Raw genomic sequence first — 57,671 nt, 5'->3', positions numbered from 1 at the left:
CCGCCAATTTACAGAGCTACAGCACGAACAACAATGCCTATTTTGCATTGTCGATCAACATGCTATTACCATTCAACAAGACCCAACTTCATTAGCAAATGCCATTCGCTCGCTTGCTGCGCTTTATGTTGCAACTGGCATTGATCCGGAAAAAGCGGTGTTATTCATCCAATCCGAAGTTCCAGCACACGCACAAGCTGGCTGGATGATGCAATGTATTTCTTATATCGGAGAATTGGAGCGTATGACACAGTTCAAAGATAAATCGGATGGAAAAGAAGGCGTTTCATCAGCACTTCTGACATATCCCCCGTTGATGGCTGCCGATATCCTTCTATATAACACGGACATCGTTCCAGTTGGTGATGACCAGAAACAACACGTCGAATTAACGCGTGATCTTGCGGAACGCTTTAACAAACGTTACGGTGAAGTGCTGACTGTCCCAGAGATCAGAATTCCGAAGAACGGTGCACGCATCAAGTCTCTTCAAGAGCCACTTAAAAAGATGAGTAAATCTGACCCAAATAAGAAGGGTACGATCACCCTCCTTGATACGCCAAAAGAAATTGAGAAGAAAATCAAGAGTGCAGTAACCGATTCTGATGGTGTGGTCAAATACGATGTAGAGAATAAACCGGGTGTGTCTAACTTGCTAACGATTGAATCTGCTCTTAGCGGTGTTTCCATTGAGGATCTCGTCGCAAAGTATGATGGTCTAGGCTACGGCGCATTCAAAGCTGGCGTCGCTGAAACAGTGATCAACCACCTGAAGCCCATCCAAGATAAGTATTACGAGCTTCTAGAATCGCCTACCCTTGACGACATTCTTGACAAAGGCGCAGAAAAAGCACATGCCATTGCATCCGTTACTCTCGGGAAGATGGAAGCCGCGATGGGACTCGGACGTAGACGGTAAGGGTTAGCGTCAGTGTAGCTAGTACAAAAAGTACGAAGTCGGCGGTATGCACGATGTAATCGAAAATCTGACTCCATTCATACCCCACCGATCTGAAGTTGAAATAGAGAATCATATTCGATACTGTGACGACAATTAGTCCATAACTGATAAGAAATAGGAATAGGCGTGTCATTGTACATCTTCCTTTGAATTTTCTTTAATTATATGACAGCATGACCCCCTTTTAGACGAAGGGGGTTTTAATTTGTGGTTCAAAAAAAACGCCCCATTTTACTGGAGCGCCATAATAACTTATATCTTTTTGAAAACAAGTGATGCGTTATGTCCACCGAAACCAAGTGAGTTGCTCATTGCGTAGGTAATGTCCGCTTTACGCGCACCTTCCGTCACATAATCAAGGTCACATTCCGGATCCGCATTGACGTAATTCATCGTTGGCGGCAAAATCCCTTCTTGCAATGCTTTTACAGTGAAGATCGCTTCCAGTCCACCTGCAGCGCCAAGTAAATGACCCGTCATTGATTTCGTAGAACTCATCGCAAGCTTATACGCATGTTCACCGAAAACAGTTTTCGCTGCCATAGTTTCGAATAAATCATTATAAGGTGTGCTTGTCCCATGGGCATTGATGTAGTCGATTTGATTCGGACTAATACCACTTTGCTCAATCGCTTGTGCCATTGCGCGTGCACCACCTTCGCCCCCTGGAGCTGGCGCCGTAATATGGTGTGCATCTCCTGTTGAACCATAACCAACCAGTTCAGCATAGATTTTTGCACCGCGTGCCACCGCATGTTCATACTCTTCGAGAATAATTATGCCTGCTCCTTCACCGATAACAAAGCCATCACGTTCTGCATCGAACGGACGTGATGCCGTTGCCGGATCTGGATTTAACGACAATGCGGTATTGGCACAAAAACCTGCTACCGACATTGTTGTAATCGGTGCTTCTGCGCCGCCTGTGATCATGACATCAGCATCACCTCTGCGAATCACTTCAAACGCGTCTCCGATTGAATTCGTACCTGATGCACAAGCTGTTACTGTACAAGAATTGATGCCTTTCGCTCCAAGATGAATCGATACTTGACCTGAAGCCATATCCGGAATCATCATCGGTACGAAAAATGGGCTCACTCGACGATAGCCCTTTTCAAGGAACGTCTTGAATTGCTGTTCATGCGTTTCCATTCCACCGATTCCAGAGCCAATCCAGACACCTGTTCGAAGTGCCAGCTCACCTTCAAGTTCCAGGTTTGCATCTTTCGCTGCCATAACGGAAGCTGCTAACGCATAATGCGTGAAACGGTCCATTTTACGCGCATCTTTCCGTGAAATGTATTCTTCTATATCAAAGTCTTTTACTTCTGCCGCTACTTTTACTGGAAACTGCTCGCTATCAAGCCTTGTAAGCGGCCCAACGCCAGATTTCCCTTCCAAAACCGCATGCCATGACTCCTCAGCCGAGTTCCCAACCGGGGACACAGCCCCGATTCCAGTTACAACTACACGTCTATTTTCCATATGTCAATACTTCCCTTCCTTCTAGTTAATGATTCCATTCTTTACTCTTGCTTTTATCGTCCCCACTTGATGCATAACGCACCCCATGTGAGACCCCCGCCAAATCCAACAAGAACAAGTATATCATCATCTTTCACTTTGCCATCGGATAAATCATCGACGAGTGAAATCGGAATCGATGCCGCTGATGTGTTACCGTACTTATGAATCGTTTTGGACATCTTTTCAACCGGTAAACCCAGTCGTTCACGGGATGCTTCCATAATACGAATATTAGCTTGGTGTGGAATTAAGAAATCGACATCTTCTTTCGTCAGTCCCGCTTTTTCAATTACGCTGACAGCAGATTCGCCCATTTGACGGACAGCGAATTTAAACACTTCGCGACCATTCATATGAAGATACTTATCTTGATATAGATGTTTACCACCACTACCATCCGCCCCAAGTTCAAATGATAGGATTCCCCGTCCTTCACTTACTTTCCCGATGACAGCTGCTCCGGCACCATCACCAAAAAGGACAGCCGTATTACGATCTTCCCAATCTGTAATTTTCGATAGTTTTTCAACACCTACAACGAGCACATAGTCATAAACACTCGACTCAACAAATTGCTTTGCCGTGACAACCCCATACATAAAGCCGGCACATGCTGCTGAAACATCCATTGCTGCAGCATTTTTTGCACCTAGACGTTCTTGAATCATCGTTGACACAGATGGAAATGGTCGATCTGGCGTAACTGTCGCAACAAGAATTAAACCAATTTCTTCAGGTTTGATACCTGCATTACTAATTGCATCTACTGCTGCATGATAAGCCATATCGGATGTATCTATTGAATCATCCGCAATACGTCTTTCTTCTATACCCGTCATCGTCCGAATCCATTCATCGGATGTATCCATTCGTTTTTCAAGGTCGGCGTTCGTCAAAATTTGTGACGGCACGTATTTACCAACACCAATAAAGCCTGCATTCATTCGATCATCCCCCGTTCTTATTATCTAATATTAGTACCTGGTATCAATCATAAAAGAAATGAACACATTTTACAACCACTGACACTTTTCCGCCAAATAAAGTGACTAATTACGTGTAATTTTGTTTCTACAATGGTATAGCTGTGATATGATGGATGATGAAATAGTAATGTAGAGGTGAATTCAATGAGATATATTATGACATTCTTTTGGGCTTTCGCTTTAGTTTCGATGTTAAACTACGTTGCCGGAGCAATTGCTAACGTTGATTTCAATTTTTCAGCAGGTATAGTCGTTTCGGTTATCGCAGCACTATTAGTCATCATCTTGGGTGAATCTGTGCCAGATGGCGAATTTGCGGACCATTAATCAATAAAAAACCATCCCCTTCAATGGAGATGGTTTTTTATTTGTTCGCTTAATTCACTTGCAATGCCCCATCTTTCATCGTCAAAACAAGCGTTTCATTTGGCTTGATATCCCCTTTAATCACTTCTTTTGCAACAAGTGTCTCAACATGCCGTTGGATAAAACGTTTCAACGGGCGTGCACCAAAATCTGCATCCGTCCCTTCATTCACAATCCAATCAAGCACGTCATCACTATATTTCATCTCGATTTCTTGCTGACTTAATCTATTGCCAAGATCCTCAAGCATTTTTCGTGTAATCAAACGGAATGAATCTGCTTTTAAGGAATGGAAAATAATGATGTCATCCATGCGATTCAGCAACTCCGGTTTAAAATGACGGCGTAATTCAGCCATCACAAGATCCTCGGCTGCATGATTTTCCGTATCATCCATCTCTTGTAACAAATAAGCTGAGCCGATATTCGATGTCATAATAACAACGGTATTCGTAAAGTTCACAAGCCGCCCTTGACTATCTGTAATCCGTCCGTCATCCAGCACTTGTAACAAAATATTCGCAACGTCTGGATGCGCTTTCTCAATTTCATCCAACAGAATAACAGCATATGGATTGCGGCGTACTGCTTCTGTCAATTGACCGCCCTCTTCGTAACCAATATACCCTGGAGGAGCGCCGACAAGTCTCGATATACTATGCTTCTCCATATACTCCGACATATCAATGCGGATGAAATGATCTTCTGAATCAAACAAAGTAGCCGCTAGCGTTTTCGCCAGTTCCGTCTTCCCAACACCTGTCGGACCTAAAAATAGGAATGACCCAATCGGTTTATTCGGATCTTTGATGCCCGCACGCGCACGCCATACCGCTTCCGTTACGAGTTGCACCGCAGTCCCTTGCCCAATGACGCGCTCTTCCAATGTTTCACGTAGACGTAGCAATTTTTCCCGTTCGCCTTCTACAAGTTTCGTCACCGGAATACCCGTCCAACGTGCAACTATCGCCGCAATTTCCTCCTCCGTCACCTCTTCACGAAGCAATCGACTTTCCTGACTATCCAATAGAGGCGCTTCCAGTTCGGCCAATTCTTGCTCTAGTGCAGGAATTTTACCGTAACTAAGTTCCGCTGCTTTGTTCAAATCAAAACGATTTTCAGCGTCCTCCAATTCGCGACGGTAACGATCAAGTTTCTCTCGTTTTTCCTGTATGCCGCGCAATGTTGCTTTTTCCGCATCCCACTGCCCGCGCATCCCCGCAGATGACTCTTTCAAATCCCTCAGTTCTTCTTGCAATACTTTCAGGCGCGATTGGCTCACTGCATCTTTTTCTTTGCGCAAAGCCTGTTCCTCAATTTCCAGCTGCATCATGCGTCTGGTCACAGCATCTAGTTCCTGCGGCATCGAATCGATTTCAGTACGAATCATGGCACTCGCTTCATCGATTAAATCAATTGCTTTATCCGGTAAAAATCGTTCCGTTAGATAGCGATTGGATAGTGTAGCTGCTGCAACAATCGCCCGGTCATGGATGCGAACACCATGATGAAGCTCAAATCGCTCTTTCAAACCGCGCAAAATGGATACGGTATCTTCAACAGAAGGTTCACGGACAAGCACTTGTTGGAATCTGCGTTCAAGTGCTGAATCTTTCTCGATATACATCCGGTACTCATCCAGAGTTGTCGCACCGATGCAGTACAATTCGCCGCGTGCAAGCATCGGCTTCAGCATATTACCAGCATCCATTGCACCTTCCGTTTTACCTGCACCGACAATTGTATGAATTTCATCGATGAATAAAATGATTTCCCCTGCACTATCTTTCACTTGCTTGAGTACACCTTTCAAACGCTCTTCAAATTCACCACGATATTTCGCCCCCGCAATCAGGGCACTCATATCCAACTCAAAAATTTGCCGATCCTTCAGTCCTTCCGGCACATCACCTTTCACGATTCGCTGTGCAAGTCCTTCGACTATCGCAGTTTTTCCAACACCAGGTTCCCCGATAAGAACGGGGTTATTTTTAGTCTTTCTCGATAAAATCCGAATGACGTTGCGAATCTCCTCATCACGTCCAATTACCGGGTCCATCTTCCCTCTTTTTACTTCTTCAACGAGATTACGTCCGAATTGTTCAAGCGGTGTTCGCTGATCTTCTTGCTGTTCGTTCATTCTCATCGACATCCACCTCTCCATTAGTTCGACTTTGACCATATTTGATTAATAAAATTATAAGTCCGCAATTATATGCAGTAAAGCGATTCGCTTTGGGACGTCGCATGGTACATACTAAAAAAAAGCTGTACGACCTGTGAAGCAGTCATACAGCTGATTGTATCTATTTATCGTACACCTAACGCCATTTTCGCGTAACGTGACATCATATCTCTAGACCATGGTGGATTCCAAATAACATTAACATCCACGTCTTTTACTTCTGGAAGTTCCATAAGTTCTTGCTTAACATTCGCAACGATTTGTGGCCCCATCGGACACCCGAGTGACGTAAGTGTCATCGTCACTTTTGATGTTCCTTCTTCGTCTAACTCAACATCATACACAAGACCTAAGTTAACGATATCAACGCCAAGTTCTGGGTCAATCACGTTTTCAAGAGCACCCATCATGCTTTCTTTCATCGCCTCATCCATCTTCATCCCTCTTTCCGTTCCGTTAATATCTTCATCATAGCAGAGTTCGCCTTAGCCTTTCAAATGACAAGCAAACCAATCAGCAGCTTGTAGCATTCCAGTTCTCGAAACTGCATGCCCAGCCGAGTCATCTGAAACAAATACAAAGTGTTCTGGGTTAGTAGCATAATCTTTTTTCACAGCTTCATAAAATCGATGTGTCGGCTCATAAGGTACGACGGTATCTTGCTTGCCATGCCAAAAATAAACGGGTCTGTTATTCAGTGCAGAGGCATGTTTTGTCAAATCGAACGTCGACAAAGTATCCAATAACCTTTGTTTTTCTTCATGAGTGATTGGCAATGTAAAACCACTACGTTCAAATTGTGTCATTTGCGCATTCGACAACTCGACGAATCCTGGCGCCCCCATCATAACCGTTGCCGTATCGATCCAAGGATACACAGCCAAGCAACCTAGTGTACTAATACCACCCATCGATGTGCCACCCACGCCGATTTTTTCAGTTGTAGCTAGTTCACGTTTGATAAGCTCTTCCCTTAATAAGTCGACTTCCTCAATCGTCGTCAAAACGATTTCCCAAAAGCGAAGGCTTAGTTGGGCCTCGTCTAAATTTTCATCGCGTGCGCCATGTAAATGCAGATCCGGAAGTAGGACACGAATCCCTTTTTTCGCGATATTATGGGCATAATGTAGATTATGCTCTTTGGCACTCGTAAAACCATGTAGGAAAATGACCACGGGGACTTGTTGATCTTGAAACTCGTCCTCCACTATATGCAATAAAGGGATATGACCCCACTTTTCTTCATTTACAATCACGCGCAACACACCTTTGCCTTTTGAATTAAGCGTAACAAAGTTTTTCTAAAAAAACAAAAAGGACGTTTGCTCAGAGGTGATTTTTGACTTTGACATCCAAATAACGATAGACTATTTAAATAGAAGGAGGCGTTTTTTTGAAACCACATTTAATCGTCCTTGACCTTGACGGGACATTGCTAACAGATGAAAAAATCATATCCGCTAAAACTGCACATACACTTAAAATAGCAGAAGAACAAGGCCATCACGTCATGATTGCAACAGGAAGGCCCTATCGTGCAAGTGAAGTGTATTACCGCCAACTCGGGCTTAAAACACCGATTGTCAATTTCAATGGTGCGTTCGTCCACCATCCAGGAAATGCATCTTGGAAAACGATTCATGAGACGATTTCTCTTCCAGTTGTCAATGAAGTCATTGACGCCATGCAGCAATTTCCTATCCAAAATATAGTTGCAGAAGTAATGGATGACGTCTACATGCATTACCATGATGAAAAACTTCTCGATATCTTTGGTTTTGGCAATCCCCAGATTTTACAGGGAGATATACGCCAATCCTTACAAATGAACCCAACAAGTTTGCTCATTCAAGCAGAAGAACAGTCGGTGGATACCATTCGACGTCACCTTGCCGATGTACATGCAGAAGTGATTGATCATCGCCGCTGGGGTGCACCTTGGCATGTCATCGAAATCATTCGCCACGGCTTACATAAAGCAGTCGGTATTTCACATGTTGCCAAATGGATGGACATCCCTCAGGAAAGAATTATCGCCTTTGGTGATGAAGATAATGACCTTGAAATGATTGACTATGCCGGCGTTGGTGTAGCGATGGGGAATGCTATTGATCGATTAAAATCGATCGCAAATGAAGTAACAGACACGAATAACGAAGATGGCATTGCGAAGGTGCTCCGTGAAAGGTTACACTTGAGCTAACGACAATTAACCATTGGGAGGATTTACATGAGAATTTTTGCGGATAGCGCTTGCGATCTACCAAAATCGTTTTTTAAAGATAACGATGTCACGCTTTTTCCCTTACGTGTCCTCATTGACGACAACGAGTATGATGATATCTTATCGATTGATCCAAAAGACGTTTACAATGCCATCCGGAACGGCAAACAGCCAAAAACCTCACAAGTTTCTCCGGAACTATTTCTTGAAAACTGGCAGCAACTAGCTTCGTCTGGCGAAGAAGGCATCTATATTGCCTTTTCGTCTGAATTATCGGGAACACATGATACTGCTGTCATGACTAGCAAACAAGTGAAAGAAACCGATCCAGATACAACACTTATCATTATTGACTCGAAATGTGCTTCTCTCGGCTATGGCCTTCTTGTTAAAGAAGCCGTTCGCCTACGTGACAACGGAGAGAGTCTGCAAGATATCGAGAAAAAGATTCGCTTTATGGCGGAGCATATGGAGCACTTATTCACAGTGGAGGATTTGGATTATATGGCACGGGGTGGACGTGTGTCCAAAACAAGTGCATTTATCGGTGGGCTATTAAATATCAAGCCGCTTCTCCATGTCGAAGCTGGTAAACTTGTACCAATTGAAAAACACCGTGGACGTAAGAAAGTACTGCGCCGTATGACTGAACTAATGGCTGAACGTGGCGACCATCTGGCCGATCAAACCATTGCCATTAGCCATGCGGACGATGAAAATATTGCACTCGAACTGAAAGCCTTGGCCGATGAATTATTCCGCCCGAAAAGTATCGAAATCCACATGATTGGCTCTACCATTGGCGCGCATACTGGCCCCGGTACCGTCGCAATCTTTTTCTTAAATAAATTACCGTGAATGAAAAAACACCTAGACATAATGTCTAGGTGTTTTTATATCAATATAAGTTACACTTATTGTGCAGCTGCTTTTTTATTTTTTCTTGCTCTTTTCAAAACGATAAAGAGGAATCCAAAGAATAATACATAGATTGAAATTGATGCAATCAGATAAGGAATATTGTACCCTGTTTCTTCATCTGCAATATAAATTTCAGCTACTTCCCGATCGAGTACCACGCGGAACATCCCGTCTTTGCCTTCTTTAATAAGGTCATTATCGAGTACACCACGTAATTTTTTATTGTCCCCAATCACTTCTTTTGGAATCGCAAAACTCGATGTTTGTGTCGTATTATTTAACGCGATGATCCATGTTTCTTCATCTGAAGATCGTTTAAATATCGAAAAGCCATCTTCATTATGCAATATTTCAAAATCACCCTTACGGAATGTTTCTGATGTGTTCCGTAACTGGTTCAGTCCACCGATAAATTCAACTAATTCCTGATCAATCTTGTAGTTCATGAGCTGATGACTTTCTGGTGCTGATTTCCCGTTCACCGCGATTTCAGTCCCGTATGGCATAATTGGCGTTCCTGGCATTGCAAACAAAGCAGCTGCCGCCAATTTCCATCGAGTTGGCGGGAACATTCTCGACTCTACAATGTCGTATGTGTAACGTGGCCCCGTCAAATCATCGAGTTGGATCAATTCCTTGTCCGCTGGATTACTAAATATTGAAAGTGGCGACGTATCTGCTTCAAATGACGCAAATGACTTTCTTAATGCATTCATCTTGTCCAGATTCGGTACAGCATCAAAGTTCGCATCACTCACCTCATTGGTCAACACATAAGCTTGTGGATTTGCTTGTTTCACTGCCTCAATCACTTCATTCAGAAATGCGGTATCAATTTCTCCAATTTTCGTTAAGCGTATACCATCCAATTTATACGTATCTACAAATTTGACAATAGCCTCTTTCACGGCCTGTTGTACGGCTACATCTGAATAATCCCAGTCAATTGTTCCATCAGTGGCAGGGATTGTCTTCAAGGTACCCTCTTTTGCCCACACATGATTCGCACTGACACCAGCTAACGGAAAATCAGCAATGACGGACATATCATTTTTGTGGATGTTTTTAATCAGCTCATTCAATTCTTTATCCGTTCCGAAATGTGGTTCAAGCTTCGAATAATCAAGCACTTTGCTTCCATCATAAGATTCTGTTGCAAAGATAGGGCCAAGTGAAATTAGCGTAAAGCCCATGTCGATAATATGCTGTAAACGGTTTTCAATCCCGATGAAATCGCCACCGTTGAATGCACTTAAATCTTGCGTATCTACATTATAATCATTGCTTCCAACGCCATTGTTATAACGATCGACTAGCAAATCATATATACTTTCGTCCTCTATTGTTCGCTCAGTCTTTGCGAAAACCCCAGTAGGATGTAGGGTAGTAACAAGTAACAGCGTAGTGATAATAAGTCCAAACCATTTCTTCGCTTTCACAAAAAAGCCTCCTCAAAATAAGCCATCTTTAATTACTTTACCAAACGATACACACTACTGCCATCGTTTGAATGTTAAAATGAAAACCTTCTCCTCAAATGGGTCTATATTGTGAATAAATAAAGATACCTTTTAGGCCACGTCTGTTGATTAAACAATAGGCGCTACGAGTATAGTTGCATTTGGAACGCTTAGGATTGAATGACTTTTATACAATTACCGAGATGTTTGGATGTGTAGGGATGCGATTTCATCGCATCCCTACACATTCTTTTCGGTAATCGTATGGTGGTCATTCATCCTTCGCCCTCCAAATACGCAGATACACGGAGTGCTGAAGCTTTTTGGGACGAAAGCATAGCTGGCTTCTTTCCGGGAGAGAAGTCGCCAAAGATGCAATTTTGGCGGCTGATGCTTTCTCTATGGTGTTTTCTTCTATTATTTTTAAAGAATCGTTACTTTCTAAAATGTATCACATGGTTAGGTGCATAATCATTGCTCAAAGTAAGTTAGGAATGCGTTGTACAACGATCTAGAGTGCTCGAAATTACATCTTCGGGCACTTACACTTTCTATAGATAGTCATCTATTCTTCACTTTCAATACAACTGCATTTCCACTTGAACATTATAGGTACGCGACAGGCTATTAATCACGACAAGATAACAGAAAAGTGTGGCTAGAAATGACGAAGTCATTTCTAGCCACACTGCCCCACGGTAAATCTGTCGTGATTAATTCGCCGAAAGCGGACCGAAAATGGTCCAGTGAAAATTGAGGTTTTCAAGCCCTTCTCAACAGAATTTCATGCAAGTAAGTGGTTAATCGACAGACGTGCTTTTTAGACGGCAAAAAACCTGCTGAACACTGCCAGCAGGTTTTTCAATCGTTATACCTATCATTTACATTACTTGTAGTCTTCCTTTTTTTCGAATGAACGAAGACGGAAATGGCAAACAGCGCCATTAGCATCAAGACAACTATAAGGAAAATTGGTCCGATACTTGTTTCCATCCTCATACCTCCCTATTCAACTCGATTAAGCGAACCAAGCAATCCCCACTGGAAGTTTGAATCCAAGGAATAGTGTTGCTAATAGGAATACGAAAAACAGAATCCACACTACCTTAACACTTTTCTCTTTTGCCGAACGGACAAGTACCATTTCCATCATACCGATTGTCAGAAGGCCAAGTAAGAATTTAACACCGTAAAGGGCTGCATCGCCACCAGAGTATTTCATAAATAACATGAATCCAGATAGCAAGATTAACACATAGAATAGACGTGCAATCATATGTGCAATTTTTCTACCTTTTGATCTGCTATCCAAGCCTGCCGCTACGATGAAGATAATAATTCCTACAACCCATGTGAAAATGTGGAAATGAGTCGTGTTTGCTAATACGTCCAAAATAGTCACCTCATTATATTATTGTACCTAAATAATCGTAACATAATATAATATACCGTGCCAGTTACTGACACGTCCGTTCCCTTGCTATATATGTCGAAATAAAGAATCTTACCAACCTTGTTTGACGCTTAAGGAAGGATTGAACTACATCCTTCGCTGGCGATTAGGAGAAAATCATAAGTTCAACATATATAGAAATCTATAATCAATTAAACGTATTCACCAGCGTGCCAATACCTTCAATCGAAATCTTTACTGTATCGCCTTTTTTCAAATATGTTGGCGGCTTCATTCCCTTTCCAACGCCCGCAGGAGTCCCTGTCAAAATGACATCACCCGGTTCAAGTGTCACAAAACGTGAAATTTCCGCAATCAATTCATCTATTTTAAAAATCATAGACGCTGTATTGCCATTCTGTCTGACCTCATCATTCACTTTTGTCACGACGGATAAGTTATGTGCATTCGGGATTTCATCTTTCGTCACCACATAAGGTCCCATCGGGCAGGATCCATCTAGGCTTTTACCAAGGAAAAATTGGCCATGGGCGACTTGAACGTCGCGCGCTGTCACGTCATTCGCAATTGTATACCCAAATACGTGATCATACGCCAGCTGTTTCGGGATATTGTTCCCTTTTTTGCTGATGACGATCGCAAGTTCCCCTTCATAATCCAAGCTATCCGTCACTCCAGCATGAATCGGTAAATCTTGTTCATCCGCAGCGATTGTAGTCGGAGATTTTGTGAAGATCATCAATTTTTCAGGCGGTGCTCCTGCACCCATTTCTGCAGCATGATCTGCATAATTCTTACCAACACATAAGACATTTTTAGGTGTTCTTGGAATCGGAGCCAACCATTCGATGTCTGTGAATGTATATTTGAAGCGGTCAGGATTGTCACCCTCACGTGCCTGTTCCGCAAGCTTCCTTACTTGTTCAACAAAGTCCATTCCGCGTGCGATACCTTCCGTGATTGTTTGCGGAAAGTCAGGATCCCCAAATGCTTCTGCAATAGACAACATGTCCCATACCGCATCTTCCCTTTTCACTTTTGGCCCAAATAATGTTCGACCCTCGTAACGGAACGACAATAATTTCATCTTCAAACCCATCCCTTCAGTAAGTGGTTTCCCTTATTCTTTATTGTTACGACAAACGATGACCTTTTCCCTCTTTATTCGGCAAATTCTTTCCGTACGTCGCTTTTCGCCATAGCCATTCAAGTGGGCCCATACTAAATTTCATCAGCCAAAGTTCTGCAAAGATTACTTGGATGACGAATACACCGATCGCTATCCATAAGCCCGTTGCCAAATCAAGTTTGCCGTACATACCAAAACCATATGCGTAAAAGATCGTTGTCGCCACAACCGACTGCGTAATATACGTTGTCAGTGACATTCTGCCCGCTTTGGTAACAGGGCGGAACACCGTACGGAATAACGGAATTTGGCTTAGCAACAATAACAGACCAACATAGCCTGCAGCTAACACCGGTCCACCGAATAAGGATTGCAACATTTGAGCAGCAGAAGTTGGCTCTCCCATAAACGGCATTGCTTTCAGCCAAATTCCCACAGCTAGTGCAACGACTGTGAAGACCACAATGCGCCCTTTCATCTCACCGGCATGTTCAAGCACTTTCCATTTTGACAGCCCCGCTCCTATCATAATCAGTGGCAAGACAATGATCAGTCCTCCAAACACCCCGAAAAAGCCAAACATTAACCATTCAAAAAAACGGAAGCTAAAAATTTCTCCATACGTACCAAGACTATACGCACTAATCGCTAGTTCAATTTGTTGGATATCTGCATACCCTGCCAATAAGGAGTTCGGACTCGCTTTCTCCACCAAATAGGTCACTCCATATAAGAGTCCATTTGGAATGATATACAAAAGAGCCGCAATGGGTAGGATCCACTTTTTCGAAATTCTTACAAACGCAAGCATGATAAAGCCCATAGCCGCATACGTAAATAACACATCGCCCGACCAAACGAGTAAGGCATGAATCACCCCAAAGCCCAATAAGATAGCTAGTCGTCTCGCCATGATCGGAGCAAATGATGTCCCGTTCGCAAGGGCCTTTTCATATTGCATATTCAATCCATAGCCGAATAACATTGCAAAAATGGGATAAAAGCTACCTTCTATAAAAATATCAATCCCCTTAAACGTCGCCATATCTCCTGGACTACTAAACCATGTATACGGATCCATATACAGATAAGGCCACTGGAAATGGATCATATTCGCTATAAATATACCTAGCAATGCGAAGCCTCGAAGTAAATCGAGAACTTCTACACGATTGCTTAGACTTGTTGGTGTAACCTTCAACGTCATTCCCCCTGAATTGTAACAGTCCTTTGTCCATCAAATAGATAGAGGACCATTTCTTTAATATCGATTTTCATAATCGATTCAATTGCCTTTTTATACAAATTCAATTGAATGCCATAACGTTGCTGCATTTCCGCATTAAGTTCTTCATCGGAATTGTAGCGTCCCTGCACTTTATCCGTTTTATAATCGAGCAATACCCAACCATCCTGATCTTCAAATAAACAATCCGCAATTCCCTGTAAGATCTGATAGTCACCATCTGCATCACTATGTGCATAGGTAAACGGCAATTCACGTGCCACTTGTTTAGCATTTTGCAACCTTGTAGCAATGGACAACTTGAAAAAACGAGCGACTGATTGTACGTCTATCATCTTCGCTTCTTCCGCCGTCAGTAACTGCCGTTCCGTCAATCCCAATACCAGTTTCTCGACATCCACGGCCGTACATTCTTTGCCAATATCAATATGTTGCATAACCGTATGCATAGATGTCCCGATTTCCGCTGCGGATAATGCTCGTGTCTGCATGAATACAGGACGATCATGCAGATAAGCTGTACTTACTTCATCACTTTTTGTCACAACAAGATCATCCGCTTGCTGCTCAAGAATCGCCAACCGTTTCAACTCACTGACCGTTTGCTTGGATTTTTTCGAAACGGAAGCCTCAAAAGAATATTTCGCATCAAAACGTCGTTTCACTTCCGCCAGTATATCAGGATTGACTTCTTCAATCGGCAACGTATCCAGTGGTTCCGCCGCCTCTTCGTCCGTTCCCTCCGCTTTCGTAAAGAAGGCAGAAACCGGTAACGCATCAATCCGCCAAATGGAAGCATCCGACATCAGCTGCCCACCAGGGATACCGCCAAATTTCTCGAACGCTGGGTGCCGCGCAACAGCAGGACCAATCCAATCCAAATACCCGTTTGCACGTGACCGCGTGTATTCTGGCAACATCAAATCTGAATCTATTAACTGTGCGTCCTGCCATTTAATAATCGACTTCTGAATATCCTTCACCGACGCGATGATTTCAAGATGTTCCTTGGCCCGCGTCATCGCAACATAAAGTACGCGCATCTCTTCCGAACGCATTTCAAGTTCCTTCTGTTCTTTCATGGCAAGGAATGGCAAGGATGTATACGTAATTCGATTATCCGGATCAATCGCTTTGACCGCAAGCCCAAAATGTTGATCGAACAAATACGGTTCATTGAAATCCATCTTATTAAATTTCCGACCTGCCCCCGCGATGAACACATAAGGGAACTCCAATCCTTTTGATGAATGAATCGTCATAATTCGAACGACATCTTCCTTCTCACTTAGTGAGCGGGCGGCGCCAAGATCATCCCCACGTTTTCTCATCCGATCCACAAAACGTAAAAAACGGAATAACCCACGGAACGATGTCTTTTCATAATCGATCGCACGATCATGCAAAGCACGTAAATTAGCCTGACGTTGTTTGCCATTTGCCATGGCGCCAACCATTTCATAGTAATGCGTATCGGCATACACTTGCCAAATTAGTTCCGACAATGAACCGCGTCGTGCCAAGTTTCGCCAGTCTTCAAACTGCATGAAAAACCGTTGCACTTTCTCTTGCGTTTCACTCGCCATCCCCGCTCCACCTGTCTCGACAAAACGCTTTAACGCTTCAAAGAACGGCTCATTTTTCCCAGCCAAACGGACTTGTGCCAATTCATTTTCCGTCATGCCAATAAATGGCGCACGTAGGACGGATGCTAGCGGAATATCCTGATATGGGTTGTCAATGACACGTAACGTGTTCAACATAATCATCACTTCAAGCGCATCAAAATAACCACGAGACAATTCCGCATAAATAGGAATGCCCACCAGCTTAAATTCTTCCGCAATTTCGCCTGACCACGTCATAGAACGCATCAAGATAACGATATCCCGGTATTCTAGCGGACGTTTTTTGTCACTGAATGCATCCGTCACTTCAGCACCCGACGCAATCAAGTCTTGAATTCTTTTAATCATGAAGCGTGCTTCTGCTTGTGAACTTTTCAAGCTTTGCCCCGCCAACTCGGATGCCTCATCCTGCTCTTCGGTCTCTTCCTCTTCATCATACAGCAGCGTCAAACCAGTCGTTACAGCTTTCTCAGGATAATTCGCCCCGTACTTTAGCGCCGCCGCATCGTCATATTCGATTTCACCAACACGCGTTCCCATCACTTGCGCAAACACGAAATTCGTCGCATCGAGCACTTCCTTACGACTCCGGAAATTAGCGTTCAAGTCGATTTTTAAACCTTGTTCGCCATCCCCCTCCGTAAACCGACTATATTTCCCGAGAAATAACATCGGTTCAGCCAGACGGAAACGGTAAATCGACTGCTTGACATCGCCCACCATGAACAAATTGCCATCCTGCTCTCCACCGCGCTTGATAAGCTGAATAATCGTCTCCTGCAATAAGTTGACATCCTGATACTCATCGACAAGTACTTCTTCAAAGCGCTTGCGATAATCCATGGCAATATCAGACGCTACTAGTTTGTCGTCTTGTTGCTGCGATAAAATTCGCAATGCATAATGCTCTAAATCAGAGAAATCGACAATACCTCGGTCAATCTTCAGCTGTTCATAGCGTTTGCCAAATTCCACGACAAGTTCAATGAGGGTATGCATCGTCGGTGCCATCAATCGAATTTCATCGAGCAAACGGGCTGGCGTCCTTGTGAAATAGGACTCTTTCAATGTAGTAATCACTTTTTTCACTGCATCACGTAGTGCTTTCGCTCGTTTGGCCAGTTCTTCATCACACGAATCCTTACGAATAGTGCCCGCTTTTGTCCATTTGAGAGCGCCAAAAAGTTCGTAGGTCTCCTGCCATGTACCTTCTGATATACGCCGAATTGCTTCATGAATCCACAACAAATCCGCTTCCGCCGTTGCGGCAAGGGGTTCCGGGCCATCTAGCATAAGTGCCATCCGCTTCATATCCCCTGTCAGCGCCGCCGCTTCTTCCAAAGAATGGCGAATCGCCGTTTTCAGTGGCTCCATAAATGAAAGTTCATCAATCGTAGTTGTTTCTCCAATTTCGTACTGGAGCGGAATGAGGCGCAGCCATTGTTCGGGCGATGGATGGACGCGGGAATAATCATATAACCGGTCTATCAGCGTCTCAATCGACTGATCATTTCGATCCGATGTGAAACTATCCGCTAAACGATACATTGCATCCGGATTTTCTGCGCTATAGGCTTCTTCTAATACATCGCCAATCGTATCATCACGCAATAATGCCGCTTCTGTGCTATCCGCAATTCGAAATCCTGGGTCAATATCAAGCAAATATGCATATTGCTTCACTACATTTAAACAGAATGAGTGCAATGTGGAAATCTGTGCTTTATTCAACAAATTTAATTGTCTCCTTAAGTGAACAGACCCCGGTCTTTCGGCAATCGCTTCTTCCAATGCTCCCGCCATTCTATGTCGCATTTCGGCAGCTGATGCATTGGTAAATGTCACAACAAGCAGTTCATCGACATCGATTGGATTTTTTTCGTCCAATACTTTTTCAATCATTCGGGTGATTAACACTTTCGTCTTGCCCGAACCAGCCGCAGCAGAAACAAGAATGTCTTTGCCCTTCGCCCAAATCGCTTTCCACTGGGCATCCGTAAACGTCAGCCCCTCAGGTTTCACGGGTATGTGCATCTCCTGTAACCTCCTTACGCATTTTTTCAAGAGATAAATCCGCATCCATTTCCGCATAGGAACGATGTGGTTCTGCCGGATCTGTCGGATCGAACTGGCAAACGGAACGGTACGAACAAAATTGACAGGGCATCTGATCACGCAATTTATAGGGATAAACGCGTGTATCCCCTGCAAGCATAGCGTCTCCGGCTTTCTGATGGCGCGTTCTGACAAAGGAACGCATCATTTGCAAGTCATCCGATGACAACACTTTCGATGATTTTGCAAACGTACCATCCGTTTTAATGGAAGCCGGGACAATCGCAGATGACCTGCCGATATCGGCATCCATCCCAATCACCACTTCTGGATTATCTAGCAGATAGCCTCTCATCTTATAGGATTTTGCAATTTCCGCTTCCAGTAGCGCCGGCGTCAATTCTGTCCCCGAACGAACCATTGGGTTATGGATATGCATGTACAAAACACCTGCAGGATCTGCATGAATGCCGAGCCACTCGTCAGCATTTTCAAGCGCCACATCGAGATACGTCATCATTTGCAACGACAAGCCGTAATAGACTTCTGTTAGGTCAAGGCTTCGCGCTGATGACTTATAATCCACAATACGGACGTAGTTTTTTCCACCAATTTCTGAGGCATCTATCCGGTCAATCCGACCGCGTAATTTCATCGTATCTCCGTGACGTAACGGAATTTCAAGTGACGGTAGCTCTTCCCCGGGTCCGAATCCCGCTTCAACGGCAATTGGTCTAAATACTGTCGATTTCGCCTGTGTACTGAGCGAATAGATGGTTCGCTGGATTATCTGCATGAGTTTACGCTTAATATATACATAACGACTTGTTGATAATAATATTCGATTAAAGAAATACGGTGAAATATCTTCAACTGCCGCTCTCGCCAAGTGCCAACACTCTTCTCTCGTCAACTCCGCCCACGACTTTCCAGTACGCATGGTTTCATCGGATACCCATTTAAGCGCCGCGTGAAATAAATCCCCGATGGCAGGCGCTTCCAGTGTGAATTCCGTCCGTTCACGTAAGCCAAGCCCAAACGATGCATAATGCTGGAAAGGACAGCTGTAATAAGACTCAATTCGTGACACACTGGAAACAAACGAATCTCCATACAGTCCCGCGGTCAACTCAGGTCGCAAGCGATCCGTCGATTTTTTGGCGTTCATCGGGCGGATAATATGACTAAACACAGAAGACCAATACGGATCGGCTTGGTAATAAGCCATCACCGCTCTCCATTCCTGTTCTAATATACCTGTGTGTTCCGCCTCTTTTAACTTCATAGAGGCATAAGGGAGCGCAGCCCGCGGATGACCAATGTAATCGAATTGATCCGTTTCTAAAGGTAACTCAGATGGGTCGGTAACAGCCAATATCGTTTCTGTCCCCGGTAATAGCTGCTTAATTCTTGCGCTATATAAGGATGGGATAAGGGCCTTCCCTTCTTCATCAGTAACCGGATACGACACATATAGTTTTTCGCGCGGGGAGGTAAACGCACGATACGCCATAAAGGTCTCGTCCATCAATTTCATTTTCGATGTCGGAGCGAGCTCAAAACCAATGTCTGAGAACCACTCACGATCCGCATCGGACAGCAGTCCTTCATTATCGACTCGTTTCGGCATCACACCATCGTTAACCCCAATAACAAATACTGCATCGATATCCATCAAATTTGACACTTCAATGTTCGACACCGTCACTTGATCGAGCGATGGCGGAATCCGTGCAAATTCAAGCGAATCGAATCCTTCATCCAAAATACGTGCCGCTTCCTTTGGATTCATATCTTTGTCCCCAAACATCAGTACAAACTGATCAAGGACATTAATCCAACCATTCCAAGCCTGTTCGTGCTCCGTTGCGCCAAGTAATCGTCCGGCCCGTTCTTCTTCCGCACGCAGATCGATAATTTTATCAAAAACATGTAATCTTTCCATCAATAAAAACAGGGCTTCCGCTACATCACGACCACTTTTCGAACCTTTCAACCGTTTTTCAAACGCAGCTAGCGGTTCCCGAATTTCATCACGAATCAGATGTAATTCCTTCTCCATTGCACGTTCTTCATCGGTCTGTACATCCGTATACAATTCCAAGCCACGATATTTCTTCACCCGCCAACGGCTATCATCAAACCAGCGTTGGCCATAGATGCCATGCGCTAAAACGTAGTTTTCAAGACGGTCCGCCCGGTCACGCCACAGTAACTTATTTTCTCGGTGTGGGAAAAAGAGGTCCGTCTTCACCGCACGAAACACTGACTCATACGACCAGCCCGATGTCACAGCTTCCAAAATCGAACGCGAAAACTCTATCAGAGGGTGATGCAACATCGGCTTTTTCTGGCTGATAAACACCGGAATGTCGTATTGCGGGAAAATCGTTTCAATCAGTTCATCATACTTTTCTGGTTGCCGATACAAAATCGCAATATCTTTATAACGTTTGCCGCTTTGCATGAATGCTCGAATCTGACGCGCCACAGCCTGAATTTCTGCATGTCGATCCGCCGCTTCCATCAAGACAATATGGCCATCTGACTGCTTAGGTTGCGCAGGATAATGATCAAATTCCGCTTCCAAATGCCGAAGGTCTCCGTTTCCAAAACGCATTGTTTCCGCTAAATATACATCTTCTTCTACCTCAATTGACTCAACTCGTGCCAACTCTCGCAACTTAACGGATGTCCGTACCGGATTGAAAAACAATTCATGATTGCCAAATCCGGTTTGCGTTCCTTCCATCGGTAACACAACCGTTACACGCTTTGCATGTTTCATCAGTTCCGTGACGATTTCGTATTCCCTAGTCGTAAAGTTTTCGAAACCATCTAGATAGATGTCAGCTCCTTGCAATAGATCCGAATGGGTAATTTGCGAAGCAAGTAAAGCCAGATGACCTTCACTATCGACAAAAGTCGTCCCTAGCTTCTCTTCAATTTTCGTCAGCAAAAGCGACAAATCACTCGCTTTATCGAGCAATGTCCGCGGTGCTTGAGCAGTTGCGAGTTCGTCGTAAAGATTCCCCATCGTTTGGTGGTCCAGGCAATAACGGCTAAACTCCTTCAACAAATCCCCAATCATTTCCGTAAAACCACGTTTGCTTGCTGCTTGACGGAATAATTTGAACTCGTCACGATTGTCTTCCAACACACTCCTCACAAGCATTCGATACCCGAAACCATCGACTTCCTTGCGTGTAATGCCACCTGTTTCTTGTAGTACTCGCCATGCCAACCGTTTAAACGTCAACACTTGCGCACGAATAATCCCTTGCAAGCCATAGTTGACAGACAAACTATGCTCCATCGCAAATGACATTTGGTCAGGTACTATGACAATAATCGGCGCACCCACAGGATCCCGTCCAAGTTCCGCAGCAATTTCCTGCTTGATGAACGTCGTTTTTCCTGCGCCCGATCTACCGGTTATGAAACGTAATGACATGGAATCCCCTCCTTTTTCATGAATATGTATGATATGTTCCTCATTTGCTTGCACACAGAAATGATTTGATTGCAAGTCGAGTCCAAAATCCCGAAAAAACCCGTCCTCTTCCTTTCCATTGTACAGAATGTTAAGGAGGACAGGAACTAATTAAGTGAGGGAATCTACAATCAAACCTACATACCAAAAAAAGAAGAGAGGAAGTATGGCTCCTTCCCCTCTTCTTATGAAACAAATGATTAGGTTTTGATGTTGCATACTAACGTCCGGTACCCGTAGTCCGGAAAGTGAATCGACTTTTTAGTTGCACGCCAACATCCAGCACCCGAAGTCTGGCAAGAAAATCACGATTTTACGGTGCCTAATCATCACCAGAGCACTACTATCAGGATACCGTAAAAGTGTCCTGACATCCTTTAGCTGAATCGCTGGTAACTCTTGATGCGAAGCCAAAGTTCACTGTTAGTATATGCAAGGAAGCCATGGGAGTATTCATGATGATGTAGTAAAGTTATCTTTAACTTACGACTTTTTTCATGGATTGCCTTACTGTTTTTTCACTTTGTTGTTGGATTCGTCTAATATCCACTCGAATTAATACAGATATCACAAGCGCCACAACAAATAATCCAGCGAAAAATAGCAAGCTGCTTTCATAACTTCCTGTTGTATCTTTCATCCATGCCGCAAACATAGGCCCTGCAAGACCCGCCGCTGACCAAGCAGTTAGGATATAGCCGTGAATCGCACCAAGCTGTTTCGTGCCGAAAATGTCGGCAATATAGGCAGGAATGGATGAGAAACCACCGCCATAACACGTATAAATAACGGCTAGTGTTATTTGAAATAACATTGCATTTGTTGTGAATGGCAATAGTGCAAACAATGCAATCTGGATAACAAAAAATGCGGTATACGTATTAGGTCTCCCAATATAATCAGAAATGGTCGCCCACCCCAGTCGACCAGCTCCATTAAAGATTCCCAGAATCCCGACTAGTGCCGCGGCTTGTACAGTTGTCATGCCGATACTATCAATTGCCATTGGTTTAGCAGCTGATAAAATCGCAATGCCGCAAGTGACGTTGATAAAAAGCATTAGCCATAAATAATAAAAACGTTTTGTTTTTACAGCCTCGTTCGCCGACAATTGTGCGAGATCACGTTTTTGCTCCATTTTCCCTGCTTTCACTTTTTCGACAAAGCCTGCCGGTGCCCAACCCTCTTCAGGTTTTTCAAGATATAAGGACGATACAATCATGATGAATAAATAAGAAATACCCAAAATATAAAACGTGTTTTGCAATCCAACTGAAGTAATCAGTACTTCCATAATGGGACTACTAATCGCTGCTGCGAAACCAAATCCCATGATAGCAAGACCAGTCGCCAACCCACGGCGGTCTGGAAACCATTTTACGAGCGTAGAAACGGGTGCAATATAGCCGACACCTAGTCCAATTCCCCCGAGTACTCCGTAAAATATATAAAGCAATGGGAGTGAGGAAATACTTACAGCAAATCCAGAACCGATGACACCTGTCCCAAAACAGACCGCTGCCAGAATCCCTGCTTTTCTAGGACCATGTTTTTCTACAAAATGCCCCATAAATGCAGCTGATAAACCCAAAAACAAAATGGCAATACTGAATGTCAGCTGCACTTGACTCGTTGACCAACCGAATTCTTCAATCAACGGATTCGTAAAATTACTCCAAGCATAGACGGATCCAATTGAAATATGAATCCCGACTGCAGATGCTGCAATCAACCACCTATTCTTCGTTTTCTTACTCTTCATCACTTTTCCCCCTTTGTGAATGTATAAAACTTAACAGAATTAAATTCGTGCCCCCCAGAAGCAAATCCCTACAAAGTATTTTAAAAAATAGTACTCACCAAAATAAGAATTCACTGTCAACTTTTGTCACACGAGTCACATTATCATCACTTTTAATTTTTGTCACGCTATTTTTTACTCAATCGGCGCATGCCCTTTTCATAGGAACTGCCGTTTCATTCCGTAATAATCCTTTGTGGATGCGTGTACAAGTTAAATGAGTTTTGACGGATAAATCCAACCGTCGTAATACCAAGATCTTCTGCGAGCGTCAGCGCCAACTCGGTAGGTGCCGACTTAGACAGCACGATTTCGCAACCGATTTTTGCGACTTTCAATAAAATTTCAGATGAAATTCTGCCGCTGAACACAATGACTTTATCTCGGACAGAAATACCGTGTTTCAAACAGTGACCGTAGATTTTATCCAGCGCATTATGTCTGCCGATATCCATCCTAGACAGCACAATACTGTTGGCATCACAAAGTGCTGCATTATGAACACCGCCCGTTTTGCGGAACATATCTGCCGTCTGCTCCATCTGTGCCATCAAGGAAAAACAATCTGCCGGAGTCAATGTCACGCGCGTGTCCATCATCTTTTTTGCTGTCAATGCATCGTTCGCAAATACGAATCCTTGTCGACTCATCCCACAGCATGAGGTAATATAACGCTTGTTCAATAATTTTTCGTAGAAGGGATACATCTTGTCCGTTTCGATATGGACCACGCCCAATTCTTCCTGCACCCCAATTTTTTTAATCGCATCGTACTTGGGAATGACGCCTTCAGATGCCAAAAAACCAACCGCCATGTCCTCTATGTATTCAGGTGAGCAGACAATTGTTGCAAACTCCCGATCATTGATTTTGATGGTGACAGGGTGTTCCACAACGATTCGGTCTTCTTTTTTCTCAAACTGTCCGTTTGCATAACGAAATATCGTCCGTTGTTTATCTTGTTCCATCCACCTTCCCCTCCTTCGTCTCAATTGGTTGATCGAACAGAAACACAGAAACCGCAATATCATCTTCCAATTTGAAGTCCGAAAAGAGATGGACAAACTTTGCACCTATCAGTTCTTCCATCCCTTCAGGTGGTTCTTTGTCATAGACTTGTTGAATCATCCGGGTTCTTGCCGTATGCACCATTTCCCTGCCTTCAGGCGTCCCCGCAATAAATTGCTCAGTCGGTGTCAAGTTGCCATAAAGCGTCGAGATAACCATATTATCAACAAAAACCGTATGGATACGCTCAGGTCCCTTACCGAATAATTCTTTGCGTAACTTTCTAATAATATCATTAAATTCATGGATTTTTTTCGACATAAATCGATTCCCCTTTAAACGAAATTTAAATTTTTAATAGTTAAAAAACATATTGTTTATTTGCACTAAAACAACTATACTAATAACTACAGATGGTGTTGCGGTAGGAGCTGCCGCGATGTTATCAAACGAAAACCAGCAATATGGATTGGTAATTTAACACGCCCTGTTAGAAGACTATTCCACTATGAAAGTGCACTTGTCAAGTCGGTGTATTTTTTCATAGTGGTTTTTTTATTGAGAAAAAGGAGGTGCCTCCATGGCAATTAAGATTAACGATACGGAATGTAACTTTGAGGATGGTCAAACACTGATTCAAATCATTAACCAGAATCAATTTTCCCATCCACAAATTTGTCATCTACCAGAAGTTGATCCGATCGAGACCTGTGATACATGTATCGTAGAAGTCAATGGACAACTCATGCGGGCTTGTTCCACAAAGGCTGTAGCCGGGATGGATGTTCAACTAGCCTCTACACGTGCCAAAGAAGCACAAACAGAAGCAATGGATCGAATTCTTGAAAACCACCTACTGTATTGCACCGTATGTGACAACAACAATGGCAACTGTAAAATACATAATACTGTGGATTTGATGGAAGTTGAACATCAAAAGTACCCGTATGAACCGAAATGCACAACAGATAGCGTTGATTTCACGCATCCATTTTATCGCTACGACCCCAATCAATGTATCGCTTGCGGACAATGCGTGGAAGTCTGTCAAAACCTACAGGTCAATGAAACCTTATCGCTCGATTGGGAAAGAGATCGGCCCATTGTTTTATGGGATGGCGGTGCGAAAATTAACGACTCGTCCTGTGTCGGTTGCGGACAATGTGTGACAGCTTGCCCATGTAATGCACTCATGGAAAAATCGATGCTAGGTGAAGCTGGATTTATGACGAGCCTGAAAGAGGAAATTTTGTCACCAATGATCGATCTTGTCAAAGATGTGGAGCCAGGGTATAGCGGCATTATGGCGATTTCGGATGCTGAATCGGCGATGCGCGATACGCGGACGAAGAAAACGAAAACGGTTTGTACATTCTGCGGAGTTGGCTGTTCATTCGAAGTGTGGACAAAAGATCGTAAAATCTTAAAAATTCAACCTGTTTCCGATGCACCTGTCAATGCAATTTCGACTTGTATCAAAGGTAAATTCGGTTGGGATTTCGTCAATAGTGACAAACGGTTAACGACGCCCCTCATTCGAAAAGGGGATTCTTTTGTGGAAGCTACGTGGCAAGAAGCGCTCGACCTTGTTGCTCTCAAGCTTGGTACTATCAAAAAAGAACATGGTAAAGAAGCTGTCGGCATCATCTCCTCGTCGAAAATTACGAATGAGGAAAACTATGTCATTCAAAAGCTCGCACGCCAAGTCTTTGAAACGAATAACGTTGATAACTGCTCTCGCTATTGTCAGTCTCCAGCAACAGACGGCCTATTCCGTACAGTCGGTATGGGTGGAGATGCTGGAACCATTAAAGATATCGCAAAAGCGGGTCTGGTTATTATCGTTGGAGCTAACCCTACTGAAGGACATCCCGTTCTTGCGACACGTGTCAAGCGTGCGCATAAATTGCACGGACAAAAACTGATTGTCGCCGATTTACGGAAAAATGAAATGGCGGAGCGCTCCGATATCTTTATCAGTCCAAAACAAGGGACGGACCAAGTATGGCTGATGGCCGTGACAAAATACATCATCGACCAAGGTTGGCATGACCAATCCTTTATTGATGAAAACGTCCATTACTTAGAAGAATTCAAAGAAGTTCTTGAAAAATATACGCTCGACTATGCTGCAAAAATCTGTAAAGTCGACAAAAACATGCTGATCAAGACGGCTGAATTGATTCGTGACGCGGATGGAACTTGTATTCTTTGGGGCATGGGTGTCACACAAAATACGGGCGGTTCGGATACATCTGCTGCGATATCCAACTTGTTGCTGGCAACAGGTAACTATCGTCGTCCTGGTGCAGGGGCCTATCCTCTTCGCGGGCATAACAACGTACAAGGCGCCTGCGATATGGGTACTTTACCAGGTTGGTTACCAGGTTATCAACATGTCACAGACGATCATGCACGTAAGAAATTCGAGCAGGCATATGGCGTAACCATTGGCGATAAGCCAGGACTCGACAACATTCAGATGTTGCATTCCATCGATCAAGGAATCATGAAAGCAATGTATATTGTCGGAGAAGATATGGCACTCGTCGATTCCAATGCCAACCACGTACATGATGTATTATCGAAGCTCGACTTTCTTGTCGTGCAAGATATTTTCTTATCCAAAACGGCACAATATGCGGATGTCATTTTACCGGCCGTGCCATCGCTCGAAAAAGACGGCACGTTTACCAATACAGAACGACGTGTACAACGTTTGTACAAAGCGCTTCCCGAGCTAGGCAATGCCAAGGCGGACTGGTGGATTATCCAAGAAGTTGCAAATCGACTCGGTCAAAACTGGAACTTCAGTCATCCGGGAGAAATTTTTGCAGAGATGGCTAGTCTCTCACCTCTATTCAGCCAAGCTGATTATAGCGTGATAGAAGACTGGGATAGCTTCTTATGGGGGAATTTCGATGGTTCAAGCACGCCACTGCTCTATGAAGATGGTTTTAATTTCCCTGATAAAATGGCCCGTTTTGCACTGTCTGATTGGGTGGAACCCGTCGAGTTCCCTGCAGAATATGATCTGCATATTAATAATGGGCGTCTGCTAGAACATTTCCATGAAGGCAATATGACGAATAAATCGGATGGTATTCAAGAAAAAGTACCTGAGATTTTTGTGGAAGTATCCCCACAACTTGCGAAAGAACGCGGCGTATTAAGCGGTTCACTTGTAAGGTTGGTCTCCCCTTATGGTGCGTTGAAGTTACCTGCACTGGTAACAGACCGTGTGAAGAACAATGAATTATTCTTGCCGATGAACTCCGTGGAAAAAGAATCGGCCATTAACTTCTTAACTGGACCTGCCGTCGATCAACGGACCAATACACCTGCCTATAAGCAGACAATGGTGCGAATGGAAGTCCTACGAAAAGACGGAGAAAATCCGTTACCGAAATCGAATCCACGCAATAAAAAGCGACACCCACAAAACGGTGTCGAAGTGGAACGCAAATGGGCACGCCCGGGCTATGTCCATTTAACTGAACACGGGAAGGAACGGTGATAGTCGATGGCGATACCTATTACTTCGATTCAAAAGAAAGAGCGAACGCCTGATGAAATCAAGCAAGAGAAATTAGTGGAGCTTCAATCATTAATGGCTGAACAGGATCAAGCGCTCCATAAAATTCTCGAGATTACCGGAGAGTTAGACGATGCAGGCATCTTTGACGCACTCAAAGCGATGGTCAAAGCAAAGGAAAACCTTGCAAAAATCGCTGTCGATCAAGCATCACGTGAACCCGTCACCAACATCATCAATCATGTGTTACAGGCATCCAGTGTCATGTCATCCATTGACCCTGCAGTGACAGGAAAACTCGCGTCCAGCGTCAAAAGCGGACTCGATACAGCTAATCTGCACAGCCACAATGGACAAAAAGTGGGTATTATTCAGCTGATGACAGCCTTAAACGACCCCGACATTAACCGCGCCGCCAAATTCGGGCTGGATTTCCTGAAGGGTATGGGAAAAGAGTTAGGTAAAGAGTAAAAAACACGGAGCATCCTCGTAAGGGTGCTCCGTGTTTTTTTGATTGAGGGATATTGTGTGGGCAAATTGGTGAACTGCAGAACCAATCTGGTCAAGCCTCCAACCATTTGTGTAAACTGTCCAACCAATCCCCAGCAATCACATCATTTTTCATCACCGCGCTGTGCTACCGTACGGAAATCAGCTTCCACTTTTGCATTCAATCGTTTCTCTAACGCTTTCCCAACTAGCCAAAGTAGAACAATGATGCCCACAACTATCACTGTACGAATCGGCTGTGTTAACAATGCTTTTAAATCATAGCCAATGAAACTAATCGTGAAAACCATCACCAATTTTCCTGCCATCAGCGTAACCAAATAATACGTCTTCTTCATATTAGACAAACCTGCAACCAGATTGACAAGAGCAGACGGCGTAAACGGTAAACAAATCAAAAGAAACAGCGGACCAAACCCATTACGATCCACCCATTTGATTAATCGCTGTACACGCACTCTTTTCGTCAGAAATCCTAGCACACGGTTGCGGCCATATTTCCGGATGATCAAAAATACAGCATATGAACCAGCGACAGTCCCAGCCCACGAAAGGATAAATCCAAACCACAGATCGTACGCAGTCGCATTTGCGAAAACGAACACGAACAATGGAAGAAACGGTAAAAAAGATTCAATAAACGGTAACAACAGACCTATCAACGGACCCAACGCTTTGTAATGCTGCGCTAACTCTGCAATTTTATCTACATCTAACCATTCATTCATCCGCAACATCCTAACAATATGTATTTCAATAACAAGAACCTAGAACTCTCTTATATATCTCCATTAAAACACGGAACTATAGTATAATCACAAGAAACCTTTAGAAAGATGTGACAATATGGAGTATAACCAATTTTCCGCCGGTTTAAAAGCTGGTACGAGCATCGCCATCGGCTATTTCCCCGTTGCCCTCACATTTGGACTGCTCGCGAAAACCGCTGGCCTGTCTATCGTTGAAGCAACTGCGATGAGTATTTTCGTCTATGCGGGTGCGGCACAATACATGTCGCTTAGTTTGATTACTTATGGTGTGGATCCGCTCTTAATCATCATGAATACGTTTGTCGTCAACATTCGACACTTTCTTATGACGGCTTCGCTGAATGAAAAGATGCAACCCGCCAAAAAGTGGGTCAAATCCATTTATGCTTTCGGGATTACAGATGAATCATTTTCCGTGTTGGCAACTGGCACAAAAGGTAAGATTCCAACAGCTTTCGCATTCGGGGTCGCCCTCATCGCCTACGGTAGTTGGGTCAGCTTCACCGCCATCGGCCATATTATCGGTGCCAATTTACCGCACTTTTTACAAGCTGCCATGTCCATCGCACTCTATGCTATGTTCATCGGATTGCTTGTCCCCTCGATGAAAGGCAATCGCAAAGTGGTTATGCTGGCAGGCGTTGCAGCAGCTACCCATTGCCTGCTGTATGTCCTTGGCGTACCAACGGGTTGGTCCATTTTATTGGCGACACTTATTTCTTCTATTTTAATCGAAATCATTTACGCAAGGCGTGGCAAAACTGTTGAATCTGCATATAGCCGGAAGGAGGGAGCTTAATGGGGCCAACCTATTGGTGGATGCTACTTGGCATGGCACTTGTGACGTACCTGCCACGCATGATACCGTTGACGTTTTTAGATGGGAAAGAATTGCCGCCCATCATATCAGGCGTTTTACGTAATATTCCATACGCCGTCCTCGGTGCACTCATCTTTCCAGCCGTTTTATTTGTGCAGGAGGGAAATCTATTGTTCGGCATTATCGGCACAGCGGCTGCATTTTTGATTGCAATTCTGGGTGGCGGTGTAATGTCCGTCGTTCTTGGTACAATTGCAGTTTTAGCTGTCTATAGTTTATTTATGTGAGGGCCGCGGAAACGCGGTCTTTTTTATCTTTGTTCAGCAGAAGACTCTCACTTCTATAGGTAGCCGAAGGAATATAGTTTCATTCACTGTTTAACGGGTGTTCAAACGCCTGCTGAACAAAAGAGGTACGCAGGCTAAATTCGCCACGTCCTGTGACAACAAGGAAGGATGCAGTTCAATCCTTCCCCACTGCATGACCTGCATCCTGCAGGACCAAGCCTCCGGCGGATGTCACAGATTTTGAAAGGAGTCAGGAAGGCAGTCTAAGTTCGCGACGTCCTGTCGCAACAAGGAAGGATGCAGTTCAATCCTTCTCCACTGCATGATCTTCAATCCTGTAGCCCTCAAGCTCGATTCAAAATCTGGACTCAATTACGCCGAGGCGTAATTGATTATACAAAAAACCGCCTCCTCAAAAGGAAACGGTCCCGTATGTTATTCGTCTTTGGCAGGTTGTCGTGCCTTATTTACCATACGTGTCGCATACCAGAAGCCCACAGTCAGTGACAGCGCATCTGCCGCATACAGCAGCCAATTATGCGTATATCCCGCATAGACCGACGCAGCTATCAGCGCAACCGTCAAGATAAGGCCGACGATATGATGAAAAGTCACCCGTGTAAAAAATACCACAAGAAGCCCTGGCATCAACATCGCCAATATCAATTTTGTTTCAAATGAATCCATCACAAACATTCCTTCCAAAGTGCAGTGTCATCGGATCACAAGAAGGCCCAACCGATGATGATCATGGCTATAAATAACCTGTTGCATCAGCCTCACTTCGCCATTACGGTCAATGACTTGCATGCGGCAATGTGCGGCATTGATCTGAATGGCATCGTACAACTCTTTTTCGGTGCTCACTTGGATTCCGTTAACAGAGCGAATACATTCACCCGGAATCAGACCCATCTTCTCCCCTGGCGAATCAGGTAAAACACCCGCAATGACAACGCCTGACGGACGAGGGGAAACCACAAATCCTCCTTGTCGCTCACGCTTCGAAACGCCAATGGATATCGCCGCACGACCGATTACACCGAGTGCAAGTGCCGCCCATCCTAAAATCGGCAACCACATCGCTGTTAGACCGACAAAGATAACGGCAATGCCTGTCCACCAAACTGCACGGCCCACTTTCGGAAATAATACATCTGGATACGTCGCACGTGCCACTTGCGAAAATCCAATCAAAACCGGAACGGGAATAAAACTAAACGCATTTTCACCAAGTGTAAACTGCGGCCAATAAGGCACATAAGACGCAATCATATCCCCCGGAACGATACATACGATTGGCAACAGCCAAAGCCTTTTCACCTTAAATACCGCCGCTCGCAACCCACGATTTGTTTCTAGTAGATCGGGTGATACATACTTGGCGGCATAGCGACGAATCAGCAAGCCCTCCGCAATCAGTAGCAGCCCCGCAATCACTGGAATCGTGACGGCCAGATCACCAAACAAATCCGCTTGTCCCGGACTCCAGCCCAGGTATGAAAACGTATCCGCATATTTCCCCATTAGATAAAGGGCGATACTTGCCACTGTTGCAAAATAGATAGGTGAAGCCATTTTATAATAAAAAGAAACAATTCCTATAAGTGCAGCAGCAGAAAATAACACAAGCCACCCTGGATCAACGACCAGACCAGCCCCAGAAATCACAAGCGATAACACAAGTGCGTACAGCCAGGACTCCGCCAATAATCGCTTCAACTCCGTCAAACCTGGTAACAGCCGAACTCTGAAATTTCGGCGCTCACGTTTCACTCGGAAATAGCCCAAAGCAACCGCTATTACAAGCGCTACTAGCCATAAAGGATTTAAGAAAAATAGTGCCACTGCCTGTAACACGTCCAACAGTATTTTCTCAGACACGAACCGTCACCATCCAATCTCCCCTAACCTTATTTCCTTCCATTGTATCAAAAGAATGAGGTAGAATGTGTAGTGTCATTGAATTTTCCCGTAAATGGGAGATATCACACATACTTTCCCCGATTAAACAAAACAAAAGACTCCTAGCATCACACCAGGAGCCCTACTTTCACTTCTCATTCAATTGGTGATGCATATAGCCGATTGCCATTTGCAGCTGGTCATCATTTTTGTGATCCTTCCGATACGCTTCCACTTTTTCTTTTAGAGCCGTGTAAAATATCCGGTCCATTTTTTCATCAGCCTTCACTTTGGCATCCGCACGAAATGCTTGAACTGCTAGCGTAGTCGATTCATCAAAATAGCCATCCGTTCGGCCGACACTATAGCCAAGACCCTCTAGTAATTTCTGACCATACGCAACATCTTCGTGGTAAGCCCCTTCCTCATAGACCCCCGTCACAAGCCGAGTCAGCTCGACGAACAACGCATTCTGTTCGACTTCTAAATCCGCCTTGACGCCTTTCCCATGAATCCATTGTTCTTTCGGTGTTAGCCATTTATGCGTCGATAACTTCATTTCTCCGCCATTCGATAACTCCGTGAAATCTTGAACGGTCCCTTTTCCAAAACTTGTCGTCCCCATGATATAGCCTCTTTTTAAATCCTTCAACGCGCCGCTTAACACTTCACTCGCCGAGGCACTACCTTTATCTTGCAACAATGCAACAGGCATGCTCTTTAACTTTTTATCATACGAAAGATCCTTAGATTTCTCTATCACAAGCGGCGTCAATGCCCCTTGCTGATTTTGCATAAAAGCAAAAACCGTATCCTCTGGCAATAAACTGCCCGCGATGTCACCGACCGTATGCAAATAACCACCCGGGTTACCACGCAAATCGATAATTAGTGCCTGTGCACCTTCTTTTATTAACCGATTGGTCGCCTTCTCCCACTCTTTCGCACTATCTTCAGCAAACTTCGTCAGTGTTATGTAGCCAATCTTATTCCCCCGCACTTCAATGACTTCAGCCGCCACAGTCTTCACAGACATCGCCTCACGCATGACCGACACTTCAATATGTTTATTCAATTCAGGCCTATAAATGGTCATGGTAACGGCCGTCCCTTGCTTGCCCCGAATACGCTGTACAACGTCCTGCAATGAATCCCCATCGAGCGTCTCCCCATCGATACGGACAATTTCATCATATGGCTGCAATCCCGCTTTCTCGGATGGAGAGCCTTTCACTGGTGCCACGATGATGAATTTCCCATTCGACCGCGTGACCTCCGCACCAATTCCAATCCGCTCACCCGCAAGTGATTCTTTACTGGCAGCAGCTTCCTCCTTTGAAAAGTACGTCGAATACGGATCGCCGATTGTATCAGCCATTCCGCGTAACGCCCCTTCAATCAACTTTTCTTGCTCAACCGGATAGACTCCCCTTTCCTTAATGACGTTCAGCGCCTCGTCAATCACTGGGAACGTACTCGCCGTCCCAGTTCCCTGCTGCTCTTTTCCAGAACAGCCATCCAATATCAGAAAAACACCTGTCGCCATTACGGCTAAAATTACGAATAGCAAAAACCGGCTTCTCTGCATAATGCAATGCCCCCTCCTCCGTCCACTATATGAACGGAAAAGCAACATTACGACACAGAGAGCCGGCTTTCTTCAATCCAAATTGTTTATAAGTGCTTTCAAGGTCTTTTCATCCATCGGTCCCACCTTTTTAAAGGCGATGACCCCATCTGTCCCAATCATATATGTCGTGGGTATCGTTATGACCTTATACTGCATCATCACGTCCCCATCCGTATCCATTGGGATAGGAAAGGTAAGCCCATAGGCGTCAATGAATTGCTCAACCCCTTCAATGCCCCTTCTCTCCTCAGATGTCAAATTCACCGCAATGATTTCAACATTTTCTTTGTCTTTATTTTTCTCATAATACTTTTGCATATGTGGCATTTCTGCTTTACAAGGTCCGCACCACGATGCCCAGAAGTTCAACACTACTTTCTTGCCCTTCAAATCCGACAACTTCACAACATCCCCAGTAAGCGTCGTGAGTTCAAAATCAGGTGGCGTAGTTCCTTTTTCTAGTCCAGGAATTTCCTCCGACCCGACTAGATATTCTTCAATGGGTTCTGTCTTCTCGATATTCGATTTCACCATCATGACAACCATCGAACCGACAAGCAATATAGCGATCACGTAGCCTATCATTTTTTTATTCATTTCTGTTCCTCCAATCTACAGCCATAAACAAACAGCCTAGTAGTACAGTCACAATAACTGGCGTCCCAACAACGCCCGCTGGTTGCCATGCCGCCACAAAAACGTGAACCGCCATGAACAACAGAATGAATGGACGTGTTCCATCATCCTTTATCCAATAAAATACAACAAACATTCCAAACACCGCAATGGTCACTACCTGCGTAACCAACTGTCCATCATTCAATAAAACCATCATCACCTGGTAAACCGCCTGCACAATCACTGTACTTGTAAACAGCACTCGTAATCCATCCGCGGCAAGACGCCCCTTCTTTCGATCCACCAACACCTTGCCTGCTACAAACGCCAAGCCAAGGTAGAAACCAACAACCCCTCCATCGAAATAAATGATCGACATGGGCGAGCGGATAACCGAGCTGAAATCAGTAATAAGGACACTTAATTTCCATACTATGACTACATAAAAAAAGGCATCTGATAGAAGTTCCGCATGCTTTTTCCCATAACGAACCCGAACTGCACTATATGCGACGACAAACGCCACAATGAACGCAATCCAAGCAGACGGGACTGATAAATTTCCTAGTGTAAAATAATGTGTCACAGGCATAAGCGTCTGCTCCTTCTACTCTATATACCTTCCATGCTAGCGGAAATGCCGGTTGAAATCGACTTTTTTGCCCGGAAGAATTGTCCAACCAATGCAGAATATCTTCCAACAAAAAGGCCCACCATTAAGGCGGGCCTTCTCTTTATACAATCCAATTAGAACGAAACATAACGTAGCGGGTTAACTGCACTTGGCCCCTTACCAGACCAATTGCCGACATGGATTTCAAAATGCAAGTGAGGTCCTGTTGAACGACCGGTATTCCCCATCGCTGCAATATACTGACCTTTGTTAACTTGTGTCCCTACGCCAACACCAATCGAAGATAGATGCGCATACACCGTCGTAAACGTCTGCCCTTCAATATGATGCGTCACCATTACTACATTCCCGTACGTACCCAATGCACCGGCATAGGAAACCACTCCATCTGCTGCCGAGATAATTGGTGTTCCAACCGAATTGGCAATATCGGCACCGCGGTGCTGACGACTTATCCCACCAAGCGTTCGCCATCCGAATGGAGATGTGAAACGTCCATTTGCAGGTTTTGTCCAATTGCCACTTGAAACAGACGGGATACTTTGGCTCGAACCGCCATTAGCTGCTGCTTGCTTCGCAGCTTCTCGTTTCGCACGTTCTTCAGCAGCTTTCTTCTCTGCCAGTTTTCGTGCAACTTCCGCAAGACGTTTTTGCTCTGCGGCGATTTGCTGCTGAAGTTTCTCTTCTACCTCAACCACATCATCAAGCTCAGTTTCAAGGCTATTCTTTTCAACTCTTAGCTTTTCCTGCTCAGCTTCCAATTGATTAATTAGCCCATCCTTGTTCTTCTTCTGCGTCAAAAGTGAGGCCCTTAAACCTTCAAGTTCTTGTTTATCCACTTCTTGCTTCGCTAACTTTTGTTCGACAAGCGCCTTTTCATTCTCTAGCTGCGCAACGTCTTCAGCCTGTTGTTTCATAATTTTACGGTCTGCATCCATCAATGCATTAACTGCAGAAAATCGGTCGATAAAGTCTGCAAAACTATTTGCACCAAGTAGAACATCCAAATAATTGACTTGTCCACCTTTTACTTGCATCGCACGAACACGTTCGCGTAATACTTCATCACGCTCTTCAATTTTCTTTTCGAGGTCTGCAATCGAAATACGGAGTGCATCAATTTCTTTCGTCGTCTGATTAATTTGATCAATGACTCTGTTGACATTCGTATTTGTCGTCTCAATTTTTGCGTTCAATTCCAAGATCTGACCCATAATTTTATCGATTGTTGATATATTCGTTTTGATTTCAACTGTTTTTAGCTGAATGCCTTGATTTAATTCATTCTTCTTCTGCTTTGCATCTTGCTGTTCTTTTTTTAAGTCATCCAACGAGTCTGCTAAAACTGCACTCGTCCCACCTAATATTGTGGATAGGAGAAAAATGACGATAGTACCTGAAAGTAACCACTTAGATCTTATCAACTTCTCTGTTCCCCTTTCACTCTCTATCTAATCAATTACGCCTTGGCGTAATTGCGTCCAAATTTTGAATTGCGCTTGAGGCATACAGGATGTAGGTCATGCAGTCGTTGCGACAGGACGTCGCGATCTTAGACTGCCTTCCTTAACTCCCTTCAAAATTTGTGACATCCGCCGGAGGCTGCTCTTAAATCAGCAGGAACTTCCGCTGATTCAAGTTAAACAATTAAACTTTAAGAAACTTACGAACGGACATAAAACTGCCCCATACGCCAATAAAGATCCCCATGAATAAAATCAACCCATTCAATTGGTAAATAAAAGGCATCGCATTCAATAATTGAAACAACTCACCTTGTAATTTCGGTTCCATGTATTCATACATTTTATAGTAGGATACGGAAATAATCAGCATCGGGACGGCTGCACCTAAAACGCCAAGCCACATTCCTTCCAATAAAAATGGAACACGAACAAAGCTATTCGTTGCGCCAACCAATTTCATTATCTCAATTTCTCTTCCCCGCGCCACAATAGTAATACGAATCGTATTCGAAATCAGGAACATCGCTGTAAATAGCAGCGCCACGATTAACACAATTCCAACATTACGACTTACGTTAAGAATGTTGAAAAGTTTCTCAACTTTTTCTTCACCGTACACAACCTCAGATGTGTAGTCATATGTACTAATTTTTTTGGCGACCGCTACGGTTTGCTGCGGTTCTTTCGCTTTCACAAACAACGCATCACCAAGCGGGTTACTTTGTTTATATAAACCTAGTTCATCTCCGAGAGATTCAATCAGCTTGTCCAGTTCCTCATCCTTCGATGAGTAAACGACTTCTGCAACGCCCTTTGTCGAACTGATTTTTTGTTGCAGCTCCTTAACGGTTGCCTCATCCGCTGCAGGATCTACCACTACTTTAATTTCAACATCGTTTTCGATACTTTCCGCTAATTGATTTAAGTTCATCATAATCACGATAAACACACCAACAAGTAAAAGCGTAACCGTCACGGCGCTAACCGATGCAAACGTCATCCAGCTGTTACGACGAAGGCTTTTCAAACTTTCGCGCATATGCCGGCCCAATGTTCTAGCCTTCATAGCCGTACTCACCTCCGTATTCATCACGGGTGATGAGTCCGCCTTCTACTGCGATGACACGATGCCTGATTGTGTTAACAATTTCCCTATTATGGGTGGCCATGACAATTGTCGTGCCGCGAGCATTAATCTGTTCGAAAATCCTCATGATCTCCCATGACGTTTCAGGGTCCAAGTTTCCTGTCGGCTCATCGGCAATCACAACTTTTGGAACGTTGACGATTGACCTTGCAATCGAAACGCGTTGCTGCTCTCCACCTGACAGTTCATTCGGAAACATCCGTGCCTTTTGTGTTAATCCTACGAGTCCAAGGACATCATTCACTTTTTTGCGAATTTCTGCTGGCGATTCCTCAATAACTTCAAGGGCAAATGCCACATTCTCGTAAACATTCAATTTCGGTAATAGTTTAAAATCCTGGAAAACGACGCCAATTTGCCGACGCAAATAAGGCACACGTTTGTTGCGCAGTGTAGCTAGGTTAATGTCGTTAATGATAATTTCTCCACTTGTCGCGGTTTCCTCACGATACATCATTTTGATGAACGTCGACTTCCCCGCACCACTCGGCCCAACTACATAGACGAACTCGCCTTTGTTAATTTCAATATTGATGCCATTCGCGGCAACCACGCCATTCGGATACTTCTTGTACACATTTTTCATTACAATCATGTTAAGACCACCTGAAAATAAATTTCCCTCTTTTTACCCAACAAGCCTATTATAACATGAATCAGAAACCTAAGCATTACAGTTGTGTATCAATTGGGCTTCACGATCCCGACGACAAACCTTGTTGCTAGAACCTTTTTTCACATAATAGGACTGCAAAACGCTCTTCCTTGTTCCATCCCACCCCAACAAGTCAAATTCTTTATTATCACACAGAAAAAAACCATTACCTGAGTTTCCCCGGTAATGGTTTCGTGTTCACACTTACTTTTTCTCAGAAAGCCATTTTGCGACTGCATTAGTTTCGTCATCGCTCAACTTAACTGGTGGCATGCCGCCTCTACCATTGACAATTACATCATGAATTTCTGTTTCAGACAAACGTGATCCAACATCAGTTAGTGATGGAGCATTACCTTGTCCTTCAAGGTTTCCACCGTGACACATGATACAACTGCTTTTCACCACTGCTTCTGGATCCACTGCAGCTGTCTCACCGCCAGCACCTGCTTGTTTGTCTGTTTCTTTGTCCGTTTTAGCGCCGCCACATGCCCCAAGGACAAGTACAGCACCGAACATCACCGCTAAAAGTTTATTCTTCATGTTCTTACCTCCTCGTGAATTGACGAATTCCACATATAAGTATACCAAAATCACCCGCGGATACAAAAAACTTCCGTACCTGAATCACCTACCCACAGTTTAAAATTAAACAAAACCATGACAAACGCAGACAAGCCAACGTAATCATGAATTGTTCCAACTTTGTGAACGCGATCATTCAGCCCATGAGATGAAGATAATGGTTCTGTTTACGCCTCTATTATGTAGTATACACACATTCCGTACTTCTAAAACATGCTCCAAACGAACACCATATTTTCCTAATACAAAAAGAAAAAGCACACCGCGAAGTGCGCTTCTCTTTCATTCGGCCATTACGAAATACGTGAACGTAAATACGCATTGATGAACAAATCGATGTCGCCATCCATCACTGCGCCAACGTTTCCTGTTTCCGCACTCGTCCGGTGATCTTTCACCATAGAATACGGGTGGAAAACGTAAGAACGGATTTGGCTGCCCCAACCGATTTCTTTTTGATCGCCTCGAATTTCAAGAAGACGTGCTTCCTCTTCTTCCACTCGAATTTGGTAAATTTTAGCCTTCAATAAATTTATTGCACGCTCACGGTTTTTGATCTGTGAACGTTCTGTTTGACACGTTACAATCGCACCCGTAGGAATATGCGTCATCCGTACAGCGGAATCCGTCGTATTGACGTGCTGACCACCCGCACCACTTGAACGGTATGTGTCAATTTTGACGTCTTCCATCTTAATTTCTACATCAACGTCGCCTTCAAATTCAGGCATTACTTCAATAGAAGAGAATGACGTATGGCGGCGGCCTGATGAATCAAATGGTGAAATACGAACAAGACGATGAACGCCTTTTTCCGCTTTCAAATAGCCGTAAGCATTATGCCCTTTAATAGACAACGTCACCGACTTCACGCCCGCTTCGTCACCCGCTTGGTAATCGAGTGTCTCCACTTTGAACCCGCGCTGCTCTGCCCAACGTGTATACATACGTAGAAGCATGGATGCCCAGTCCTGAGATTCCGTACCACCTGCACCTGAATGCAATTCCAGAACCGCATTGTTTTTATCGAATTCATCGCTTAACAGCATTTGCAATTCGAAAGCTTCCATCTTCAACTTGAATTCCTTTAACTCTGCGCCAAGCTCTTCTTGCATCTCCGCATCGAATTCTTCACGTAATAATTCGAGCGTCATTTCCAAGTTTTCTTGCTCGTCAGTGAGCTCCGTATAGTCGCCAACGACATCTTTTAACGCCTTCGACTCGGCAATCACTTTCTGCGCACTGTCCTGGTTATTCCAGAATGTTGGATCTAACATAATTTCATCAAACTCTTGAATTCGTGCCTCTTTGTTTTCTAAGTCAAAGAGACCCCCTAAAGTCCGCTAATTTCTTAGCTGATTTGTCTAGCTCATTACGTACATCGGATAATTCTATCATTATTTATTCCTCCTGAAATTGGGTTGCCCCGGCGACTTACTCTTGACCGTGGCAGTTTTTATACTTCTTCCCGCTACCGCATGTACATAGGTCATTACGTCCGATGCTTACTGCACGCCGTACTGGTTTCTTCGTTACTTTTTCGCCATCCTCTTTCGGATTGACAGCCTGTGCTTTTACAACTTCTTCACGCTCAAGATTATTACGGATTTCTGCCTTCATGACATACTTAGATGCATCTGTTTCAATCGCAGCCAGCATCTCCTCGAACATCGCAAATCCTTCAGATTGATATTCACGCAACGGATCTGTTTGGCCATAAGCACGTAAGTGAATCCCGTGGCGCAATTGGTCCATCGCATCAATATGATCCGTCCACTTGGAATCGATAGCACGAAGTAAGACGACTTTTTCGAATTCGCGCATGCGCTCTTCTAGCATTTCTGCTTCTTTTTCGTCATAACGTTCCGTGACTGCCTGTTGGATCATTACCGTCAACTCTTCAGCCGATTTGCCTGTCATATCCTTCATCGTCAAACGATCTTCTGGTAACAAGTTTGCACCGATGAAATCCTCAAGGCCCTTCAGTTTCCAGTCTTCTTGTTTTTCTTCCATTGTATGCAGTTCAACCGCATGGTTGATAATATTCGCCAGCATATTTTCTAACACATCACGGACATTATCTGATTCTAACACTTCGTTACGCTCTTTGTAGATGATTTCACGTTGTTGACGTAATACATCATCATACTGTAGCAAACGTTTTCGCGAATCGAAGTTATTACCCTCTACCCGTTTTTGTGCAGATTCAACCGAACGTGACACCATTTTTGACTGAATTGGTGTCGTATCGTCCATACCAAGTTTTGTCATCATTGACTTCATTTGATCCGAACCAAAACGACGCATTAATTCATCTTCAAGTGAAAGATAGAACTGCGTTACACCTGGGTCACCTTGACGACCAGAACGACCACGAAGCTGATTATCAATCCGACGTGATTCATGTCGTTCCGTACCAATAACCGCAAGACCGCCTAGTTCTTGGACACCTTCACCCAATTTAATGTCCGTCCCACGTCCAGCCATGTTCGTTGCGATGGTAACAGAGCCTTTTTGACCTGCTTCCAAAATAATCTCCGCTTCTCGACCATGGTTTTTCGCGTTCAACACACTATGTTTAATACCATATTTCGTCAAGTACTTCGAAATAATTTCAGACGTTTCGATAGCGACAGTACCAACCAGAACTGGCTGACCTTTCGCATTCCGTTCTTTAATCTCTTCCGCAACGGCTTTATACTTGCCATCCATCGTTGAATAAATTAAATCCGCCCGGTCATCCCGCGCAATCGGACGATTGGTAGGAATCACAATAACATTCATATTATAAATATTACGGAATTCCTCTTCTTCCGTTTTCGCTGTCCCTGTCATACCGGAAAGCTTCTCATACATACGGAAGAAGTTCTGGAATGTAATCGTCGCAAGCGTCATCGTCTCATTCTGAACTTCAAGACCTTCTTTTGCCTCGATTGCCTGGTGAAGACCATCACTATAACGTCGACCTTTCATCAAACGTCCTGTAAATGAGTCGACGATGATGACTTCGCCTTCCTGAACAACATAGTCGATATCGATATGCATACTTGCAATCGCCTTCAAGGATTGGTTAAGCGCATGATTGAGCGTGACATGTTGCAAATCAAACAAGTTATCAATGCTAAATGCCTTCTCGGCTTTCTCAATACCGCTCTCCGTCAAGACAACACCTTTTGTCGATTCATCATAAGAATAATCTTCATCTTTTTTGAGTGTTCGCGTAAACATATTTGCCAAGCGATACAACTCAGCCGCTTTCGCTGCTTGTCCAGAAATAATCAGCGGTGTACGCGCTTCATCGATTAAAATCGAGTCAACCTCATCGATAACCGCGTAAAACAACGGGCGTTGCACTTTATGCTCATTGTAAAGCACCATATTATCGCGTAAATAGTCGAAACCGAGTTCGTTATTCGTACTGTATGTAATATCTGCACTGTACGCTTCACGTTTCTCTTCTTTCGATAAACTATTCAAGTTTAAACCCACAGTTAATCCTAAGAATTCATAAAGCTGTCCCATTTCTACAGCATCACGACTGGCTAGGTATTCGTTCACCGTCACAACATGCGCGCCTTTACCTGCAAGCGCATTTAAATAAACCGACAGTGTGGACGTCAACGTTTTCCCTTCACCTGTTTTCATCTCGGAAATATTACCTTCATGTAAAGAAGCCGCCCCAATGATTTGCACCCGGAATGGATGCATACCAAGTACGCGTCGCGACGCTTCACGTACAACTGCAAATGCTTCCACTTGAAGATCATCAAGCGTTTCGCCCTTTAAATAGCGCTCCTTGAATTCCTCCGTCTTCCCTGCCAGTTGAGCATCCGATAACTGCTCCATCTGTGGAGAAAGCATTTCAACCATATCCGCAATCTTGTCGAGACGTTTCAGATCCCGTTTATTCATATCAAACACTTTATTCAATACGCCTAGCATACAGGTCACATCCTCATTAGGTTCACTCTTCATTTTAACATTGTAAAATGCTAGGCGCAAATGGTCTAGCAAAACAGTTTCAGAAGATTTATATTTGCGCATGGGGTACTTTCCCCACACTTATTTCAAACGATAGTTAAAACCCCCAAGCAGCGTTCGCTCGAGGGTTTGAATTCTGCAAGATTTAGTTTGTTTCAATTAGGCCGTACTTACCATCTGAACGTTTGTAGACAATATGTGTACCATCCGATTCAGCATCTGTGAAGATGAAGAAATCATGGCCTAGCATATTCATTTGAAGAATCGCTTCTTCTTGATCCATTGGTTTCAAGTCGAATTGCTTTGTGCGAACGATTGGGAATTCGTTGTCCTCATCGTTTACTACTTCGCTATTCTTATCTTCACTTCTATTGACCGATGCAAAGAATGCAGCGACGCCTTCGCGTTCGCGGAACTTGCGATTTACTTTTGTTTTGTATTTACGAATTTGACGCTCAAGCTTATCGACGATTAAGTCAATTGATGCATATAAATCGTTATGACGTTCTTCAGCGCGTAGAGTCAAATTTTTCATAGGGATTGTGATTTCCACTTTTGTTTGTTTGTCATTGTACACTTTCATATTCACATTTGCTGTTGCTGTTTCAATCGTTTGTTCTGTGAAGTACTTTTCGAGTTTTTGAACTTTCTTCTCGACGTGTTCACGAATCGCCGGAGTCACCTCAATATTTTCACCGCGGATGTTGAAGTTTAACATATGAACTCCTCCTTTATTTGACCATACAGTACTATTCTACATCTACCCTATAAAGTCCTTCTAAAAACATTATTAATTTTAAAAATTTGTCGATTTGTGACTAATCCGCATACAGACGCTTGTTAACCCTCTAAAAAATATTTTCGAAGCACCGACAAATCTTGTGCTCCCCTACAATTTTCGTTCAAGCGCAGTAGCTTCATCCAAATCGTAACCACATATATTCACCACTATATGGCTATCACCACATGATTACGCCTGGAATATCAAACTGCGAAAAAAGTGTAACGCCTCTGGGCGAAGACTCTCCTTCACGAGGCTTCCCAAAAGTACACCTGAAGTATTCATCGAATTACGAAAGCGCCATTCCGCACTTTACTATTTTTTCATTAAAACGGCTTCTGCATGTGTTTCATCAATATACACCGCAATCTGTTGTTGCTCTTCCGTCAATTCCGTGAGCGTTGCATTCAATTCTTCAATAGCCGCCGTGCTTTGCTCAATGATTGCTGCAAACGCTAGCGTGCGCTCTCGAATGGATTCACTATCTAGTGTAATTCTGCTAAAGTCTTGGATAAACGCAGATAACTCCTTCTGCAAGACCATCATTGTGTCAACTAAATCTGCGAACGAAGCACTTGATTCATCTGCCACTGTCGTTTGCACGGCAACTTGTTGCAATCCATCGCCAAGCTTTTGAACGGCAAGATTGTTGTAACGATTTACTTCCATTAAATTCATATCAATTTTCTTCAATGTCTCATCTGTCAGGCTTGCCAATTTTCGTATTTCATCCGCCACAACCGCAAAACCTTTACCATGTTCGCCTGCCCGAGCCGCTTCAATCGATGCGTTCAGCGCAAGCAAATTCGTTTGATCTGTTATTTCTTTAATGGAGCTTGCAAACGTATTCGTTTCATCAATCTTACCCGTTAATACCGCAAAGGTTTCATGTAGCTCGGTAAAAAACGTAGAAAATGTGTCGATACTTTCTTTTAACTTTGACATGTTCACAGTGCCGTCACCCGCCTTGTGACCGGCTTCATTTGCTTGGATGACGATTTGGCCTAATCCCTCCGCAATGACTTGAACAGACGCGTACGTTCGCTCCGCGTTTTCTGCAATATCTGCAATATGATCCGTTTGTTGTTGACTGCTGGCGCTCACTTCGTGCACAGCGGCGAGCATTTCGCGCTGCGATGTGACAGATGTCTCCGTATTCGAACGAAGAAAGCCAAGATTAGCGGTAATCTTTTCGACAGCATGATCCAATTTTTCTGTTAACACTTCTTCCTCACGAACCTTAGACTCCTTCAATGCAATAAGTTGTTCCACATGCGCAAAGACCCGCCCATTTTGACGAACGAGCAGAAAAAGTAGCAGCCCCGAAAGAAGATACAAAATGACAAGATTCGTCCCACTTTCATGAACAAGGTCTGGTGCAACGAATATGAGATTATTCGTAATCACCGCGACTGCGCCTAATACAAAACCAAATGCCATCACCCGCATCTGCCCATGAATGGAAGCGAGCACCAAAATAAGAAAGATAATACCGAGGGTCCCAAGATTCGCTTCTGAGAAAAAGATAACGCCCATCGCAATGGCAAAATTCAAGATCAGAAATAGGTAAGGAAGCGCTCGCGACAATACCCCTACTTTTATGCTCAAACTATAGATTAGAATAGCCATTACAAAAGGAGTCGCAACGGGTAAAATAATAGCCATCGGCGACTGCAAGATCAGTTGTGCGATCAAGCCAAGTCCAGCCGCAAGCGCAAAGCCAATCATCATAATTCGATTTTTTCGAAGCCAGTCTTCCTGCTTCAATTGATCAATATTCATATTTTTTCTCTCCTTGAGGATCAACTAGTTTTATGGATGTAAAATGGGTGTGGACGGCTTGCTCTACTACAGTGAATGTCCTGTTCGTATAGTACCCTTTTAAAACACATGAAAAACCCGATAGAGTATAGTTCCCTACCGAGTTCCCTTTTATTGTTTCGTATCGTAAAACGTGCCATCACGCGCTACATTGCTGTAAGGATTGATGTAGTTTTTCATCGTCCCTTTTTTTGATTGGGCATCTGATATATCCATACGTATCTGGTTTGTAAACCATGCAAGCTTCTTCTGAACATCGTCTTCCAGAGCGACGAGTTCCTTACCAAATGCTTCTTCTCCAGTAGTGAATGGCGCAACAATATGCGCTTGTAACTTATCACGATCATCTAAAAGTCCTTCAATATGTAAAATCACGGCATCGCGCTGTTCTTCCGAAACCTCGCCTGACGTCAACGCCAACAACTTCTCCGTCACATCACGCCAAACGGTCATTGCCGGCCGAATCATATTCCATCCACGCTTCCATATTGCTTCTGCCGGTTAATCTGAATAACCTGTTTCCACGTATCCCGGAACTCCGTAATAATACTAGATGCTTCGTCGAAAAAAGCACTATCATTTTTAATGTTGCCGTCAATGAGACGACTATTTGCAAATTCGTAAAGAACGAGCATGTTTTTGGCAACTGGATAAGACGTGTCGAGTGTCAGCATGAGTTCAGAAATGATGGCCTGTGCTTTTTGGATCGACTTATTCTTCTCCTCGATCCTACCTTCTTCCAATGCTCTTTTCCCTTGTTCGATAAATTTCAAACAACCATTGTACAACATCAATGTTAGCTCACCAGGCGTCGATGTATTGACCGAGTTATTCTGGTAAGTTGCATATGGATTATTTATAGCCATTTTATATCTCCTTTTGTACTACATTATTACATACCGCCGCCAAGTGCACTCATGAGACCAGCCGATTGTGCGTTTGCGCGCTGAATTGCTTGCTCCATTGCCGTAAACTGTTTCCACAGTCGATTTTCAGTCAATTTCAGACGAGCTTCAAACCGAACGATTTGCTCATCCATATTTTTCATCGTGCTACCAAGCGTAAACGAATCATTACCTGCACCCACGCTTCCAGCACGTTTCGCAATCGATTTTTGGCCTTCATCAACGACACTACGGAATCGTCTTGCAAGTCCTTCCTCCCCCTGAACCGTACTCGACTTTGTGAAAAGCTCGGAAACTTTGTTTGGATCTTCCGCAATCGATTTTCGAAGTTTGTCGGCGTCAATAACAAGTTTCCCATTATCCTTGTAATCCTTAGACGTCGTGATGCCAATATCACTTAGACGAATTATCTCACCATCCGTCCCTTTGACCCCGCCATTCAATACGTCACGCATCTTGTTCAGCAAACTAGAAATTGTTGGGTCATTGCGAAGCGTTCCACTCATCGCTTTCTCTTCCCATAGTTTAATTTCATTTTCCGTCATATCTTTCTTTTCTTCAGCAGAAAGAGGCTGGTAATCACGATATTTCGACTCACGAATTTTACCGTTTAACTCTTCAATCATTTTATTGTAATCTTCTACAAATTGAACAACTGAATCCACAATTTTGTCTGTATCTGCGGTCGAACTGAATGTCACATCAGCCGTTGTGACTTGTTTTAAGTTTATTTCAAAACCGTTAATTAGGAACGTGTTGGATGGACGCGTAGTTTCAAGACCATTAAATGTGAATGTCGCATCTGCACCTGGTTTCCCATTTACACCGACTAATTTCATTGTGCCCGGAATAGCCACATCCATATTACCAGTCACACTAATTGGGCCTTCACCGCTATTCTTGGCAGTCATTGCAATTTTACCAGTTTGTGAATCGAAAAATGCATTCACCCCAGTTTGTTTATTGATTTTTTCAAGCAATGACTTTAGTGTATCTTTATCTGGATTGAATTCAACTTTACCATCGCCAACTGGAGCCCCTGGTGCCGTAATAATAATTTCCGAGCCAGTAATTCCAAGTTCCTTCAAAGTGGAATTTTCTGTTTTTCCGCCAGTCATTTCGATTTTACCTTCGCTTTGCAACGTCGCTTGAGTAGCTAAATTCTTTATCGAAATTGTCCCTGAAAAATCTGATGTCGCGTTTATGCTTTTGATACTAACCGCATCCGGATTAGAGTTACTTACACTTTTCGCCGTAAACGTACTTTCACGCATCATTGTATCGAATATTTTATTACTTGTTGCTTTCAAATTACGGTTAATGCTACGGTAATCATTCAATTGCCATTGTAGATATTGCTTTTTTTGTGTAATTTTATCGAGCGGCATACGATTTGCTTTCATTAAATCTTTAATAATCGTTTCTGTATCCATTCCGGATACCATTCCACCAATTTTCATATTCCTTCACACCTTTCCCTTTAAATTTTTTCGTCTACGAGCAAGCCGACGAATTCGCGCATCGCTGCATGGATGTCCATCAGTTTCTTTGAAGGAATCTCCCTAATCACTTCGTCGGTTGTCGAATCGACTATTGTTACATAATATTCATTTAGCTTATCGTGAAACTTAAAACGTAATTGCGTATTCGCACTTGCTAAAAATGTATTCATACTATCCGTCAATTGCCTTGCTTTATCTGCCGGCATTTTCTGTTCTTGGTTAACTTGCGGCTGTGCTTTTTCGACAACTGCTTGTACAGGTGCTACTGATACTTCCTTGTCCGTAGCTACTTTTTCTACTGGAACGTTTGCTTGATGCGTCACAGCTCCACTATCCATACGCCCTACCATACCCTAACCTCCCTGTTCTCGAGAACTTCCATTACGATTTATATCGGCAAGTGTAAAAGGAAGTTGAGGAAGTTGGGAATAAAAAGTATTGAAACGCTAACAAAACTATTTACAGATCCAGCTTTAAAACCCTGTTCAACTTCTTGGTAACTTTATCCATAACTAAACAAGTACATCTACAAGCCGAAATATTTATTAGGAACACAATTTTATAAAAATGAAAGAGAAGGTGGTAACTATATATGTTTAAATCTGTCAAAACAAAAATCATCCTCACCGTCATGGTGTTATTCCTAATTGGGATCGCCTCGATGACAACGATCAGCAGTACACAAGTCAAAAATACAACCGAAAAAAGTGCGATTGAATCGAGTGTAGCGCTCATCAATGAAATCAGCTTCGCCATGGAAAACTTCCTGGGGCAGTACGGCAAAGGCATCGGACAGTTGTCCTCGACGCCGACTGTAACAGAATTCAAACTTCCCAGTGAAGACACTTTGACACACAATCCCGTCGCAAATCTCGAAAAAGAATTTGAGCATTTCCTTGGCTTCTATGAAGATGTAACATCCGTCTATTTAGCGCTACCTACTAAAGAAGTAGTTATCATGCCTCAAGCTGATCTCGGGGCCGACTTCGACCCGACTACGCGCGAATGGTATCTTAATGCCATTGCACATCCTGACGCTGTCCAATGGTCTTCACCATACACCGACTCGGCTACTGGTGAATTAGTCATCGCTGCATCCAAAGCCGTCCAGTCAAATGGTGAAATCATTGGTATTCTCGCACTTGATATTCAACTTACGGCACTTAGTGAAAAAGTAGCAGCTAGCGATGTTGGGTATGCTGGCTTTCCAATGGTGCTGGATACAGACGGGAACATCATTGCTCACCCCTATGATGCCGGGAAAAATTATATGAATTACACTTTTATCGCAGACTTATATAAAGAAGGAAACGACCACGGCGTCTCTTATTACGAAGCCGATAATATCAACTTTGTAAATGTCCACACCACGTTACCAGGACTTGGTTGGAAGATTTCCGCTGTCTTCCAAGAAAATAATATAAATGCTACGGCAAATAATTTACGCACCTCAATGATTATCGTCGCACTAGTTACGTTGCTCGTTATCTTCGCTGCTTTATACATCATGATTAGTCGAACTATCAAACCACTTGGTCAATTAAATTCACTGATGGATTCTGTTTCACAAGGTGATTTGACGGTTCGTTCTGACATTAAAACGAAAGATGAAATCGGTGAACTTGGCCAAAATTTCAACACAATGATCGACAATATGAATGCCATTATCACCGTCGTCAACGACTCTGTCTCAAATGTTCGTGCCAGTTCTGAAAGTTTGAGTGCAGTCGCAGAAGAAACCAATGCTTCAAGTGAAGAAGTCGCACATGCAGTAAATGAAATTGCTCACGGCGCATCAAGATCCGCCGAAGATGCAGAAATCGTCACAGAACGTGCTGATTTACTTGGTCAGCAAATTAACGAAATCACCACAAAAGCTGAAGTTATGTCGGACATCGCAACCAAAGCCAGTGACATGAATACCAATGGACAAGGTCAAATGCAACAACTGAAACAATCATTTGGTGACTGGGAAACCAATTTACAAGCCATGTCCGAAGTCATTGGCACGCTCGAAACTAAAGTGAAAGCAATCGGTGGCGTCATGGAAACCATCACTGAAATTTCATCACAAACAAATCTACTTGCACTAAATGCCAGCATTGAAGCTGCACGTGCAGGCGAACACGGCAAAGGGTTCGCAGTTGTCGCAGAAGAAGTGCGGAAACTGGCCGAACAATCGGCTCGCTCTACCGAAGAAGTAAAAGTGACTGTTCAAGAATTGCAAGCAGAATCTAGGTTGGTTACCCAGCAAATGAACGACACACGCGAAAACTTCCAACGTCAAGGAACTGTCGTCAACGATACCGAAATCACTTTCGGTGAAATTTCTACCCTAATGGCGGACATGCAAGATTCCATCGATGCAGTCTACGGAGAAATTCAAAAAGTCGCGACACACAAGGAAGACGTCTCCGAAACCATTCAAACAATGGCAGCAACTTCCCAGGAAACTGCCGCTGCTTGTGAAGAAGTAAGCGCCTCGACAGACGAACAACTTCGCGCCATTCAATCCGTAACAGATGCCGCGGAAACATTGACGGGGTTAAGTGAGGAATTGAGTTTAGCTGTAAATCGTTTTAAAGTTTAATGAATCAGAAAAAACCGCTTAGGATAAGTGTCTAAGCGGTTTTTTGTATATCATTCACAATCGATAGTTCTTATTCTACTGAAGATGAAACCTTATCCATCTGCCTAAACTTCGGAAAACCAATCAGTATCGCAATCACGCAACAAATCCCCATTAGAATGGGATAAAACGAATAAAACATAATACTCACCGGTGAGATGGCAGCTAATCCAGCTGCGGCGAGTAATTGTGCACCATAAGGTAAAATCCCTTGCCAACAACCTGAGAACGTGTCCAACAAACTGGCTGACTTTCTAGGATCCACACCATATTCATCCGCAATACTCTTCGCTAATGGCCCAGTAATAATAATTGCTATCGTATTATTCGCAGTCGCTATATCTGCCACACTGACCAAACTTGCAATCCCAAATTCGGCTCCTTTTTTCGTTTTGATTTTACTCGTGATAACACGTAATAAGTAATCAATACCACCGTTATGTTGAATAATCCCCACAATACCGCCGATTAAAATAGCGACAATCGCTAAATCCTCCATTGTCATAACCCCATCAGCAACCGCCTGCAAGAGGGTACTCACATGATAGGAGCCATCCAGCAGTCCAATCACTCCTGCAAAAATCGTTCCACCAACCAACACAACCAACACATGTGCCCCAGATAGTGCTGCCACTAAAACAGCAAGATACGGCAGTATTTTTACCAACTCAAACGGATACTCACCGACAAGGTCTGCTGCATGTCCACGTGTAAGAATGCCAAGAATAATCAACGTTAAAATCGCTGCAGGTAGCACAATCATAAAATTGACCTTGAACTTATCTTTCATTTTCGTATTCTGGGTCCTAACCGCTGCAATGGTCGTATCCGAAATCATCGATAAGTTGTCCCCAAACATTGCACCGCCAACTACTGTCGCCATTGCCAAAGCCACCGGGATACCCGTTTCACTTGCAATGCCTACGCCAATTGGTGCCAATGCGACAATGGTTCCCATCGATGTCCCCATCGATATGGAAATAAAACAACCAATCACAAACAAGCCAACCATCAACAAATTTGCTGGCAATAACGACAAGCCAAGATTCACTGTCGATTCAACTGCCCCCATGCCCTTCGCAACTCCTGCAAAAGCACCCGCTAAAATAAAGATCACAGCCATTAAAATAATATTTGGATGACCCGCACTCTTAGTAAAAATATCAACCTTTTTACTAAACGTTTCTTTTCGATTCATCATCAACGCAACTGCAGCAGCAATAAGTATGGCAACGTTCAACGGCATACTCGAAAAGTCTTTTGTCAAAATACCTGAACCGATAAAAAGGAATATAAAAACAACTAACGGCAAGAACGCAACAAGACTTCCCTTTTTCACTTCATGTTTTGACATGTAAATCCTCCATTCCTCTCTAAAAAGTTCTATGTATCATCTTTCCTTCGAAGTTAACGAACTGGGCTACCTTGCCTAACCGACGGAATCATTACTATTTTCGTAATCTTAATTCAAAAGGGTTTACTTTTATGTAGGTAATGTGATATTTTAAGAATAAGCTGAAAATAGATATATGCTTGTTAGTACTAATTTACGAAATGATGACCCATTTGAGGTTTCAGTACATAAGTACCCAGAAAACAGTATAGCACAAAATAGAGCCCTTCAATCGAGATATGTACTCGTTTGAAGGGCTATTTTAATAATTTCATCAAAATTTAACCATTATCACTTTCAAAAACTACGTAAAATCATATTCCTTTGACCCTGTTAACGTTTTAATCCTTTCCCCCCATTAAATACTCAACTGATCCCGTGTGGAAGATATATAATTCATGCAAAGCCCGGCTTGTGGCGACGTATGCGAGTTTACGATCGTAATCAGTTGCTTTGTATTCACTTAGGTCTGCAATAATGACGCAATCGAACTCGAGGCCTTTAGCATCACCAGGTGTTGTTAGTACCACTTTAGATTTAATTTGACGTTGGTCAGTTTGTATTGCCGCTTTTAAACCAACTGGCAGATTGCGTTCTAGTTCCTAGGTTGCTTCGAACGTCTTTGCAATAATCGCAATTGACTCTAAATTTTCAGCATGTTTCAAAATGTCCTTAACAAGTAGTTGAATACGATTTACCAATAACTCTTTCGTCGTAGACACTCACTTTACATTCTTCCCATCGCGATAAGGTCTTGTTCTTCTTCGTGATCTTCATGTATCGTTTGATAATAATCAGGCTGCACGAGATTTATGGATGATTCGCATAAAAGAAAAAATTTCAGGTCTTTTCCGAAGCGAAGAATGTGCAAAAGCTCTCTTTATCATTCGCTCCTTTTTTTCGACAGCACAAAAGAGAGATGAGCGATTATTAGATGTACTTCAATAAGTACTAGAAAGGTTATATATCCTACGTTAAAAAAGATTGCTTTACGCAGTCTTTTTAGCATGCCCTGAGTAGTTACGTTTAATTACATAATAAAAAAATTGGCTCTTCTCTCAATTGACGAAAGGCGAAAAAGCAAACACAATCGTTTATAGTATCGTAGAAACTGCTAGAGAAAATCCGTTAAATCCGTTGATTTACTTAACCCACGTATTTGAACAGCTACCTTTAATCGATCTGAAGGATTCCAAAGCGCTCGAACAACTGCTTCCATGGACGAAGACCCTTCCAAAAGAATGTCACGTTCCGATTAGAACTAAATAAAGCATATTATAAGCGCCCCCTGAAGTGACAGGTGGGCGCTATTTGACACTTACATCGCAATAACTCACGCCAGTTTGTCCGTTGTTGCTATCAGCTCTCAACAGATCATTGTTAATTTGTCTTGTCGCTCAGGGAAAGCACCTCCTTCAATTGATATGTCCATCGTGCCAGGAGGTGGTGCAGGTGAATACGCGTTGTTTGATTGTTGGCTTACCTTACTTTTAACTCCTCACAAGCACAACCATATGCGCAAGCGTCGTATAACCATGCTCTCTCATCAAGTTCTCGACATTCTTCAAATAGGCCGTATTATGATCAATGGTCTTCGAATACGATTGAACCAGCTTCACGACCAAGTCAGTAGTCAATCCCTCATGATATTTTGCCATGCCAATTAAGTGCAGCTTGATCAAAGAGAAATTGATAACGAGCATTGCAAAACTGTCTGTCACAGTCTTCTTATCGAATGGGAATAAATTCATAAACACATAATTCACTAAGTAATTCTCTAATATGTACTCATGATCCTCGATAAACGGTTTATAATACATTTCATATGCATCTTGATAGTGCTGAATCACTTCCGTATCCTGAACACCACCATTCAAGTCAAGCCCCTTTACCATCTCATCCAAACATTCAGCATATCGCCGACTAGTTATCGGACTTGTCGTTCGGTATTTAATCAAACTTTTACACAAGCTGATTTGAAAGGAAATGTTTGCGGGAAGCTGATTAATTGAGTCTATGAAACCTTTATTATTTATGTTTCTGTCAAACTCCTGGATGAGAGTAAGCATCTTTTCACTTTTATTACTTGCATCCAGTTCGTCGAATTTTTTAAAGAACAAACCTAAAATGATCAATCGATTTTCAATCGAGATCGTTCGATTTTGCAACGTTCTGATTGTAAATATTCTCAAGTCCCAGAATAACCCCTGCTGCTCTTTCGACATGGAATTCATTTTCACAAACCCTTTTGTATCGGCCGGTTCCACATCCTGAACAAATTCAATCCCCCGTTCATTCAACAAGACAAGCCTTGCTACTTCTGGACAAGATAATGTAGCCGTTTTCTCGACTACCCCATCGATAATATTCAACTTTCTCGGGTACATAGCACATGTATTCGATAGAAATTCGGGACCCAGTTCTTTCTGTATCGTACATAACCGGTCTTCATCCAGAAGCGTACAGCTCCCTACCTCATCCATTTTTATTTTTGCATATGCACCATTCGAACCAGCCGACCGATTTCGTGTCACATTTTCTTTTAGGAGAGGCTTCATTTCAGGGTGTTTCGTACTTCTATATTTGTTAAAGGTGTCTTTATCGACCATCACTTTCCAGCCGGCACAACATGTATCTTCGCAAGCTGAACCGATACATTGGAACTGGTTCATATATTCTGGGAGTATGATTTCCCTTGTCTGTTCTTTCATTCGTTTGCACCTTCTTAAATTATTAATAAACGGATTATCAGTTTACTCTTCCCTACATAAAGCCCCATGGTTTGAACGCTATGGAATAAAGTCCTCACCCAATTAATGCAGATTTGGCCTAATTCCCTGTTCATCATTCGTCTTTTTAATTGCTATTTCGAATGCTTCAAAGTTTTGTATCAACCGATCTCGTAGAATATTTCCAGTCTGCATATAATTATTTTTTTCTACAGCTTGTCCAAGTTGCATAAGTATTTCTTGCATCTCATTGGATAGGCTTACATACGATTCCCAATTTGCAAGACGTTCTTCGCTGCGGCCTATTAGCGTAAGCATGTCATACAACCACTCTACTCCCCCGAAAAGTAATTCATAGTCGGTCCATGTTTGCGATGTCGGATTGCTGTGAAAACCTTCTGACAGTATAACAAGCTCGGGTCCTACTCGCTTTAGGTAGTCTTCTGCGGAAAGGTGGATATCGTTCATAAATTCTTTTTCTGTTTTTGCAATTACTTCTAGTTTCGTAATTCCATCTAGATTCAAGTTCAGATATTCTTCATGATCTTCATATATTTCTTTACCATCGACGATGAAGTGGCTGAAGAAATAACCATTCACTAGTAACTCATTTATTTTCTCAATAATTTCATCCGCAGATGGTTGCTTTTTATATTGGATTTGTTGTTGTCCCAAAACAAGTTCCACAATGTACGCCTCCAATAATCTATTTAAGAAAGTATAGCGCTTCTATATACTTTATATCGGTTATATTTCGTGATATTCAATTACGTTTTTTCTAGTAGATTTAGCTAAAATAAGAACATATGTTCTCGACCGAAAGAGGGATTTTCGTGACAATTGCGTCTGGGAAGTTTCAAAATTTTATTTGCGGAAAATTACTTGGTAATGGTGGTATTACGAAACAAGAGGGCAGAAAACCGCGATTTCAGTTTATGCATCGGGTAGAGGATTATGGATGGACAGAACACTGCAATGAGCAATTAAAAGGAAAGATTCCACTAAACCCGCCAACCTATCGAAAAGTGAAGGACCCACGGCTACGATAAGGGTATTCAGAAAGTTTTTCGTTCAATCAAGAACTGAGGAAGTGGTCACGCAGCTTTATGCGCAATGGTATCCTAACGGAAAGAAAAGTTTGCCCTTTGACTTCATTGAACATTATCTTAATGAGCGAGCACTAGCATGGTGGTATCAGAACGATGGTCATTTAAAGTTGAGCAATGGTATTGTCAACAAAATTATTCTATCGACCGATTGCTTCTCAATCGAAGAAAATGCACAGCTCATTCAATTACTTTTTGATTGATTCAAACTTTGTTTTCTGATAGATGGCCAAAACCGTCTTATTTTGTATGACCAATTTCAAATCATTTACTTTCTTCATCTTGTGTCTTCCTAGCTTCATGAATCGATGAGTAGAAAGTCGTTACCTGAACAACCCATACGTACAATCGCAAAAAGGACGACTATACATCTACCTGCAAAATACATGTTGAGCAAACCCACAGCTGAAATCAATGAACAATTGAATCATCTTAGCTCATTGTTTAGCAACGATACTGGAGTAGTATGCATCGAGACAACCTTGCGGCATTCAATCCGTTTCTAGAGAATAAGGAAGATATGAAAAATTATCAGCTTATCATTAATGACGATCATCGAAATACCCTTGCAAAAATCCGACAGCAGACGGGGTTAACGATTAGTGCGCTAACTGAATATTGTTTTAGGGAACGAATGGTAACAACTGAAAATTCTAGGTTGTATTTGGTTGAATAAATTGATTGTATACCCCTATTTTTTAGTTCCCCCACCTCACTATCAACACTATCTGTTTCGATTTCTTCCTTAGAGAAAAGTGCTGCCAAATAAACAAAATCCCTACTTTTAATAGAAGTAGGGATTTTGTTTATTTGATATCAAGTACGGTCTTTTTGGCATGTCCTGAGTAGTTACTACACTTGATTTGATGTATCCGCGTAAACAAACCATTTATTAATCGACATTATTGGATGACTGTGATTTCCGCAGACGCAGCCAAGCCTTCGTACTTGCCTGTTAACGTAATCACTTGACCGTCTTTTGCACTACTTGACATTTTCATTTGTCGGGCAGCTCTATCGATGGTCAAATAAGTATTTGAGCGGGTATATGTTCCGGATGATGTCACCACTTCTTCACTTCCGTCACTTAAGATTGCGATGAGTTCGTACACCGCTGTTTCACCGGGTTTCATGTCCAACTTCGTTTCTTTAAAGTAGATACTTGTTGGCTTTACGGAACCATCCTTGACTGTTATTTCCGCAGTCGCTGTCAAGCCTTCGTACTTGCCTGTTAATGTAATCACTTGACCGTCTTTTGCACTGCCCGACATCTTCACTTGTTGGGTAGCACTATCGATGGTCAAATAACTATTTGAACGGGTATACGTTCCAGATGACGTGACTTCTTCTTCACTTCCATCACTCATAAGCGCCATTAGTTGGTAACCTATCGCTTCACCTGGTTTCATGTCCAACTTCGTTTCTTTAAAATAGATATTTGTTGGCTTTGCGGAACCATCCTTGACTGTGATTTCCGCAGTCGCCGTCAAGCCTTCGTACTTGCCTGTTAATGTAATCACTTGACCGTCTTTTGCACTGCTCGACATCTTCACTTGTTGGGTAGCACTATCGATGGCCAAATAAGTATTTGAACGGGTATACGTTCCTGATGACGTGACTTCTTCTTCACTTCCATCACCCATAAGCGCTATTAGTTGGTAACCTATCGTTTCACCTGGTTTCATGTCCAACTTCGTTTCTTTAAAGTAGATACTTGTTGGCTTTACGGAACCATCCTTGACTGTGATTTCCGCAGTTGCCGTCAAGCCTTCGTACTTGCCTGTTAATGTAATCACTTGACCGTCTTTTGCACTGCTCGACATCTTCACTTGTTGGGTAGCACTATCGATGGTCA

52 protein-coding genes and 1 pseudogene (1 of these 53 cut by a window edge) are annotated in these 57,671 nt (G+C 43.2%); 14 read left to right on the top strand and 39 right to left on the bottom strand.

What is annotated here, in order from left to right:
- Positions 1–919, top strand: the 3' portion of a protein-coding gene (gene trpS / locus ACIQ0H_RS00750; protein ID WP_403409493.1) for a tryptophan--tRNA ligase. 68 nt of this gene lie to the left of the window's left edge; the window shows 919 of its 987 coding nt (coding positions 69–987); the start codon falls outside the window, past its left edge; its stop codon occupies positions 917–919.
- Here trpS and ACIQ0H_RS21505 read toward each other — a convergent pair.
- The 3 genes from ACIQ0H_RS21505 to ACIQ0H_RS00740 all read right to left on the bottom strand — a co-directional run bounded on the left by ACIQ0H_RS21505 (position 870) and on the right by ACIQ0H_RS00740 (position 3,435).
- Positions 870–1,094, bottom strand: coding sequence for a YuzI family membrane protein (locus tag ACIQ0H_RS21505; RefSeq protein WP_483882525.1), 225 nt, complete (start codon positions 1,092–1,094; stop codon positions 870–872). The two genes, trpS and ACIQ0H_RS21505, sit on opposite strands and share 50 nt — an antisense overlap.
- Before the next feature lie 119 nt (positions 1,095–1,213).
- Positions 1,214–2,449 (bottom strand): beta-ketoacyl-ACP synthase II, encoded by a 1,236-nt coding sequence (gene fabF / locus ACIQ0H_RS00745; RefSeq protein ID WP_403409490.1) that lies wholly within the window; start codon positions 2,447–2,449, stop codon positions 1,214–1,216.
- Between the two features lie 53 nt (positions 2,450–2,502).
- Positions 2,503–3,435, bottom strand: a complete 933-nt coding sequence (locus ACIQ0H_RS00740) for a beta-ketoacyl-ACP synthase III (protein WP_403409487.1) — start codon at positions 3,433–3,435, stop codon at positions 2,503–2,505.
- Positions 3,436–3,621: 186 nt separating this feature from the next.
- Between ACIQ0H_RS00740 and ACIQ0H_RS00735 the strand changes: the two genes are divergently transcribed.
- Positions 3,622–3,804, top strand: coding sequence for a YjzD family protein (locus tag ACIQ0H_RS00735; RefSeq protein ID WP_403409484.1), 183 nt, complete (start codon positions 3,622–3,624; stop codon positions 3,802–3,804).
- A gap of 49 nt (positions 3,805–3,853) precedes the next feature.
- Here ACIQ0H_RS00735 and ACIQ0H_RS00730 read toward each other — a convergent pair whose 3' ends face one another.
- From ACIQ0H_RS00730 to ACIQ0H_RS00720, 3 genes are all read right to left on the bottom strand, one after another.
- On the bottom strand, positions 3,854–5,983 hold the full coding sequence (locus ACIQ0H_RS00730; protein ID WP_403412280.1) for an ATP-dependent Clp protease ATP-binding subunit: 2,130 nt from the start codon (positions 5,981–5,983) through the stop codon (positions 3,854–3,856).
- 170 nt (positions 5,984–6,153) lie between these two features.
- Positions 6,154–6,462, bottom strand: a complete 309-nt coding sequence (locus tag ACIQ0H_RS00725) for a metal-sulfur cluster assembly factor (protein ID WP_403409481.1) — start codon at positions 6,460–6,462, stop codon at positions 6,154–6,156.
- 51 nt (positions 6,463–6,513) lie between these two features.
- Entirely contained in the window at positions 6,514–7,284 is a 771-nt protein-coding gene (locus ACIQ0H_RS00720; protein ID WP_403409478.1) for an alpha/beta fold hydrolase, read from the bottom strand.
- Between the two features lie 137 nt (positions 7,285–7,421).
- Between ACIQ0H_RS00720 and ACIQ0H_RS00715 the strand changes: the two genes are divergently transcribed.
- Entirely contained in the window at positions 7,422–8,231 is an 810-nt protein-coding gene (locus ACIQ0H_RS00715) for a Cof-type HAD-IIB family hydrolase (protein WP_403409475.1), read from the top strand.
- 27 nt (positions 8,232–8,258) lie between these two features.
- Complete coding sequence (locus tag ACIQ0H_RS00710) at positions 8,259–9,110, top strand: DegV family protein (RefSeq protein WP_403409472.1); 852 nt, start codon at positions 8,259–8,261, stop codon at positions 9,108–9,110.
- Between the two features lie 56 nt (positions 9,111–9,166).
- On the opposite strand, the gene ACIQ0H_RS00705 is transcribed toward ACIQ0H_RS00710, so the two are convergent.
- The 10 genes from ACIQ0H_RS00705 to ACIQ0H_RS00660 form a co-directional block, all read right to left on the bottom strand.
- The gene (locus ACIQ0H_RS00705; protein WP_403409469.1) at positions 9,167–10,612 is read right to left on the bottom strand and encodes an alpha-amylase family glycosyl hydrolase; all 1,446 of its coding nucleotides are present in this window, start codon (positions 10,610–10,612) and stop codon (positions 9,167–9,169) included.
- An 882-nt stretch (positions 10,613–11,494) separates the two neighbouring features.
- On the bottom strand, positions 11,495–11,626 hold the full coding sequence (locus tag ACIQ0H_RS00700; protein ID WP_403409466.1) for a hypothetical protein: 132 nt from the start codon (positions 11,624–11,626) through the stop codon (positions 11,495–11,497).
- A 25-nt stretch (positions 11,627–11,651) separates the two neighbouring features.
- Entirely contained in the window at positions 11,652–12,026 is a 375-nt protein-coding gene (locus ACIQ0H_RS00695) for a YisL family protein (RefSeq protein ID WP_403409463.1), read from the bottom strand.
- Positions 12,027–12,234: 208 nt separating this feature from the next.
- The gene (locus ACIQ0H_RS00690) at positions 12,235–13,134 is read right to left on the bottom strand and encodes a fumarylacetoacetate hydrolase family protein (RefSeq protein ID WP_403412277.1); all 900 of its coding nucleotides are present in this window, start codon (positions 13,132–13,134) and stop codon (positions 12,235–12,237) included.
- A 46-nt stretch (positions 13,135–13,180) separates the two neighbouring features.
- The gene (locus tag ACIQ0H_RS00685; RefSeq protein ID WP_403409460.1) at positions 13,181–14,377 is read right to left on the bottom strand and encodes a DUF418 domain-containing protein; all 1,197 of its coding nucleotides are present in this window, start codon (positions 14,375–14,377) and stop codon (positions 13,181–13,183) included.
- Positions 14,378–14,379: 2 nt separating this feature from the next.
- Positions 14,380–18,084 (bottom strand): helicase-exonuclease AddAB subunit AddA, encoded by a 3,705-nt coding sequence (gene addA / locus ACIQ0H_RS00680; protein ID WP_403409457.1) that lies wholly within the window; start codon positions 18,082–18,084, stop codon positions 14,380–14,382.
- Positions 18,062–21,559, bottom strand: a complete 3,498-nt coding sequence (gene addB, locus ACIQ0H_RS00675; RefSeq protein WP_403409454.1) for a helicase-exonuclease AddAB subunit AddB — start codon at positions 21,557–21,559, stop codon at positions 18,062–18,064. The genes addA and addB overlap by 23 nt, the downstream gene beginning before the upstream one ends.
- Positions 21,560–22,076: 517 nt before the next feature.
- On the bottom strand, positions 22,077–23,360 hold the full coding sequence (locus ACIQ0H_RS00670; RefSeq protein WP_403409451.1) for an L-lactate MFS transporter: 1,284 nt from the start codon (positions 23,358–23,360) through the stop codon (positions 22,077–22,079).
- Between the two features lie 215 nt (positions 23,361–23,575).
- The gene (gene fdhD, locus ACIQ0H_RS00665; RefSeq protein WP_403409448.1) at positions 23,576–24,367 is read right to left on the bottom strand and encodes a formate dehydrogenase accessory sulfurtransferase FdhD; all 792 of its coding nucleotides are present in this window, start codon (positions 24,365–24,367) and stop codon (positions 23,576–23,578) included.
- Positions 24,354–24,728, bottom strand: coding sequence for a Na-translocating system protein MpsC family protein (locus ACIQ0H_RS00660; protein WP_403409445.1), 375 nt, complete (start codon positions 24,726–24,728; stop codon positions 24,354–24,356). The genes fdhD and ACIQ0H_RS00660 overlap by 14 nt, the downstream gene beginning before the upstream one ends.
- Positions 24,729–24,987: 259 nt before the next feature.
- Here ACIQ0H_RS00660 and fdhF point away from each other — a divergent pair, with 259 nt between their 5' ends.
- Complete coding sequence (gene fdhF / locus ACIQ0H_RS00655; RefSeq protein ID WP_403409443.1) at positions 24,988–27,924, top strand: formate dehydrogenase subunit alpha; 2,937 nt, start codon at positions 24,988–24,990, stop codon at positions 27,922–27,924.
- A 6-nt stretch (positions 27,925–27,930) separates the two neighbouring features.
- The gene (locus ACIQ0H_RS00650; RefSeq protein WP_403409440.1) at positions 27,931–28,413 is read left to right on the top strand and encodes a helical membrane plugin domain-containing protein; all 483 of its coding nucleotides are present in this window, start codon (positions 27,931–27,933) and stop codon (positions 28,411–28,413) included.
- Between the two features lie 143 nt (positions 28,414–28,556).
- On the opposite strand, the gene ACIQ0H_RS00645 is transcribed toward ACIQ0H_RS00650, so the two are convergent.
- Entirely contained in the window at positions 28,557–29,180 is a 624-nt protein-coding gene (locus ACIQ0H_RS00645; protein WP_403409437.1) for a TVP38/TMEM64 family protein, read from the bottom strand.
- Positions 29,181–29,298: 118 nt separating this feature from the next.
- Here ACIQ0H_RS00645 and ACIQ0H_RS00640 point away from each other — a divergent pair, with 118 nt between their 5' ends.
- The gene (locus tag ACIQ0H_RS00640) at positions 29,299–30,021 is read left to right on the top strand and encodes an AzlC family ABC transporter permease (protein WP_403409434.1); all 723 of its coding nucleotides are present in this window, start codon (positions 29,299–29,301) and stop codon (positions 30,019–30,021) included.
- Positions 30,021–30,329: an AzlD domain-containing protein gene (locus ACIQ0H_RS00635; protein WP_403409431.1), complete on the top strand. Its 309-nt coding sequence runs from the start codon at positions 30,021–30,023 to the stop codon at positions 30,327–30,329. The genes ACIQ0H_RS00640 and ACIQ0H_RS00635 overlap by 1 nt, the downstream gene beginning before the upstream one ends.
- Before the next feature lie 435 nt (positions 30,330–30,764).
- Here ACIQ0H_RS00635 and ACIQ0H_RS00630 read toward each other — a convergent pair whose 3' ends face one another.
- The 17 genes from ACIQ0H_RS00630 to flaG form a co-directional block, all read right to left on the bottom strand.
- The gene (locus ACIQ0H_RS00630; protein WP_403409428.1) at positions 30,765–31,016 is read right to left on the bottom strand and encodes a CsbA family protein; all 252 of its coding nucleotides are present in this window, start codon (positions 31,014–31,016) and stop codon (positions 30,765–30,767) included.
- 27 nt (positions 31,017–31,043) lie between these two features.
- Positions 31,044–32,213 carry a PDZ domain-containing protein gene (locus ACIQ0H_RS00625; protein WP_403409425.1) on the bottom strand — a complete coding sequence of 390 codons (1,170 nt, stop codon included), beginning with the start codon at positions 32,211–32,213 and terminating at the stop codon, positions 31,044–31,046.
- Positions 32,214–32,382: 169 nt separating this feature from the next.
- On the bottom strand, positions 32,383–33,822 hold the full coding sequence (locus ACIQ0H_RS00620) for a S41 family peptidase (protein ID WP_403409422.1): 1,440 nt from the start codon (positions 33,820–33,822) through the stop codon (positions 32,383–32,385).
- A 72-nt stretch (positions 33,823–33,894) separates the two neighbouring features.
- Complete coding sequence (locus ACIQ0H_RS00615; RefSeq protein WP_403409419.1) at positions 33,895–34,461, bottom strand: peroxiredoxin family protein; 567 nt, start codon at positions 34,459–34,461, stop codon at positions 33,895–33,897.
- A complete protein-coding gene (locus tag ACIQ0H_RS00610; protein WP_403409416.1) occupies positions 34,454–35,074 on the bottom strand; it encodes a hypothetical protein in 621 nt (206 codons plus the stop codon). The genes ACIQ0H_RS00615 and ACIQ0H_RS00610 overlap by 8 nt, the downstream gene beginning before the upstream one ends.
- Before the next feature lie 155 nt (positions 35,075–35,229).
- On the bottom strand, positions 35,230–36,540 hold the full coding sequence (locus ACIQ0H_RS00605; protein ID WP_403409413.1) for a murein hydrolase activator EnvC family protein: 1,311 nt from the start codon (positions 36,538–36,540) through the stop codon (positions 35,230–35,232).
- Positions 36,541–36,763: 223 nt separating this feature from the next.
- The gene (gene ftsX / locus ACIQ0H_RS00600; RefSeq protein ID WP_403409410.1) at positions 36,764–37,648 is read right to left on the bottom strand and encodes a permease-like cell division protein FtsX; all 885 of its coding nucleotides are present in this window, start codon (positions 37,646–37,648) and stop codon (positions 36,764–36,766) included.
- Entirely contained in the window at positions 37,638–38,324 is a 687-nt protein-coding gene (ftsE, locus tag ACIQ0H_RS00595) for a cell division ATP-binding protein FtsE (RefSeq protein ID WP_403409407.1), read from the bottom strand. The genes ftsX and ftsE overlap by 11 nt, the downstream gene beginning before the upstream one ends.
- A 264-nt stretch (positions 38,325–38,588) precedes the next feature.
- The gene (gene cccB / locus ACIQ0H_RS00590) at positions 38,589–38,927 is read right to left on the bottom strand and encodes a cytochrome c551 (protein ID WP_403409404.1); all 339 of its coding nucleotides are present in this window, start codon (positions 38,925–38,927) and stop codon (positions 38,589–38,591) included.
- Between the two features lie 335 nt (positions 38,928–39,262).
- Positions 39,263–40,364 (bottom strand): peptide chain release factor 2 gene (gene prfB / locus ACIQ0H_RS00585; RefSeq protein WP_403412274.1). Its coding sequence is split into 2 segments (ribosomal slippage): positions 39,263–40,291 and positions 40,293–40,364, totalling 1,101 coding nucleotides; the frame shifts between segments, so codons are not numbered across the junction.
- Positions 40,365–40,403: 39 nt separating this feature from the next.
- Positions 40,404–42,911, bottom strand: coding sequence for a preprotein translocase subunit SecA (gene secA, locus ACIQ0H_RS00580; RefSeq protein ID WP_403412271.1), 2,508 nt, complete (start codon positions 42,909–42,911; stop codon positions 40,404–40,406).
- A 184-nt stretch (positions 42,912–43,095) separates the two neighbouring features.
- Entirely contained in the window at positions 43,096–43,668 is a 573-nt protein-coding gene (gene hpf, locus ACIQ0H_RS00575; RefSeq protein WP_403409401.1) for a ribosome hibernation-promoting factor, HPF/YfiA family, read from the bottom strand.
- Positions 43,669–44,046: 378 nt separating this feature from the next.
- Positions 44,047–45,513: a methyl-accepting chemotaxis protein gene (locus ACIQ0H_RS00570; protein WP_403409398.1), complete on the bottom strand. Its 1,467-nt coding sequence runs from the start codon at positions 45,511–45,513 to the stop codon at positions 44,047–44,049.
- A 150-nt stretch (positions 45,514–45,663) separates the two neighbouring features.
- Positions 45,664–46,020, bottom strand: coding sequence for a flagellar protein FliT (gene fliT, locus ACIQ0H_RS00565; RefSeq protein ID WP_403409395.1), 357 nt, complete (start codon positions 46,018–46,020; stop codon positions 45,664–45,666).
- Positions 46,017–46,418, bottom strand: a complete 402-nt coding sequence (fliS, locus tag ACIQ0H_RS00560) for a flagellar export chaperone FliS (protein ID WP_403409392.1) — start codon at positions 46,416–46,418, stop codon at positions 46,017–46,019. Before fliS ends, fliT begins: the two co-directional genes overlap by 4 nt.
- Before the next feature lie 26 nt (positions 46,419–46,444).
- Complete coding sequence (fliD, locus tag ACIQ0H_RS00555; RefSeq protein ID WP_403409389.1) at positions 46,445–47,917, bottom strand: flagellar filament capping protein FliD; 1,473 nt, start codon at positions 47,915–47,917, stop codon at positions 46,445–46,447.
- A 20-nt stretch (positions 47,918–47,937) separates the two neighbouring features.
- A complete protein-coding gene (flaG, locus tag ACIQ0H_RS00550; RefSeq protein ID WP_403409386.1) occupies positions 47,938–48,309 on the bottom strand; it encodes a flagellar protein FlaG in 372 nt (123 codons plus the stop codon).
- Positions 48,310–48,551: 242 nt separating this feature from the next.
- Between flaG and ACIQ0H_RS00545 the strand changes: the two genes are divergently transcribed.
- Positions 48,552–50,549, top strand: a complete 1,998-nt coding sequence (locus tag ACIQ0H_RS00545; protein WP_403409383.1) for a methyl-accepting chemotaxis protein — start codon at positions 48,552–48,554, stop codon at positions 50,547–50,549.
- A gap of 70 nt (positions 50,550–50,619) precedes the next feature.
- Here the strand turns inward: ACIQ0H_RS00545 and ACIQ0H_RS00540 are convergent, their stop codons facing one another.
- Positions 50,620–51,942, bottom strand: a complete 1,323-nt coding sequence (locus ACIQ0H_RS00540; RefSeq protein ID WP_403409380.1) for a Na+/H+ antiporter NhaC family protein — start codon at positions 51,940–51,942, stop codon at positions 50,620–50,622.
- 380 nt (positions 51,943–52,322) lie between these two features.
- Entirely contained in the window at positions 52,323–52,544 is a 222-nt protein-coding gene (locus ACIQ0H_RS00535) for an ATP-binding domain-containing protein (protein ID WP_483882530.1), read from the bottom strand.
- Between the two features lie 208 nt (positions 52,545–52,752).
- On the opposite strand from ACIQ0H_RS00535, the pseudogene ACIQ0H_RS21500 reads away from it, so the two are divergent.
- A pseudogene (locus ACIQ0H_RS21500) lies at positions 52,753–52,929 on the top strand (IS66 family transposase); the annotation flags it as partial.
- Between the two features lie 114 nt (positions 52,930–53,043).
- Positions 53,044–53,250, top strand: coding sequence for a transposase domain-containing protein (locus ACIQ0H_RS00530; protein WP_403409377.1), 207 nt, complete (start codon positions 53,044–53,046; stop codon positions 53,248–53,250).
- A 221-nt stretch (positions 53,251–53,471) separates the two neighbouring features.
- Here the strand turns inward: ACIQ0H_RS00530 and fliB are convergent, their stop codons facing one another.
- A complete protein-coding gene (gene fliB, locus ACIQ0H_RS00525) occupies positions 53,472–54,692 on the bottom strand; it encodes a flagellin lysine-N-methylase (protein WP_403409374.1) in 1,221 nt (406 codons plus the stop codon).
- 102 nt (positions 54,693–54,794) lie between these two features.
- Positions 54,795–55,397, bottom strand: coding sequence for a hypothetical protein (locus ACIQ0H_RS00520; RefSeq protein ID WP_403409371.1), 603 nt, complete (start codon positions 55,395–55,397; stop codon positions 54,795–54,797).
- A 146-nt stretch (positions 55,398–55,543) separates the two neighbouring features.
- On the opposite strand from ACIQ0H_RS00520, the gene ACIQ0H_RS00515 reads away from it, so the two are divergent.
- From ACIQ0H_RS00515 to ACIQ0H_RS00505, 3 genes are all read left to right on the top strand, one after another.
- Positions 55,544–55,759 (top strand): hypothetical protein, encoded by a 216-nt coding sequence (locus ACIQ0H_RS00515; RefSeq protein WP_403409369.1) that lies wholly within the window; start codon positions 55,544–55,546, stop codon positions 55,757–55,759.
- A gap of 41 nt (positions 55,760–55,800) precedes the next feature.
- The gene (locus tag ACIQ0H_RS00510; protein ID WP_403409366.1) at positions 55,801–56,019 is read left to right on the top strand and encodes a hypothetical protein; all 219 of its coding nucleotides are present in this window, start codon (positions 55,801–55,803) and stop codon (positions 56,017–56,019) included.
- A gap of 317 nt (positions 56,020–56,336) precedes the next feature.
- Positions 56,337–56,492: a hypothetical protein gene (locus ACIQ0H_RS00505; protein WP_403409363.1), complete on the top strand. Its 156-nt coding sequence runs from the start codon at positions 56,337–56,339 to the stop codon at positions 56,490–56,492.
- 226 nt (positions 56,493–56,718) lie between these two features.
- On the opposite strand, the gene ACIQ0H_RS00500 is transcribed toward ACIQ0H_RS00505, so the two are convergent.
- On the bottom strand, positions 56,719–57,671 hold a 953-nt coding region (locus ACIQ0H_RS00500; RefSeq protein ID WP_403409360.1), incomplete at its 5' end, for a hypothetical protein.

This window comes from Sporosarcina sp. NPDC096371, from assembly GCF_044762865.1.
Lineage (GTDB): Bacteria > Bacillota > Bacilli > Bacillales_A > Planococcaceae > Sporosarcina.
This window is presented reverse-complemented; position numbering and strand designations above follow the sequence as displayed.

Bases quoted from the DNA above. Each gene is read 5' to 3' on its own strand.
- ACIQ0H_RS21505 (WP_483882525.1), bottom strand. From the start codon at position 1,094: ATGACACGCCTATTCCTATTTCTTATCAGTTATGGACTAATTGTCGTC.
- fabF (WP_403409490.1), bottom strand. From the start codon at position 2,449: ATGGAAAATAGACGTGTAGTTGTAACTGGAATCGGGGCTGTGTCCCCG.
- ACIQ0H_RS00740 (WP_403409487.1), bottom strand. From the start codon at position 3,435: ATGAATGCAGGCTTTATTGGTGTTGGTAAATACGTGCCGTCACAAATT.
- ACIQ0H_RS00735 (WP_403409484.1), top strand. From the start codon at position 3,622: ATGAGATATATTATGACATTCTTTTGGGCTTTCGCTTTAGTTTCGATG.
- ACIQ0H_RS00730 (WP_403412280.1), bottom strand. From the start codon at position 5,983: ATGAACGAACAGCAAGAAGATCAGCGAACACCGCTTGAACAATTCGGA.
- ACIQ0H_RS00725 (WP_403409481.1), bottom strand. From the start codon at position 6,462: ATGGATGAGGCGATGAAAGAAAGCATGATGGGTGCTCTTGAAAACGTG.
- ACIQ0H_RS00710 (WP_403409472.1), top strand. From the start codon at position 8,259: ATGAGAATTTTTGCGGATAGCGCTTGCGATCTACCAAAATCGTTTTTT.
- ACIQ0H_RS00700 (WP_403409466.1), bottom strand. From the start codon at position 11,626: ATGGAAACAAGTATCGGACCAATTTTCCTTATAGTTGTCTTGATGCTA.
- ACIQ0H_RS00690 (WP_403412277.1), bottom strand. From the start codon at position 13,134: ATGAAATTATTGTCGTTCCGTTACGAGGGTCGAACATTATTTGGGCCA.
- addA (WP_403409457.1), bottom strand. From the start codon at position 18,084: ATGCACATACCCGTGAAACCTGAGGGGCTGACGTTTACGGATGCCCAG.
- addB (WP_403409454.1), bottom strand. From the start codon at position 21,559: ATGTCATTACGTTTCATAACCGGTAGATCGGGCGCAGGAAAAACGACG.
- ACIQ0H_RS00670 (WP_403409451.1), bottom strand. From the start codon at position 23,360: ATGAAGAGTAAGAAAACGAAGAATAGGTGGTTGATTGCAGCATCTGCA.
- fdhD (WP_403409448.1), bottom strand. From the start codon at position 24,367: ATGGAACAAGATAAACAACGGACGATATTTCGTTATGCAAACGGACAG.
- ACIQ0H_RS00660 (WP_403409445.1), bottom strand. From the start codon at position 24,728: ATGTCGAAAAAAATCCATGAATTTAATGATATTATTAGAAAGTTACGC.
- fdhF (WP_403409443.1), top strand. From the start codon at position 24,988: ATGGCAATTAAGATTAACGATACGGAATGTAACTTTGAGGATGGTCAA.
- ACIQ0H_RS00650 (WP_403409440.1), top strand. From the start codon at position 27,931: ATGGCGATACCTATTACTTCGATTCAAAAGAAAGAGCGAACGCCTGAT.
- ACIQ0H_RS00645 (WP_403409437.1), bottom strand. From the start codon at position 29,180: ATGAATGAATGGTTAGATGTAGATAAAATTGCAGAGTTAGCGCAGCAT.
- ACIQ0H_RS00640 (WP_403409434.1), top strand. From the start codon at position 29,299: ATGGAGTATAACCAATTTTCCGCCGGTTTAAAAGCTGGTACGAGCATC.
- ACIQ0H_RS00635 (WP_403409431.1), top strand. From the start codon at position 30,021: ATGGGGCCAACCTATTGGTGGATGCTACTTGGCATGGCACTTGTGACG.
- ACIQ0H_RS00630 (WP_403409428.1), bottom strand. From the start codon at position 31,016: ATGGATTCATTTGAAACAAAATTGATATTGGCGATGTTGATGCCAGGG.
- ACIQ0H_RS00620 (WP_403409422.1), bottom strand. From the start codon at position 33,822: ATGCAGAGAAGCCGGTTTTTGCTATTCGTAATTTTAGCCGTAATGGCG.
- ACIQ0H_RS00615 (WP_403409419.1), bottom strand. From the start codon at position 34,461: ATGAATAAAAAAATGATAGGCTACGTGATCGCTATATTGCTTGTCGGT.
- ACIQ0H_RS00610 (WP_403409416.1), bottom strand. From the start codon at position 35,074: ATGCCTGTGACACATTATTTTACACTAGGAAATTTATCAGTCCCGTCT.
- ftsX (WP_403409410.1), bottom strand. From the start codon at position 37,648: ATGAAGGCTAGAACATTGGGCCGGCATATGCGCGAAAGTTTGAAAAGC.
- ftsE (WP_403409407.1), bottom strand. From the start codon at position 38,324: ATGATTGTAATGAAAAATGTGTACAAGAAGTATCCGAATGGCGTGGTT.
- cccB (WP_403409404.1), bottom strand. From the start codon at position 38,927: ATGAAGAATAAACTTTTAGCGGTGATGTTCGGTGCTGTACTTGTCCTT.
- secA (WP_403412271.1), bottom strand. From the start codon at position 42,911: ATGCTAGGCGTATTGAATAAAGTGTTTGATATGAATAAACGGGATCTG.
- hpf (WP_403409401.1), bottom strand. From the start codon at position 43,668: ATGTTAAACTTCAACATCCGCGGTGAAAATATTGAGGTGACTCCGGCG.
- ACIQ0H_RS00570 (WP_403409398.1), bottom strand. From the start codon at position 45,513: ATGAATATTGATCAATTGAAGCAGGAAGACTGGCTTCGAAAAAATCGA.
- fliT (WP_403409395.1), bottom strand. From the start codon at position 46,020: ATGATTCGGCCGGCAATGACCGTTTGGCGTGATGTGACGGAGAAGTTG.
- fliS (WP_403409392.1), bottom strand. From the start codon at position 46,418: ATGGCTATAAATAATCCATATGCAACTTACCAGAATAACTCGGTCAAT.
- fliD (WP_403409389.1), bottom strand. From the start codon at position 47,917: ATGAAAATTGGTGGAATGGTATCCGGAATGGATACAGAAACGATTATT.
- flaG (WP_403409386.1), bottom strand. From the start codon at position 48,309: ATGGTAGGGCGTATGGATAGTGGAGCTGTGACGCATCAAGCAAACGTT.
- ACIQ0H_RS00545 (WP_403409383.1), top strand. From the start codon at position 48,552: ATGTTTAAATCTGTCAAAACAAAAATCATCCTCACCGTCATGGTGTTA.
- ACIQ0H_RS00540 (WP_403409380.1), bottom strand. From the start codon at position 51,942: ATGTCAAAACATGAAGTGAAAAAGGGAAGTCTTGTTGCGTTCTTGCCG.
- fliB (WP_403409374.1), bottom strand. From the start codon at position 54,692: ATGAAAGAACAGACAAGGGAAATCATACTCCCAGAATATATGAACCAG.
- ACIQ0H_RS00505 (WP_403409363.1), top strand. From the start codon at position 56,337: ATGAAAAATTATCAGCTTATCATTAATGACGATCATCGAAATACCCTT.